At 40.9% G+C, this 57671-nt stretch carries 51 protein-coding genes and 1 pseudogene (2 of these 52 cut by a window edge); 45 read left to right on the forward strand and 7 right to left on the reverse strand.

All coding sequences use genetic code 11. The features are described 5' to 3' along the window. On the forward strand, window positions 1-562 hold the 3' end of the coding sequence (locus HMPREF3108_RS06920; RefSeq protein ID WP_070494054.1) for an SPFH domain-containing protein. 746 nt of this gene lie to the left of the window's left edge; only the last 562 of its 1308 coding nucleotides appear in the window; the start codon falls outside the window, past its left edge; its stop codon occupies window positions 560-562. A 32-nt stretch (window positions 563-594) separates the two neighbouring features. Here HMPREF3108_RS06920 and HMPREF3108_RS06925 read toward each other — a convergent pair whose 3' ends face one another. Further along, window positions 595-1065 carry a DUF3021 domain-containing protein gene (locus tag HMPREF3108_RS06925; RefSeq protein ID WP_070494057.1) on the reverse strand — a complete coding sequence of 157 codons (471 nt, stop codon included), beginning with the start codon at window positions 1063-1065 and terminating at the stop codon, window positions 595-597. Next, window positions 1062-1501 (reverse strand): annotated as a pseudogene (locus HMPREF3108_RS06930) (LytTR family DNA-binding domain-containing protein). The gene HMPREF3108_RS06925 and the pseudogene HMPREF3108_RS06930 overlap by 4 nt, the downstream one beginning before the upstream one ends. A gap of 184 nt (window positions 1502-1685) precedes the next feature. On the opposite strand from HMPREF3108_RS06930, the gene mutL reads away from it, so the two are divergent. Continuing rightward, window positions 1686-3629, forward strand: coding sequence for a DNA mismatch repair endonuclease MutL (gene mutL / locus HMPREF3108_RS06935; protein WP_070494060.1), 1944 nt, complete (start codon window positions 1686-1688; stop codon window positions 3627-3629). A gap of 35 nt (window positions 3630-3664) precedes the next feature. On the opposite strand, the gene HMPREF3108_RS06940 is transcribed toward mutL, so the two are convergent. Together HMPREF3108_RS06940 and HMPREF3108_RS06945 are read right to left on the reverse strand one after the other, a co-directional pair. Beyond that, window positions 3665-4186 (reverse strand): RDD family protein, encoded by a 522-nt coding sequence (locus HMPREF3108_RS06940; RefSeq protein WP_070494063.1) that lies wholly within the window; start codon window positions 4184-4186, stop codon window positions 3665-3667. Next, a complete protein-coding gene (locus HMPREF3108_RS06945) occupies window positions 4170-4676 on the reverse strand; it encodes a helix-turn-helix domain-containing protein (RefSeq protein ID WP_070494066.1) in 507 nt (168 codons plus the stop codon). Before HMPREF3108_RS06945 ends, HMPREF3108_RS06940 begins: the two co-directional genes overlap by 17 nt. 168 nt (window positions 4677-4844) lie before the next feature. Here HMPREF3108_RS06945 and ruvA point away from each other — a divergent pair, with 168 nt between their 5' ends. The 3 genes from ruvA to HMPREF3108_RS06960 are packed head-to-tail and all read left to right on the forward strand — an operon-like array spanning window position 4845 to window position 6666. After that, on the forward strand, window positions 4845-5438 hold the full coding sequence (gene ruvA, locus HMPREF3108_RS06950) for a Holliday junction branch migration protein RuvA (RefSeq protein WP_048779012.1): 594 nt from the start codon (window positions 4845-4847) through the stop codon (window positions 5436-5438). A 9-nt stretch (window positions 5439-5447) separates the two neighbouring features. Next, a complete protein-coding gene (locus tag HMPREF3108_RS06955) occupies window positions 5448-6002 on the forward strand; it encodes a DNA-3-methyladenine glycosylase I (protein WP_070494069.1) in 555 nt (184 codons plus the stop codon). A gap of 4 nt (window positions 6003-6006) precedes the next feature. After that, window positions 6007-6666 (forward strand): CPBP family intramembrane glutamic endopeptidase, encoded by a 660-nt coding sequence (locus tag HMPREF3108_RS06960; RefSeq protein ID WP_070494072.1) that lies wholly within the window; start codon window positions 6007-6009, stop codon window positions 6664-6666. 50 nt (window positions 6667-6716) lie between these two features. Here HMPREF3108_RS06960 and HMPREF3108_RS06965 read toward each other — a convergent pair whose 3' ends face one another. Then, a complete protein-coding gene (locus tag HMPREF3108_RS06965; RefSeq protein WP_070494077.1) occupies window positions 6717-7127 on the reverse strand; it encodes a helix-turn-helix domain-containing protein in 411 nt (136 codons plus the stop codon). A gap of 257 nt (window positions 7128-7384) precedes the next feature. Between HMPREF3108_RS06965 and HMPREF3108_RS06970 the strand changes: the two genes are divergently transcribed. The 33 genes from HMPREF3108_RS06970 to HMPREF3108_RS07120 all read left to right on the forward strand — a co-directional run bounded on the left by HMPREF3108_RS06970 (window position 7385) and on the right by HMPREF3108_RS07120 (window position 41688). Then, the gene (locus tag HMPREF3108_RS06970) at window positions 7385-8641 is read left to right on the forward strand and encodes a competence/damage-inducible protein A (protein ID WP_070494080.1); all 1257 of its coding nucleotides are present in this window, start codon (window positions 7385-7387) and stop codon (window positions 8639-8641) included. A gap of 58 nt (window positions 8642-8699) precedes the next feature. Then, a complete protein-coding gene (gene recA / locus HMPREF3108_RS06975) occupies window positions 8700-9851 on the forward strand; it encodes a recombinase RecA (RefSeq protein ID WP_012131014.1) in 1152 nt (383 codons plus the stop codon). 86 nt (window positions 9852-9937) lie between these two features. Beyond that, a complete protein-coding gene (spx, locus tag HMPREF3108_RS06980) occupies window positions 9938-10336 on the forward strand; it encodes a transcriptional regulator Spx (RefSeq protein WP_008809970.1) in 399 nt (132 codons plus the stop codon). 147 nt (window positions 10337-10483) lie between these two features. After that, window positions 10484-11056 (forward strand): SP0191 family lipoprotein, encoded by a 573-nt coding sequence (locus tag HMPREF3108_RS06985; RefSeq protein WP_045634773.1) that lies wholly within the window; start codon window positions 10484-10486, stop codon window positions 11054-11056. A 111-nt stretch (window positions 11057-11167) separates the two neighbouring features. Next, window positions 11168-11434 (forward strand): IreB family regulatory phosphoprotein, encoded by a 267-nt coding sequence (locus HMPREF3108_RS06990; RefSeq protein WP_008809968.1) that lies wholly within the window; start codon window positions 11168-11170, stop codon window positions 11432-11434. Then, window positions 11434-11853, forward strand: coding sequence for a Holliday junction resolvase RuvX (gene ruvX, locus HMPREF3108_RS06995; RefSeq protein ID WP_012131012.1), 420 nt, complete (start codon window positions 11434-11436; stop codon window positions 11851-11853). Before HMPREF3108_RS06990 ends, ruvX begins: the two co-directional genes overlap by 1 nt. A gap of 20 nt (window positions 11854-11873) precedes the next feature. Next, window positions 11874-12185, forward strand: a complete 312-nt coding sequence (locus HMPREF3108_RS07000) for a DUF1292 domain-containing protein (RefSeq protein WP_008809966.1) — start codon at window positions 11874-11876, stop codon at window positions 12183-12185. Between the two features lie 250 nt (window positions 12186-12435). Then, a complete protein-coding gene (locus HMPREF3108_RS07005) occupies window positions 12436-13674 on the forward strand; it encodes a bifunctional folylpolyglutamate synthase/dihydrofolate synthase (protein WP_045634774.1) in 1239 nt (412 codons plus the stop codon). Window positions 13675-13781: 107 nt separating this feature from the next. Beyond that, the gene (locus HMPREF3108_RS07010) at window positions 13782-14261 is read left to right on the forward strand and encodes an SP_0198 family lipoprotein (RefSeq protein ID WP_012131010.1); all 480 of its coding nucleotides are present in this window, start codon (window positions 13782-13784) and stop codon (window positions 14259-14261) included. A gap of 143 nt (window positions 14262-14404) precedes the next feature. Next, window positions 14405-15910: a cardiolipin synthase gene (gene cls, locus HMPREF3108_RS07015; protein WP_045634775.1), complete on the forward strand. Its 1506-nt coding sequence runs from the start codon at window positions 14405-14407 to the stop codon at window positions 15908-15910. A gap of 97 nt (window positions 15911-16007) precedes the next feature. Further along, the gene (locus HMPREF3108_RS10840) at window positions 16008-16151 is read left to right on the forward strand and encodes a hypothetical protein (protein ID WP_012131008.1); all 144 of its coding nucleotides are present in this window, start codon (window positions 16008-16010) and stop codon (window positions 16149-16151) included. 89 nt (window positions 16152-16240) lie between these two features. Then, a complete protein-coding gene (locus HMPREF3108_RS07020) occupies window positions 16241-17812 on the forward strand; it encodes a competence-induced protein Ccs4 (RefSeq protein WP_048809603.1) in 1572 nt (523 codons plus the stop codon). Window positions 17813-17921: 109 nt separating this feature from the next. Then, a complete protein-coding gene (gene nrdD / locus HMPREF3108_RS07025; protein WP_045634776.1) occupies window positions 17922-20126 on the forward strand; it encodes an anaerobic ribonucleoside-triphosphate reductase in 2205 nt (734 codons plus the stop codon). 81 nt (window positions 20127-20207) lie between these two features. After that, window positions 20208-20351 carry a hypothetical protein gene (locus HMPREF3108_RS10845; protein ID WP_045634777.1) on the forward strand — a complete coding sequence of 48 codons (144 nt, stop codon included), beginning with the start codon at window positions 20208-20210 and terminating at the stop codon, window positions 20349-20351. A gap of 14 nt (window positions 20352-20365) precedes the next feature. Beyond that, the gene (locus HMPREF3108_RS07030) at window positions 20366-20869 is read left to right on the forward strand and encodes a GNAT family N-acetyltransferase (protein ID WP_045634778.1); all 504 of its coding nucleotides are present in this window, start codon (window positions 20366-20368) and stop codon (window positions 20867-20869) included. Between the two features lie 9 nt (window positions 20870-20878). Then, entirely contained in the window at window positions 20879-21397 is a 519-nt protein-coding gene (locus tag HMPREF3108_RS07035) for a GNAT family N-acetyltransferase (RefSeq protein WP_045634779.1), read from the forward strand. Further along, entirely contained in the window at window positions 21394-21993 is a 600-nt protein-coding gene (gene nrdG, locus HMPREF3108_RS07040) for an anaerobic ribonucleoside-triphosphate reductase activating protein (RefSeq protein ID WP_070494082.1), read from the forward strand. The genes HMPREF3108_RS07035 and nrdG overlap by 4 nt, the downstream gene beginning before the upstream one ends. A gap of 271 nt (window positions 21994-22264) precedes the next feature. Then, entirely contained in the window at window positions 22265-23725 is a 1461-nt protein-coding gene (locus HMPREF3108_RS07045) for an LCP family glycopolymer transferase CpsA (RefSeq protein WP_061594680.1), read from the forward strand. A 3-nt stretch (window positions 23726-23728) separates the two neighbouring features. Beyond that, window positions 23729-24460, forward strand: coding sequence for a capsular polysaccharide biosynthesis protein Cps4B (gene cps4B, locus HMPREF3108_RS07050; protein WP_045634781.1), 732 nt, complete (start codon window positions 23729-23731; stop codon window positions 24458-24460). A gap of 30 nt (window positions 24461-24490) precedes the next feature. Continuing rightward, window positions 24491-25186 (forward strand): Wzz/FepE/Etk N-terminal domain-containing protein, encoded by a 696-nt coding sequence (locus HMPREF3108_RS07055; RefSeq protein WP_045634782.1) that lies wholly within the window; start codon window positions 24491-24493, stop codon window positions 25184-25186. Between the two features lie 9 nt (window positions 25187-25195). Further along, a complete protein-coding gene (locus HMPREF3108_RS07060) occupies window positions 25196-25891 on the forward strand; it encodes a tyrosine-protein kinase (protein WP_046164514.1) in 696 nt (231 codons plus the stop codon). Between the two features lie 24 nt (window positions 25892-25915). Next, on the forward strand, window positions 25916-27721 hold the full coding sequence (locus HMPREF3108_RS07065) for a polysaccharide biosynthesis protein (RefSeq protein ID WP_070494093.1): 1806 nt from the start codon (window positions 25916-25918) through the stop codon (window positions 27719-27721). A gap of 13 nt (window positions 27722-27734) precedes the next feature. Then, window positions 27735-28340, forward strand: a complete 606-nt coding sequence (locus HMPREF3108_RS07070; protein WP_046164513.1) for a sugar transferase — start codon at window positions 27735-27737, stop codon at window positions 28338-28340. 6 nt (window positions 28341-28346) lie between these two features. Further along, a complete protein-coding gene (locus HMPREF3108_RS07075; RefSeq protein ID WP_061593917.1) occupies window positions 28347-29213 on the forward strand; it encodes an NAD-dependent epimerase/dehydratase family protein in 867 nt (288 codons plus the stop codon). A 12-nt stretch (window positions 29214-29225) separates the two neighbouring features. Next, on the forward strand, window positions 29226-30056 hold the full coding sequence (locus HMPREF3108_RS07080; RefSeq protein ID WP_176744524.1) for a glycosyltransferase: 831 nt from the start codon (window positions 29226-29228) through the stop codon (window positions 30054-30056). Further along, window positions 30053-31009: a glycosyltransferase gene (locus HMPREF3108_RS07085; protein ID WP_061593918.1), complete on the forward strand. Its 957-nt coding sequence runs from the start codon at window positions 30053-30055 to the stop codon at window positions 31007-31009. Before HMPREF3108_RS07080 ends, HMPREF3108_RS07085 begins: the two co-directional genes overlap by 4 nt. A 4-nt stretch (window positions 31010-31013) precedes the next feature. Further along, complete coding sequence (locus HMPREF3108_RS07090) at window positions 31014-31937, forward strand: LicD family protein (protein WP_061593919.1); 924 nt, start codon at window positions 31014-31016, stop codon at window positions 31935-31937. Beyond that, window positions 31937-33256 (forward strand): O-antigen polymerase, encoded by a 1320-nt coding sequence (locus tag HMPREF3108_RS07095; RefSeq protein WP_070494084.1) that lies wholly within the window; start codon window positions 31937-31939, stop codon window positions 33254-33256. Before HMPREF3108_RS07090 ends, HMPREF3108_RS07095 begins: the two co-directional genes overlap by 1 nt. Window positions 33257-33258: 2 nt before the next feature. Beyond that, on the forward strand, window positions 33259-33981 hold the full coding sequence (ispD, locus tag HMPREF3108_RS07100; RefSeq protein ID WP_061593921.1) for a 2-C-methyl-D-erythritol 4-phosphate cytidylyltransferase: 723 nt from the start codon (window positions 33259-33261) through the stop codon (window positions 33979-33981). Next, window positions 33962-35047: an NAD-dependent epimerase/dehydratase family protein gene (locus HMPREF3108_RS07105; protein WP_061593922.1), complete on the forward strand. Its 1086-nt coding sequence runs from the start codon at window positions 33962-33964 to the stop codon at window positions 35045-35047. Before ispD ends, HMPREF3108_RS07105 begins: the two co-directional genes overlap by 20 nt. Before the next feature lie 10 nt (window positions 35048-35057). Continuing rightward, window positions 35058-36467, forward strand: coding sequence for a lipopolysaccharide biosynthesis protein (locus HMPREF3108_RS07110; protein ID WP_045634785.1), 1410 nt, complete (start codon window positions 35058-35060; stop codon window positions 36465-36467). Between the two features lie 515 nt (window positions 36468-36982). Beyond that, complete coding sequence (locus tag HMPREF3108_RS07115; protein WP_045634786.1) at window positions 36983-40465, forward strand: GBS Bsp-like repeat-containing protein; 3483 nt, start codon at window positions 36983-36985, stop codon at window positions 40463-40465. A gap of 251 nt (window positions 40466-40716) precedes the next feature. Continuing rightward, the gene (locus HMPREF3108_RS07120; protein ID WP_061593924.1) at window positions 40717-41688 is read left to right on the forward strand and encodes an acyltransferase family protein; all 972 of its coding nucleotides are present in this window, start codon (window positions 40717-40719) and stop codon (window positions 41686-41688) included. A 173-nt stretch (window positions 41689-41861) separates the two neighbouring features. Here HMPREF3108_RS07120 and HMPREF3108_RS07125 read toward each other — a convergent pair whose 3' ends face one another. Continuing rightward, window positions 41862-42734, reverse strand: a complete 873-nt coding sequence (locus HMPREF3108_RS07125; RefSeq protein ID WP_061593925.1) for an RluA family pseudouridine synthase — start codon at window positions 42732-42734, stop codon at window positions 41862-41864. Between the two features lie 150 nt (window positions 42735-42884). Here HMPREF3108_RS07125 and pbp2a point away from each other — a divergent pair, with 150 nt between their 5' ends. Further along, window positions 42885-45107 carry a penicillin-binding protein PBP2A gene (gene pbp2a / locus HMPREF3108_RS07130; RefSeq protein ID WP_045634789.1) on the forward strand — a complete coding sequence of 741 codons (2223 nt, stop codon included), beginning with the start codon at window positions 42885-42887 and terminating at the stop codon, window positions 45105-45107. A 124-nt stretch (window positions 45108-45231) separates the two neighbouring features. Here the strand turns inward: pbp2a and HMPREF3108_RS07135 are convergent, their stop codons facing one another. Then, window positions 45232-46146, reverse strand: a complete 915-nt coding sequence (locus HMPREF3108_RS07135; RefSeq protein ID WP_070494086.1) for a KPN_02809 family neutral zinc metallopeptidase — start codon at window positions 46144-46146, stop codon at window positions 45232-45234. Between the two features lie 150 nt (window positions 46147-46296). Between HMPREF3108_RS07135 and rpmG the strand changes: the two genes are divergently transcribed. The 6 genes from rpmG to HMPREF3108_RS07160 all read left to right on the forward strand — a co-directional run. Beyond that, window positions 46297-46449, forward strand: a complete 153-nt coding sequence (gene rpmG / locus HMPREF3108_RS10510) for a 50S ribosomal protein L33 (protein WP_008809931.1) — start codon at window positions 46297-46299, stop codon at window positions 46447-46449. Between the two features lie 9 nt (window positions 46450-46458). Beyond that, window positions 46459-46635, forward strand: a complete 177-nt coding sequence (gene secE / locus HMPREF3108_RS07140) for a preprotein translocase subunit SecE (RefSeq protein ID WP_008809930.1) — start codon at window positions 46459-46461, stop codon at window positions 46633-46635. Window positions 46636-46818: 183 nt separating this feature from the next. Continuing rightward, the gene (nusG, locus tag HMPREF3108_RS07145; protein WP_008809929.1) at window positions 46819-47355 is read left to right on the forward strand and encodes a transcription termination/antitermination protein NusG; all 537 of its coding nucleotides are present in this window, start codon (window positions 46819-46821) and stop codon (window positions 47353-47355) included. 386 nt (window positions 47356-47741) lie between these two features. Beyond that, on the forward strand, window positions 47742-48305 hold the full coding sequence (locus tag HMPREF3108_RS07150) for a TlpA family protein disulfide reductase (protein WP_048779228.1): 564 nt from the start codon (window positions 47742-47744) through the stop codon (window positions 48303-48305). 64 nt (window positions 48306-48369) lie between these two features. After that, complete coding sequence (locus HMPREF3108_RS07155) at window positions 48370-57039, forward strand: isopeptide-forming domain-containing fimbrial protein (RefSeq protein WP_070494088.1); 8670 nt, start codon at window positions 48370-48372, stop codon at window positions 57037-57039. Window positions 57040-57115: 76 nt separating this feature from the next. Continuing rightward, window positions 57116-57671, forward strand: part of the annotated coding region (locus HMPREF3108_RS07160) for a G5 domain-containing protein (RefSeq protein WP_176744525.1) (this coding region is incomplete at its 3' end). Its footprint extends 359 nt past the window's final position; 556 of its 915 annotated nt are in view.

A 57671-nucleotide genomic window follows, 5' to 3' on the forward strand; every position in this document is an offset into this window, starting at 1 on the left:
TACCAAGGATGTTACCACAGCTAAAATACAAGCTGAAACTACTGACTATGTTGAACGGATACGTATCCAACGTGAAGAAGGACAATATGCGCAACATAAGCAAACACAATCTGCAAACCTAGGTGCATTTCAAGTTGAAAAGCAGTCCGAAGTTGGTATTGCTGGCGCTGATGCATTGGGGCAAATGGGCGCTAATGGTTCGGGAACAGTTTCTCTGGGAGGCGATTCAGGCTTCAACCCCGCTGCTATGATGGCAGGAATGGCAGTAGGAGGTGCTGTAGGCCAAAATATTGCTGGAGCTATGAATAATATGATGTCAGGCAACTCCCAACAACAGTCAGTGGTTTCGCCTCCTCCGATTCCAACAACTGCTTACCATATTGCTGACAATGGACAAGCATCTGGACCTTATGATAGAAATACCCTAACACAAATGTCTCTATCAGGGCAATTCCTCCCTTCGACCTTAGTCTGGAAACCAGGAATGGCAGAATGGATGAGAGCAGATACAGTTGATGATTTGAAAGAGCTGTTTATGCCTCCAATTCCGCCAGTAGAATAAAAACAGTTCAAATTTGAACTGTTTTTTATTTCTCACGATTTGCTAGACAAACTACTGTTAATTTTTTGAATTTTGCGGTAGGTGTGGTAGTAGATGACGCCTGAAATGATTAGATAGATGAGGGTAAATTCCCCGACAGCAGTCAGTGTCAGGCTAATTATTTTTTCTCTTGGGAAAAATCCGGCTAGATTTGCCAAAAGTGCAAAGGTCAGAATCATCACGCCATAGTGGCTGACGACGGAGCGCAGGATGCTCCAGTCTCTTTGGAAGAAGCTTCCGCTCCATCTGAAAATAGCTCCCATGATAAACCAGATAAGCAGGCAGTAGAGCATAATGAGGGAAACATGGACATGCTGGCTCAAAAAGAAGTGGCCGATAGGAGAGCGAGGGTGCAGCGGTAGATAAGCTGGATTGTAAAAATAAGAAATGATCATGGAGGAAAAGAGACCGATGAAAATCCCTCCAATTCCTCCGAAAAAGAGTTCTTTAAGACGAGTTTTCATAATTGCAACCTTTCTTTGATAGATTTAAGATAGCGACGGGACGAGTATGTCTGATCACCGTTTTTCAGAAATATTTGAATCAGGCCATTTGGAGTCAGCTTGAGGTGGCTGATTTGTCGGCTGTGATAATTTCCGACTGAGAAATCTGCAGAAAATAGTCCGGCAGGACCTGTAGCAACTGATAAAGAGCTTGTTGAGCTCGATAGCCGTCTTTTGCTGTTCGGACCTGAATATAACGATTTTCTGTATAGATTCGGTGGATTTCTTTAGCATCCAGTAGATAGATTTCGTCTTCTTTCTTGACATGAATCTTGTCTTCTTTGCCTAGATGTTGAGCAAAGTGGACCAATTCCTGAATGCTTTCGGTCATGAGTCGAGCCTCAATGCTGACGGAGTCTTCGGTGACTTGAGAATCGATTCTTAGCTTAACTTTCATAACTTCCTCCTTTCGCCTTTATTAAACCGCAACTTGGCAGCGAAAACAAGCCCTTTTGTCTATGTGGAAGCTATTTGTGTCTATCTGGTTTGTCTTGTGAGCAGAGTGGTTGAGAAAAGGCTGCCTTCTGATAGAAAGAGCCCAATGTGTTATAATAGATAGCAGAACAAATACGGAGAAAAAGATGTCAAAAATTATCGAACTTCCAGAAATTCTAGCCAATCAGATTGCGGCTGGTGAGGTCATTGAGCGACCTAGCAGCGTGGTCAAGGAGCTGGTGGAAAATTCAATTGATGCGGGTGCTAGCCAAATTACCATCGAAATCGAGGAGGCTGGACTCAAGAGCATTCAGGTAACGGATAATGGTGAAGGTATAGATTACGAAGATGTCCCTCTGGCTCTTCGACGCCATGCTACCAGTAAAATCAAGAAGCAGGCGGATCTCTTTCGGATTCGGACACTGGGTTTTCGTGGCGAGGCCATTCCTTCCATTGCTTCTGTCTCGCGTTTTACCATTGAGACTGCAACAGAAAATGGCCAGCACGGGACTTTGCTAGTTACCCAAGGCGGTGAGATAGAAGAGCACGAGCCTACCAGCAGTCCAGTGGGAACGAAAATCAAGATAGAAGATCTTTTCTTCAATACTCCCGCCCGGCTCAAGTATATGAAGAGCCAGCAGGCTGAGCTGTCCCATATCGTTGATGTGATTAATCGGCTCAGTCTGGCCCATCCGGAAGTAGCTTTCACCCTTATCAGTGACGGCCGCGAAATGACACGGACTGCCGGCAGTGGCAATCTGCGTCAGGCTATTGCAGGCATCTATGGTCTGGCAACAGCCAAGAAAATGGTGGAAATCTCTGCTTCAGATCTGGACTTTGAAGTGAGCGGCTATGTCAGTCTGCCTGAACTGACTCGCGCGAATCGGAATTATATTACGATTCTCATTAACGGCCGCTATATCAAGAATTTCCTGCTCAATCGTGCTATTTTGGACGGCTACGGCAGCAAGCTTATGGTAGGCCGCTTTCCACTAGCAGTCATCAATATCCAGATTGATCCCTATCTGGCCGATGTCAATGTCCATCCGACCAAGCAAGAGGTGAGGATTTCTAAAGAGCGCGAACTCATGGCCTTGATTTCGCAAGCCATTGCGACCAGTCTCAAGGAGCAAGACCTTATCCCAGATGCTTTGGAAAATCTAGCCAAATCAACTGTTAAGCGTGCGACTAAACCCGAACAGACCAGTCTTCCTCTGAAAGAAAATCGCCTCTACTACGATAAGGAGCGGAATGACTTCTTCCTCAAACCAGAGGTGGCAGAGCAGCAGTTATCCTTTGAAGAGTCAGCAAAGCCTGTTCATCAAGCGACAGATGAAAAATCAGAACCGCAACCGACTTCGGTCAAATTCGCAGAGAGAAAGCCAGCCAGCTATGAACAACTAGACCATCCAGAGCTAGACCAGGCCAGTCTGGAGCGGGCTGTGGATAAGTTGGGACAGGAAGAGAAATCAAGCTTCCCAGAGTTAGAATATTTCGGCCAGATGCATGGCACCTATCTCTTTGCTCAGGGCAAGGGCGGTCTTTACATTATTGACCAGCATGCTGCTCAAGAGCGGGTCAAGTATGAGTATTATCGGGAGAAGATTGGGGATGTGGACAATAGCCAGCAGCAGCTCTTAGTGCCCTATATCTTTGAATTTCCAGCGGACGATATGTTGCGAATCAAGCAGCGGATGAAGCTGTTAGAAGATGCTGGCATCTTTTTAGAAGAGTACGGAGCCAACCAATTTATCCTCCGCGAGCATCCCATTTGGTTCAAGGAAGAGGAGATTGAAGCCGGCATCTATGAGATGTGCGATATGCTTCTCCTGACCAAGGAAGTTTCCATCAAGAAATATCGAGCAGAGCTAGCCATTATGATGAGCTGCAAACGCTCCATCAAGGCCAATCACGGTCTGGATGACTACTCTGCGCGTGACTTGCTCTTTCAGCTGTCCCAGTGTGACAATCCTTATAACTGCCCACACGGTCGGCCGGTCTTGGTCAACTTTACCAAGTCAGATATGGAAAAAATGTTCCGTCGCATTCAGGAAAATCATACTAGCCTACGTGAGTTGGGGAAATACTAAACTTTATAGAAGATCAAACAGCCCTAGTCATAGAACTAGAGCTGTTTTGAATTTTTGAGCTGAACTTGCGTTCCAGCAAGCAAATCAGCTGGATGGCGTTTGTCCTTGCGAAGTAGTCCCATCAGCAGGAAAATCAGGAAGAGAATCCCTGCTGAAGTTGACAAGAAAATTGACAGGGCATCTGCTTGATAAGCACTACGGATAGCTCCCATATGTCCCAGCTGCCAAGGGAAAAACTTGATAGCAGAGCGCAAAAGGCTGTGGGAAAGGCTCCTATGTTTGTAAACCAACTGTAAACCTGCCCAACGCTTGCCAAGACTTCCTTTTCGATAGTCTAGCCAAGCAAAGATGATAGTTAGAGGCAGGACGGAGCTAGAAAAAGCCAGAAGTTGGCTCTGAGCTTCAGTGAATGCAGGAATGCCTCCTAAAACCAGATAGTAAAAACCCATAGCTAGTAAAAAAAGAGCAATGAGGTAGCCTGAGATGAAGAGCCAGTCTCCAATCAGCTCTTTCAGACGAGTTTTGACAGGTATGGGATTGTCAGTTTTCAGCTTCATCTTGAGCACCTTCTTTCTTAGAATCCTCATCAAGGCCTATAACCTTGTCCAGATACTTTTTCTTAATTTTTAGCGCCTTGTTAATAGCCATTGCTGATGCGATTAAGAGGAAAAAGGTCAACCAGACCAGCGCAGTGAATTTTGCTGGAAAGCTAGAACCTGCGAAAAAGAGAAAGATAGCCAGGGCTGATACAAAAATATACAAAACCTGCCAGAAGCCATAAGATTTCACTTCTTTGTAGTAGCGATCTTTTTCGTCTTCTGAGAGGACGGGTTTTATTTCTGGCTTGTCGCTGTCTTCTAAAAGCAGATAATCTGTCGTCACTTGGAAAATCTTGCTCAGTTCTACAATTTTTTCGAGTTCTGGCAGCGCTTGGCCAGACTCCCACTTAGAAATGCTCTGGCGAGAGACATTGATTTGTTCAGCCAGTTTTTCTTGTGACCAGCCTTTTTCTTTTCTTAGTTCAAATAATTTATCAGCGAGTTTCATCGTGACGGCCTCCTTTTCTTTGCTAACTCTATCCTAACAGCTTTTAGTTATCTTGAGAATACAGCTTCCTGTACATTTTGTCAACCATCGGTTGCACTTCTGTTTGCAGTTTCCAGACAGAAAATATGATATACTAGATAGGCAAAATGATACAAAAAGAAGGAAGATATGTACGAATATTTTAAAGGAATTATTAGCAAAATTACAGCTAAATACATTGTATTGGAAGTCAACTCTATCGGCTATATTCTTCATGTGGCCAACCCCTATGCATACTCAGGGCGTCTTCATCAGGAAGCTAAGGTCTATGTGCACCAGGTGGTGAGAGAAGACGCGGAGCTTCTGTACGGCTTTGCGACCGAGGAGGAGAAGCAACTTTTTCTCAGCTTGATCTCAGTCTCAGGTATTGGCCCAGTGTCTGCTCTGGCTATTATTGCGGCTGATGATAATGCTGGCTTGGTACAAGCCATTGAGCAGAAAAACATCACCTACCTGACCAAGTTTCCTAAGATTGGTAAGAAAACAGCCCAGCAGATGGTGCTAGACTTGGAAGGTAAGGTGGTAATAGCTGGTGACGATCTTTCTGCCAAGGCTGCAGTGCAAGCTAGCAATGAAAACCAAGAACTGGAAGAAGCCATGGAAGCTATGCTGGCTCTGGGTTACAAGGCTGCTGAGCTCAAGAAAATCAAGAAATTCTTTGAAGGAACGACGGATACAGCAGAAAACTATATCAAGTCTGCTCTTAAGATGTTGGTGAAATAGGAGAAAGTTATGACTAAACGCTGCGGTTGGGTAAAGATGAACAACCCTTTATATGTGGCCTATCATGATGAGGAGTGGGGCAAACCCCTCCATGATGATCAGAAATTATTTGAATTGCTCTGCATGGAGACTTATCAGGCTGGACTTTCTTGGGAGACTATTCTGAATAAACGCCAGGCTTTTCGGGAAGCTTTTCATTTCTATGATGCCCAGAAAATTTCTCAGATGACAGATGCAGATCTGGATAATTTGTTGGGCAATCCTGACATCATCCGTAACAAGATGAAAATTTATGCGACCAGGGCTAATGCCCAAGCTTTTTTGGCTGTTCAAAAGCAGTTTGGCTCTTTTAATGACTATATCTGGTCTTTTGTAGATTTCAAAACGATTGACAATCAAATCATTCATTACAAGGAAGCCCCTACTAAGACAGAGCTGTCAGAAACTATGTCCAAGGCGCTGAAAAAGCAAGGCTTCAAATTTGTCGGTCCTGTCTGTGTCTATTCATTCCTAGAAGCAGCTGGCCTTATCAATGACCATGAAAATGATTGTGATTGGAAGTAGAACAATGAAAACAAGAAAATTTCTCCTTATTTTTATTTATCTATATACCATTTTATTCCTAGGTGGAGGGTTGCAGCTTATTGGACAAAAATGGCTGAATTATCCAGTATATTTCCTTTTGTTTGTTTTGGGGATTTTAGCTTATCGGGAGGAATTGCAGAAGCAGCTTTCTTTGATTCTGCCTAAGAAGAAGGATTTCCTTAAGACAATTTCCTTGTATATGGTACTTGTTTTTCTCTTGACAATTGCGAGCAACCTGCTTTCAGCACTGATTAAACAGAGTCTAGGCTTGCCCCTGCAGGGACAGAATGATGCTAGTATTCAAGTTGCGCTTTTAGAAAATCCTTATCTGTTCTTACTTGTCGGTTGTTTTATTGGACCAGTTGTGGAAGAGCTCTTCTTCCGTCGCTTTTTCCTAGGTACCTTCTTGGCAAAATTCTCTAACTGGATAGGTATTGTGTTAACGACCTTTCTATTTGCTATCCTTCATATGCATAGCTGGGCATTGTCAGAGTGGGTGACAGCAATTTCCTATCTTGGTGGAGGCTTGCTTTACACTTTGCTGTATCTAAAAAAGGACAAGAATATCTGGTATCCAATTGCCCTCCATTGTTGTAACAATATTATTGCTTTCATCATTACTTTATTGTCGATAAATAAATGAAAACCTAGAAATTCCAGACCTCTAGGTTTTTTGTTATTCTCTTTATCTCCTCATTCTTCCTTCTGCATCCAAATCTTTTCCTTGATAAAGATGTGAAGCTCGTAGAAAAGCATAAAAAGGGTGGAGATGTGGAAGCCAGCCATAAAGATATGGTGGAAGTAAGCAAAGACACCAATATAAACCAAGATGGAAAAAATGTAGAGGATGACTAAATAATGCCATTTCTTAGCCTTACTGTCTTCGATGACCTTTTTCTCTAAGCGCCCATCCTCCTTGATGAGTGTGTCAAGGCTGATATTAAACTCCCGACTGATAGCAATGAGATTTCCAATATCGGGGATACCTTTTTCGCTTTCCCAGCGGGCAATGGCGGAGCGGGAAACTTTGAGCCTTTCCGCCAAGGCCTCCTGAGTGAGTTGATTTTGTTGACGAATATCCTTGAGAACTTGAGAAATTTTCATAATGGTCTCCTTTCTTTAAATTAAAATATTTAGATGATTTCCTTTTTTTCATCTTCATTATAAAAATAATGAAACCATTTCCCTAACAATACAGTTATTCTCCATAACAGATAACTTTTCAAAAGTTTTCCACAACATGTTGACAAGTCTGTCAAGCAAGTTGACAAACTATTTAACTTCTTAAAATGAAAATCAACTTTTTTGCTTGTTTTTGTGATAAAATAAAGCCAATTCCGAATAGTAAGGTAGGAGGTTCTATGAAAGCAGAAATTATTGCTGTGGGCACAGAGATTCTGACGGGTCAGATTGTCAATACCAATGCCCAATTTTTATCTGAAAAACTAGCGAGTCTGGGGATTGATGTCTATTTTCAGACAGCTGTGGGGGACAATGAAAGTCGTCTCCTCTCAATCCTAGAGATTGCAAAAGGACGAAGTAATCTGATTATTCTGACAGGAGGCTTGGGGCCAACAGAGGATGATTTGACCAAGCAGACCTTGGCTAAGTTTTTAGGTCGAGAGTTGAGTTTCGACCCTGATGCTGTGGAAAAGTTGGATCGTTTTTTTGCCAGCCGACCAGATTATGCTCGAACGCCCAACAATGAGCGTCAGGCCCAGCTGGTTGAAGGGTCAACTCCTTTACCAAATGCGACTGGTTTAGCTGTTGGCGGTTTAGTAGAAGTTGATGGGGTGACTTATGTAGTTCTGCCTGGTCCGCCTAGCGAGCTCAAACCCATGGTCAATAACGAGTTGGTTCCCCTCTTATCCACAGGCCAGAAATTGTATTCACGGGTACTGCGCTTCTTTGGTATCGGCGAGAGTCAGCTAGTGACAATTTTGTCAGAGATGATTGATCAGCAAAGTGACCCCACCATTGCTCCTTATGCAAAGACAGGGGAGGTTACGCTACGACTGTCCACAAAGGCCTTGAGTCAGGCAGAAGCTGACACCAAGTTTGATGCTGTGGAAAAGGAAATTTTGTCACATAAGACTTTTGAAGACCAGTCTCTGTCAGAGATTTTCTATGGTTATGGGGATGACAATTCCTTGGCTCAGGTGGCTTTTGACTTGCTAAAGAGTCAAGGAAAGACGATTTCAGCAGCAGAGAGTCTGACAGCAGGTCTCTTCCAAGCAACCTTGGCAGATTTTGCTGGAGCTTCAGCTATTTTTTCAGGTGGCTTCGTCACCTATAGCATGGAGGAAAAGAGCCGGATGCTGGACATTCCGCTGGGAGAGCTGGAGGAACATGGGGTTGTTTCAGCTTTTACGGCTGGGAAAATGGCAGAGCAGGCTAGAAAGCTGACCGAAAGCGACTTAGCTGTTAGTCTGACAGGTGTGGCTGGACCAGATTCACTAGAAGGCCATCCAGCCGGAACTGTTTTTATTGGCTTGGCTAGTGCTACAGGAACGGAAACGATTAAGGTCAATATTGCTGGACGTAGCCGGCGAGATGTACGAAAAATCGCTGTTCTGCACGCCTTTAACCTAGTGCGAAAGACTTTATTAAATAGTTAATTTTTGGTATAATCAAAAGATAGCCAAAAGATATTTTTAGAAAAAATAGGAGAAATTAATGGCAAAGAAACAAAAGAATCTAGATGATATTACAAAAAAATTCGGAGACGAACGCCAAAAGGCTTTGGACAACGCCCTGAAGAACATTGAAAAGGACTTCGGTAAGGGAGCGATTATGCGCCTGGGCGAGCGAGCAGAACAAAAGGTTCAAGTCATGAGCTCAGGATCTTTGGCCTTGGATATCGCCCTTGGTGCCGGTGGTTATCCTAAGGGACGTATCATTGAAATCTACGGTCCAGAGTCTTCTGGTAAGACGACTGTTGCCCTTCATGCTGTTGCTCAAGCGCAAAAAGAGGGTGGTATTGCAGCCTTTATTGATGCAGAGCATGCTTTGGATCCATCTTACGCGGCTGCTCTAGGTGTAAATATTGATGAGCTGTTGCTATCTCAACCAGATTCTGGTGAGCAAGGTTTGGAAATTGCAGGGAAATTGATTGACTCTGGTGCAGTTGATTTAGTTGTCATTGACTCGGTTGCAGCTCTTGTACCACGTGCGGAAATCGATGGAGATATCGGTGATAGCCACGTTGGTTTGCAAGCTCGGATGATGAGTCAGGCCATGCGTAAACTGTCTGCTTCTATCAACAAAACAAAAACAATTGCCATCTTTATCAACCAACTTCGCGAAAAAGTTGGGGTTATGTTCGGAAATCCTGAAACAACACCAGGTGGCCGTGCCTTGAAATTCTATGCTTCTGTCCGTTTGGATGTTCGTGGAAATACTCAAATTAAAGGAACTGGTGACGCTAAGGATACAAACGTTGGTAAGGAAACCAAGATTAAGGTCGTGAAAAACAAGGTAGCTCCGCCATTTAAAGAAGCCTTCGTGGAAATCATGTACGGAGAAGGAATTTCTAAAACTGGTGAACTTATCAAGATTGCAACAGACTTGAATATCATCAAAAAAGCAGGTGCTTGGTATTCTTATAATGATGAGAAGATTGGTCAAGGTTCTGAAAATGCCAAGAAATATTTGGCTGATCACCCAGAAGTCTTTGACGAAATCGACCGTCAAGTCCGTGTCCGTTTTGGCTTGATTGAAGATGATCAAGAAGGGGAAGCAACTGCGGCTGAAACAACAGGGAAAATCACTGAAAACATTGAAGAAGTAACACTTGAACTAGACGATGCTATAGAGATCGAGGAATAATTTTTCCAAAATAGGTCGCAAGACCGATGGTTTTTATGGTATAATAGACTACGATAGTAGTATCGGGTAGTGAAAGGAGTCCTTACATGATTACAATTTACACAGTTTCAAGTTGTACAAGCTGTAAGAAAGCAAAGACCTGGCTTAATGCCCATCAATTAACTTATAAAGAACAAAACCTCGGTAAAGAGGGAATCACAAAAGAAGAAATTTTAGATATTTTGACCAAAACTGAAAATGGCGTTGCAAGCATTGTCTCTTCTAAAAATCGCTATGCAAAAGGTCTTGGTGTTGATATTGAAGATTTAAGTGTGAGTGAAGTGATTGATATTATCATGGAAACCCCACGTATCTTGAAAAGCCCTATCTTGGTTGACGATAAACGCCTCCAAGTTGGCTATAAAGAAGATGACATTCGTGCCTTTCTTCCACGTTCTGTTCGTAACGTTGAAAATGCAGAGGCGCGTTTGAGAGCAGCTCTATAAAATAGCCCATTATAAAGAAAAAAGGAGTCTGAACAAGCCGATTTGCTAGTGGTAGTGAATGGGCGAGTTTTCAGACCCTTTTTACTTTACGAATCTAGCGTTGACAGGAGTTATGAGTGTGGTAAAATAGGCGTAGGAGGCTAAAAAATGAAAAAGATAGTGCTATTGTTAGGCCTTGTTTTACTTGCACTGACGGCCTGTGGTCAGAAAAAATCACATACTGCTTCGTCCGCTTCAACTTCTGAAGATAAGTTGGATACAACCTTGCCGATTATTTCAAATGCGGAAAAGAACACAGTAGTAACAAAGACCTTGGTCTTTCCAAAAACTGAGAATGGCTCACAGCAAAAGCAGGTAGTGACTTATAAAGACGAGCAATTTTTAAGTTTAAGTATAGAGCAGGTTAGTCCAAATGCAGATGATTTAAAGCAAGCGATAAAGGAATATGGTGTAGAAGAAGCTCAAGCAGTACTCAATAGATCCTTGGAAGCAGATGAACATTATCAACAAGTAAAGGATTTACCAGGTTTCTCTATGTCCTTACAGATTTTAAATGAGAATGAGCTCAAGCGTGTGACTAATCTGGATTTTCAAACCTTGGATGTAGATAAGGCTGCAGAAACAGAATATTTAAAAGCTTTAAAGCTAAAAGAACTGCTGAAGATGAATCCAGCTCAGTATGTTGAAAATCAACTTTTGAATGGCGCAAAAGAAGAATAGTAGAAGACCGTCATTTTTGCTTATTTTATGGGCTGATATTGATTTGTAACATTTGTGAAAAGATCTGAAATATGGTATAATAATAATATTCTAACGAAAGAGGGTGTAATTGTGGGATTTACAGATGAAACAGTACGTTTTAATCTCGACGATTCAAATAAAAAAGAGATTAGCGAAACGTTGACGGATGTTTATACATCGCTGAATGAAAAAGGCTACAATCCAATCAATCAAATCGTTGGGTATGTTCTCAGTGGGGATCCTGCGTACGTACCTCGTTATAACAATGCTCGCAATCAGATTCGCAAATATGAACGAGATGAAATTGTTGAAGAATTGGTTCGTTATTATTTGAAAGGGCAGGGCATCGATCTTTAATGAGAATTATGGGATTGGATGTGGGCTCTAAAACAGTGGGAGTAGCTATTAGTGACCCGCTTGGCTTTACAGCTCAGGGTTTGGAAATTATCCAGATCAATGAAGATCAGGAAGAGTTTGGTTTTGAGCGCCTTGGTGAGCTTGTTGCTGAATACAAGGTTGATAAGTTTGTCATCGGTCTTCCTAAAAATATGAATAATACTAGCGGTCCCCGTGTAGAAGCCAGTCAGGCCTACGGAGCTAAGGTGACAGAGTTGTTTGGCTTGCCGGTTGAGTATCAAGATGAGCGCTTAACAACAGTGGCAGCTGAGCGAATGCTAATTGAGCAAGCAGATGTTAGCCGGAACAAACGCAAAAAAGTGATTGATAAATTAGCGGCCCAGCTGATTTTACAGAATTATTTAGATAGAAATTATTAGAAAGATTGAGGGAGATGAATATGGCACATGATCATAACCATGACCACGAACATGAAGAGCGCGAATTGATTACTTTGGTGGATGAGCAAGGCAATGAAACCTTGTTTGAAATTCTCTTGACCATTGACGGTATGGAAGAATTTGGAAAAAATTATGTACTTCTTGTACCAGCTAATGCTGAAGAAGATGAAAATGGTGAAGTTGAAATTCAAGCATACTCATTCACAGAAAATGAAGATGGAACTGAAGGTGACCTTCAGCCTATTCCAGAAGATGCTGAAGAAGAATGGAATATGATTGAAGAAGTTTTCAACAGCTTCATGGAAGAGTAAGAGTATTTCAGCCTTTGTCAAATAAAAAAGCAAGGCAAATCTAGAGACTGCCTCAGTTCGCTCAATGAGCGAGGCTGGTTTAGATGTTCTGGATAGATTAATTTTGTTCTGGTTAAAAGGGACGAATACTTAAATTTGTTAAACAGATAGTTTATTGTTAACTCGGAGTCTCAAACGTAAGCTATATGATTAATTGAAAAAAGAGAGCTGGTTGATCATTCACTCGGCTCTCTTTTTACTAGGAGTAAAGATGGAGAAGATAGAAAACTGGCTGGACAGCCGAATCGGACTAAATTTTCGGACTGGACTTGGTAGAATGGAGCAGGCAATCCGTTTGCTTGGTCATCCAGAAAAAGCCTACCCAACGATTCATGTAACTGGAACGAATGGTAAAGGATCAACAGTAGCCTTTTTGCAAAACTTATTTGACCAACATCAAAAGAAAGTTGGGACTTTTACTTCACCTCATATGGAGACTGTTCATGATCGGATTTGCTTAAATGGGCAGCCGATTTCGGAGAGTGATTTCTCTAGGTTGGGTGATCAAGTGCGCAAGATGGAGCAAAACGCACTGTTGCCCCAGGATCAACTCTCTTATTTTGAAATCCTCAGTTTAATCGCCTTTTTGTATTTTGCAGAGCAAGAGGTGGATGTAGCCTTGATTGAGGTGGGGATAGGTGGTTTGCTAGATACAACGAATGTCATCACAGGAAGTGTCTCAGTCATTACATCGATTGGCCTTGATCATCAGGAAACCTTGGGAACGACACTTGAGGAGATTGCAGAGCAAAAAGCAGGGATTTTTAAAGTAGGCAGTCCTGCTGTTATCGGTCCTTTGCCAGAAGTTGCGCGACAAGTTTGTCGAGAGCGGGCAAAGGAGTTGAATATCGACTTATATGAGTATGGCCAAGATTTTTCTCTCGAGAACAAGGAACTTCGGGCTCGTGACTTCTCTTGGCTAGATGTAGAATTAGGCTTGTCAGGGACCTACCAAGAAGAAAATGCGACTGTAGCTGTGGAAGCTTTTCTTTTATTTATGGAGCGCCAGTCATGGAATCTAGATCTGAGTTTAGTAAAAAAAGCTTTAGCTCAAACTAGCTGGGCAGGCCGTTTGGAAAAAGTCTGCGATGGCATTTATTTAGATGGAGCCCATAATCTTCCTGCAGTTGAGCGCTTGGTCGAGTTTATTAAGCAAGAAAAGGGCAAAGAAGTTTTGATCTTGTTTGGGGCTTTAAAGCGAAAAGATTATTCGGAAATGCTTCATTATTTGCAAGAGGAACTACCTCAGGCAAGTTTATTTCTGACTAGTTTTTCATATGGTGAAACAATAGGCGAGCAAGAAGCAGGGCAACTTCCCTTTATCAGGGATTATAGAAATTTTCTAAAAGACTATTTGCAGGATGATAATCCTCATCGTTTATTGTTTGTAACTGGGTCTCTCTATTTCATTGCGGAGGTACGTCAGTTTTTAAAAGGAGAGATAAATTGACGGTTGGAAAAGGTCTTTGTTATAATGAGGATGGAACTAGCAAAAAGTAGGCAAAACATACTTCTGTGCCAGCTCTAAAACCCCCTATGATTAAAGGAGGAAGGATTATGACTTTTTCAAAAAAAGCGACGATTTTATCCCTAACAGCTATAGTAGCTTTTGCTTTGGCAGCTTGTAGCAATGGCAATAATCAAACTCAGCCCTCTCAAGCCAGTCAAGCTAATTCTTCAGTGTCTTCAAGTTCGACATCAACTTCAACTTCTGCTTCAAGTTCAAGTAGTGCAACGACTTCGACCTCTTCTTCGTCAGCAACAACAGCTGCAAGTACAGAATTGGACGGGACCTATACAGCTACGCATGAAGGCGATCAATTGACCCTGACAATTTCGTCTGGTAAAGGAACTTTAACTACCTTGGAGCGAGATGGTGAGAAAGAAATCGAACAAGTCGAAATTGATAGCACAAATCAGCGAATGATTATTGGAGACGATGTTCATCGCTACTATATCAATGGCAATCAGCTGACTGTTGAAGATATTGATCAAGAGCAGGATCAAGATGACACAATTGTCTTCACTAAACAATAAGGCTTCACAAGACTGGGGACTCCAGTCTTTTTTAATTTCTATCAGAAGGTCAATCTGTTTTTGCTTGATTTATTGAGAAGGCCCCGCTATACTTAAATATAAGAAAATTGAGGAGTGGGTGTGTGAGAAAGTTTCGCTTATTGATGTCAAAATATGGTTTCAGCATCATTGTCATGCTATTGGAACTCTTCTTTATATTTTGGCTTTTCTTTTATTTAGGTGAAATTAATAAGGATTTATGGATTCTTGTAGTCACCTTATTAACAGTTGGTACGATTTTTTCGATTGTCAATCGTTCTATGACACCTGAAAGCAAAGTAACCTGGCTTTTGGTTACTTTTATCCCAGTTGTAGGGCCTCTGATTTATCTCATGTTTGGAGAACGCAGGCTGTCTCGGAAAGAAATGAAGCAGTTGCGCAGCATGGACTCCATGAAGTTTCGTGAGGACAATAGTTATGAGCTGAGATTGGACCTGAAAAAGAAAAATAAATCAGCTTTTGGGATAGTTAAGTCCTTGCTTAGTATGGACCATAATGCGGATGTTTACGATGGGACTGCGTCTCAGTATTTTGCTCTGGGAGAAGATATGTATGCTGCTATTTTAGAAGACCTGAAATCAGCAGAAAAATTCATCTTTCTGGAATACTATATTATCGAAGAAGGCAAGATGTGGAATAGTATTCTGGAGATTTTGAAGGAAAAGGCTGCTCAAGGAGTAGAAATCAAGCTTCTCTATGATGACATTGGCTGTATGGCGACTTTACCAGGAGATTATACAGAAACTTTACGTTCCTTTGGGATTAATGCACATAAGTTCAATAAGGTGATCCCGCGTATGACGGTGGCCTACAACAACCGAGATCATCGTAAAATTCTAGTGATTGATGGTCAGATTGGCTACACAGGTGGTATCAATATGGCTGACGAATACATTAATCATATTGTCCGCTTCGGCCATTGGAAAGATGGCGGGATTCGCTTAGATGGTCGGGCCGTTAAGGCGTTGACCAGGCTTTTTCTAATGAATTGGTACATCAACCGAGGTGAAATTACGGATTTTGATAAGTATCATTTAGAAAACAAAGCGGTAGAAGGCGAGGGGCTCTATATTCCATATGGGAGCGGACCTAAGCCTATGTACCGAACACAGGTCGGGAAAAATGTTTACCAGAATATTATCAGCCAGGCAACGGACTATGTCTATATCACCAGTCCTTATTTGATTATCGACTATGACTTAACTGAAAATATAAAGAATGCTGCCATGCGGGGAGTGGATGTTCGGATTGTCACGCCTTATATTACAGATAAGAAGCTTATTCAACCGATTACCCGAGGATCTTATCGTGAGCTTTTAGAGGCCGGGGTGCGCATTTACGAATACACACCAGGCTTTGTTCATAGTAAGAATGTGATCGCGGACGATGAACTAGCAGTAGTAGGCACCATAAACTTTGACTACCGTAGCTTGGTCCATCATTATGAGAATGCTGTGCTTTTATATAAAGTACCTGCTTTAGCAGACATAAAAGCCGATTTTGAGAATATTTTTGAGGTGTCAACAGAGGTTCATGACGGTGTCTTTAAATCTACTTGGTACCAAAATCTTCTGAAAGAGATCGTTCAGCTTTTTGCGCCAATGCTTTGATCATGATAAACCTAATGAGAAGGATTTGTTTTACCCTATTGAGGGTACAAATTTCCTTCTCATTTTTTTACGAATAAAAAAGTAAAAGGAATTTTTCATGAAATTAGAGTTTGTTCAAAGAAAAGCAGAAAGGCCGTTTTCAAAAATCTACCTAAGGTTTCGGGAATTAGAAACCTTGGCAAAGTCTAAAGCGACCAAAGACAAGCAGGTCTTAAAGCTAGAAGTAGATTCTGCCAAGTAGGCCAATCTTTTGAGAGGTGTGTAAAAGGAAAACTGACAGACAGAAGACTTTTTGATATACTAGTAAAGACTATATTGAGGAGAGTTATTATGTTTGATGAATTCGACAATCAAGAGGCAGAAGTGCAACTTGAAGCGAAAATAGAAGAAAAAAAAGAACAAGAAATCCAGCCAGAAGATGAGAAAGCAGGAGTACAACTTCGAGAAGAAAGCTTGAAGCCTGCGAGCATTCCTTTTGGGCATTTGCTATTCTGGAGTTTCATAGCTAGCTTCTTCAGCGTGGCCAATCCCTTATTTACCTCATTGGCGACAAATCTACAGACGCAAAATCTATATGCCGGCTGGGCAATGACCCAGGGTCAAGTAGCTTACGGTCAATTTTATGGTACGAGTGGCATGTTGTACTATGTGATAGCATGGTTGGGCAATCTCTTTATGGGAAGTCTTCTTTTTGCTGTCCTGCAATTTTTAGCACTCTTTATAGCTGGAATTTTCCTTTTTCAATTTATCTATCAAATGACTGGAAAAAAGGTTCTGGCGCAGCAACTGCTTCCGCTTTTTTATCTCTTGGTCATAACTCTTGGTTTTGGTGGCCTGTATGCAAGTATTTTTGTCCTTCCTTTTATTATGTGGAGCCTAAATTTCTTAACTCGCTATGTCAATGATCGAGTGGGGGATAATGGTTTCATCTTGCTGGGAGCTATTGGAGCCTTGGCTTTCATGGTGGATCCATTCACTAGTATTGTCTTCTATGGTTTAGTTTTTCTTGTTTGGACCATTTTTCATATTGCCCGTAAACGCTTGTCCCGAGGATTTTATCAATTTTTAGCTAGTTTACTTGGTTTTTCACTGGTCTTTTATCCGCTGGGATATTACACTGTTTGGAAGGGAACTTTTGGTGTAGCCATTAGCCAAGTGACGTACAGCTTTGAAAGTTTGGGCTTACAAGTATCCGATCTTCCTACTTTACTCATAATGGGCGGCCTGTTTGTTGGTCTTGGTTTCTTAACAGCCTTGATTATGGGATTGGTGTCTTCAGTAGATAAAAATGCAAAGCCTTTCCGATATTTGGGGGTTTTAGGAATTTTAACTCTGTTCTTAGTAAATATCTTTCTGCCAAGCCATGGAAATTTCCAGTTATTGCCTATGATTCCTTTTGCCATGATTCTCTTGGCGATTTGGTTTAACAAGAATTTTTCAGAAGGACGTCATACGAGAAAAAGACGGACTCCTTCTATTTGGAAAAATTATTTTGTTGGAAATTTATTTTTACCTGTGTTAGCGATGGTCTTTCTAGTCGCATCACCAGTTGTTCAACGCTATCTATTAGCTGGTGAGGAAGAAGCAGAAAGGGCTGTGGTTAGCAAGTATATCCGTGAGGAGTCGGCTAAGGACGATAAAATCTATGCTTGGGACAGCACAGCTAGCCTCTACCAATCAACCGGCCGTTTGTCTGCGGCAACCATCCTAAGTCCTAAATTATACTTAGATACCGAAGAGAATAAGATTTTATTAGGAAATCAGCTAGATTCGAATCTACCACGCTATATTGTGGTTAACAAAAAAGTCCCTCTACTAGGGAAAGTAAAAAAAATAATATCTTCAAATTATAAGAAAATTGGCCTAGATACTAGCCAGTTCAAGCTTTACGAGCTTAAATAATATTATCAATATCTTGTGTTTTAATTAAAAAAATTAAAAATATTACACAAGATATTGATTTTTTATTTTATAGTGTTATAATGAGTCATGTACGATTGGAGGATAGGAAATGATTACTTTAAGAGAAGAAACAGAGACCTGTATTCCTAATATTTATGTAGTTAAACGCGATGGCCGGCGCGTGAATTTTGACGTTGACAAGATTTATAAAGCTTTGGTCAAAGCGGCCTGTGAAGTGACGCCCATGTCTCCCTTGCTTGAAGCCAAGCTTGAAGGAATTACGGAGAAGATTGTTGCTGAAATCACTCATCGTTTTTCTCAGGATGTGAAGATTTATGAAATCCAAAACATCGTTGAGCATGAGCTTTTGAATGCTAATGAATATGCCATTGCCAAGGCCTATATCTCGTATCGAACCCAGCGTGACTTTGATCGTTCTCAGGCAACCGATATTAATTTTACAATTGACAAATTGCTCAATAAAGACCAAACAGTGGTCAATGAAAATGCCAACAAAGACAGTGATGTCTTTAACACCCAACGGGATTTAACTGCTGGGATTGTTGGCAAGTCCATCGGTCTTAAGATGCTACCTCCTCACGTGGCCAATGCCCATCAAAAGGGCGATATTCACTACCATGATTTGGATTATAGTCCTTATACACCAATGACCAACTGCTGCTTGATTGATTTTAAGGGCATGCTAAAAAATGGTTTCAAGATTGGAAATGCAGAAGTCGAGAGTCCTAAGTCTATTCAGACTGCGACAGCTCAAATCTCGCAGATTATTGCCAATGTAGCTTCTAGTCAGTATGGAGGCTGTTCAGCTGACCGAATCGATGAAGTCTTGGCTCCTTACGCAGAACTCAATTACGAGAAGCATTTAAGAGATGCCAAAGATTGGGTGCTAGCTGATAAAAGAGCTGATTACGCTTGGAAAAAAACTAAAAAAGATATTTATGATGCTATGCAGTCCTTAGAGTATGAGATTAACACTCTCTTTACCTCTAATGGACAAACTCCCTTCACTTCTTTAGGATTTGGTTTGGGAACCAATCGCTTTGAACGGGAGATTCAAAAATCAATTCTCAACATCCGTATCAAGGGCTTGGGAAGTGAACATCGGACAGCTATCTTTCCTAAGTTGATTTTCACTCTTAAGCGTGGTCTTAATTTAGAGCCAGGAAGTCCTAACTACGATATCAAACAGCTGGCGCTGGAATGTGCGACGAAACGGATGTATCCAGATGTCCTGTCTTATGATAAAATCATTGATTTGACTGGCTCTTTCAAGGTGCCGATGGGTTGCCGTTCCTTCCTCCAAGGTTGGAAGGATGAGAATGGGCAAGAAGTCAATTCCGGCCGTATGAATCTGGGAGTTGTGACTGTCAACCTACCTCGAATTGCACTGGAAGCTGAAGGAGATAAGGATAAATTCTGGTCCTTATTTGCTGAGCGAATGGCAATTGCTAAGGATGCTTTGGTCTATCGGGTAGAGCGAACCAAGGAAGCAACACCTGCTAATGCTCCAATCTTGTATCAATACGGTGCTTTTGGTAAACGCTTGGGCAAATATGATCAAGTCGACCAGCTCTTTACTCACCGCAGAGCAACAGTTTCACTTGGTTATATCGGTCTTTACGAAGTTGCAACTGCCTTTTATGGAGGAGAGTGGGAAGACAACCCAGAAGCTAAAGAATTTACGGTGGATATTGTCAAAGAAATGAAGCGTTTGGTTGGTGAATGGTCAGACGAATATGACTATCATTTCTCTGTTTATTCGACGCCATCTGAAAGTCTGACCGACCGATTCTGCCGGTTGGATACTGAGAAGTTTGGCCTTGTTCCAGATATTACAGATAAGGAATACTATACTAACTCCTTCCACTACGATGTACGTAAAAATCCAACACCTTTTGAAAAATTGGACTTTGAGAAGATTTATCCAGAAGAGGGGGCCTCAGGTGGCTTTATCCACTACTGTGAATACCCTGTTCTGCAGCAAAATCCAAAAGCTTTGGAAGCTGTCTGGGACTATGCTTATGACCGGGTTGGTTACTTAGGGACAAATACGCCAATTGACCACTGTTACAAGTGTGACTTTGAGGGAGACTTTACACCGACCGAGCGTGGTTTCACCTGTCCAAACTGTGGTAACAGCGATCCCAAGACAGTTGACGTGGTCAAACGGACCTGTGGTTATCTAGGTAATCCGCAAGCTCGTCCGATGGTTAATGGCCGTCACAAAGAGATTTCTGCTCGGGTCAAGCATATGAATGGCTCAACAATTAAGTTTTCAGGAAATGAGATCTGATTAAAACTAAATAAGAAGCGGGAGTGATACAGAACATCCGTGTGATGTATCGCTCTTTTTCATTAATCATTAGGAGAAAAAATGGGAAAATATCAACTAGACGATAAAGGTAAGGCTCAAGTAAGACGTTTTCATGAAAAGCATTCTACAGGAGCTAGCAATAAAAAGGTGCGAGTGACTAGTCTGCGGGAGCAATTTCTGGCAAAGGCTAGCAAGAAGAAGTAAAGTATGGTAGAGAAATGAAAGTAGAATTAAGGAAACCAAGACTAGAGGATAAGGCCACTATTTTGGAAATGTTAGCAGATTTTGAAGCGACTGGTGGCCGGCGTGACGGATTCTTTGGCGGAGCTGATTTTGTCTACGAGGATTGGCTGGAAACCATTCAGCTGGCAGAAGCCGGGCTGGGTTTGCCAGAAGGTTTTGTACCTTACATTCAGCTTGTGGCTTTTGCTGCGGATGGTCAGGCTGTGGGCTTTCTTAATTTGCGTTTGCAGCTCAATGACTATCTGCTCCAAGAAGGTGGGCATATTGGTTACAGTATTCGTCCGTCTGCGCGTGGCAAAGGACTGGCAAAAGAGCAGCTGCGACAAGGCTTGCAAGTAGCCAAAAGTAAAAATATTAGACAAGTCCTAGTGACTTGCGATAGGGATAATGCTGCCAGCCGAGGAGTCATTATTGCTAACGGTGGAGTATTAGAGGATATTCGAGGTGGGAAAGAGCGTTATTGGATTGATATAGATTGAGGAAAGCCTATGAAGTTACGACGACCAACTTTGGAAGATAAAGATGCTATTTTAGAGATGATTGCTGAATTTGATGCTGCGAAGTCTTATATGCATGGTGGTGTGGGCTCCACATGGAAGCGGGCTAAGAATTATGAGGATTGGTTACAAATGGTGAGACAGCAGGAGGATGCTGGGAATCTGCCAGAAGGATGGGTACCAGCAATTCAGTTTATCTCGGTTGACGAGGAAAACCGCCCACTGGGCTTCCTAGCATTGCGTCTCTTGTTAAATGAAAAACTCTTTATTGAGGGTGGGCATATTGGCTATTCGATTCGCCCGAGGGAACGAGGCAGGGGCTATGGGCAGGAGCAACTGCATCTGGGCCTTATAGAGGCTAAGAGAGCTGGTTTGGACTTTGCTCTGATTACCTGCGATGAAGAAAACGAAGCTAGCCGGCGAACGATTCTTGCTAATGGTGGCGTCTATGACAATACCATTCAAGGAAGCGAGCGCTACTGGATAGAGCTAGATGGAGAAGTGGCATGAATAATCCCAAACCCCAAGAATGGAAAAGCGAGGAGCTGAGTAAGGGTCGCATCATTGACTATAAAGCTTTTAACTTTGTGGATGGCGAAGGTGTCCGTAACTCCCTCTATGTCAGTGGCTGTATGTTCCACTGTGAGGGCTGCTACAATGCAGCACCATGGTCCTTCAACGCTGGTATTCCTTATACCCAAGAGTTGGAGGAGCAGATTATGAAAGACTTGGCGGAACCTTATGTACAAGGGTTGACCCTTCTAGGCGGCGAGCCTTTTCTCAACACAGGCATTCTCCTGCCCTTGGTCAAGCGGATTCGGAGAGAGCTTCCAGACAAGGATATCTGGTCCTGGACGGGCTATACTTGGGAGGAGATGATGCTGGAAACGGAGGATAAGCTGGAGCTGCTGAGTTTGATTGACATCCTGGTGGACGGCCGTTTTGACATTACCAAGAAGAATCTTATGTTGCAGTTTCGTGGCTCGTCCAATCAGCGCATTATTGATGTGCAGAAGTCCCTTCAGTCTGGACAAGTAGTTATCTGGGATAAGCTGAATGATGGGAAAGAAAGTTTTGAACAAGTTGATCGGGAAGGCCTCCTCTAATCACGATTAACCAGAGCAAAGATGCCCATGATAGAATATAAAAAATGGTCCCTGTTATATGGGACCATTTTTTGTAAACAAATTCTTGAGACCTCTGTAAAATACTCTATATTTATGCACTTTGCTTTTTTTCTTAAGTTAATAAAAGATAAAGAAGAATTGCTTTGGATCTTTACTATGATTTCTTAAAAATTTCTTAAAATAAGGCAGAATCTAAATATTTTTGTGATATAATAAGATGGAGTAATTATGTATAGGAAGTGTTTTTAGCATGTCTCGTAGAAAAAGCAATGGAACTACTGCTAAATCAAGACGTTTTAAAATCTTAAATGTTAGTTTATTCACCATTTATGTTTTATTAATCTCTGTCTTGATAGTTTATATATTCAGGTATAATATTTTAGCTTTTCGTTATTTAAATATTATTTCAACCTTTGTGATGATACTAGTAGCAGTTCTAGCTGCTCTTTTCATTTGGTTTAATAAGGCTCGGATTTTTACAACAGTATTATTGGTTCTGTCCTTGCTGATTGGATCAGGAACCATGTATGCTGTCAAGGAAATGGTGGACCTGTCTACTGGTTTGAATTCTACTTCTAACTATTCTGAGTATGAAATGAGCGTTGTAGTAGCAGCGGACAGCGACATTAAAGATATAAAAAAAGTAACCAATGTTTTAGCTCCAACCAATAATGATGGCGAAAACATTGTAGCCTTAACAGATGAACTGGCTAAGACCAAGAAAGTCCAGTTGACAGTGGATTCAGCGAGCTCTTATCTGGCGGCTTATAAGTCCTTGCTTGCTGGAGAGACAAAAGCTATTGTTATCAATAGTGTTTTTGAGGATACCCTACGAAGTGAAGATCCTGACTATGCTTCCAAAGTTAAAAAATTGTATTCTTACAAACTAACGAAAAAGGTTGAGACTGCAACTAAGAAGCATGATGTTAATGCAGATGTCTTTAATATCTATGTCAGTGGAATTGATACTTATGGTGGTATCTCATCAGTTTCTCGTTCGGATGTGAATATCATTATGACGGTTAACCGTAAGACCAAGCGCGTGCTTTTGACAACTACACCGCGTGACGCCTATGTACCTATTGCGGATGGTGGTGCGGATCAGCCTGATAAACTGACCCATGCGGGTATTTATGGTATAGATGCTTCGGTTCATACTCTAGAGAAACTTTATGGTATCGATATTCAGTATTATGTACGTTTGAATTTCACTTCCTTCCTCAAATTGATTGACCTTTTGGGTGGTGTTGATGTGTATAACGATCAAGAATTCACAAGCCGTCATGGAAATTACCACTTTAAGGTTGGAGATGTTCATCTCAATTCTGAGCAAGCATTGGGCTTTGTCAGGGAACGGTATTCATTAACGGGTGGTGATAACGACCGCGGTAAGAATCAGGAAAAAGTCATCGCTGCTGTTATTAAAAAGCTGACCTCAACAGATGCTCTGAAGAATTACAATAGTATTATTTCAGGTTTACAAGATTCTGTTCAGACAAATATGAGCTTAGAAACCATGATGAATCTTGTGAATACCCAGTTGGAAACAGGTGGGAACTATACAGTTACGTCACAAGCTTTGACTGGAAATGGAACAACTGGTCTGCCTTCATATGCTATGCCAGAAGCTGCCCTTTATATGCTGGAAGTTGATCCGGCAAGCCTGGATCAAATGAAGTCTGAAATTCAGACCGTTATGGAAGGGAAGTAAGCCATGATTGATATTCATTCACATATTGTTTTTGATGTTGATGATGGACCAAAAACAATAGAAGATAGCAGGGCCTTGCTGGAGGAAAGCTACCGCCAAGGGGTACGAACGATCATTTCAACTTCTCATCGTCGGAAAGGGATGTTTGAGACTCCAGAAGCAAAAATTGAAGAAAACTTCAAACAAGTCCAGGAACTGGCTAAAGAAATTGCGGATGATTTGACTATTCTTTACGGGGCTGAAATATATTATACAAGTGATATTTTGGATAAGCTGGAGCAAGGAAAGATTCCACGCTTGGCAGATAGCCAGTATGCTTTAATTGAATTCAGTATGATCACGCCTTACAAGGAAATTCATACAGCTCTGAGCAACGTTTTACGCTTGGGCGTTACACCTGTCGTCGCTCATATTGAACGCTATCATTGCTTAGAAAATGATGAAAAGAAGGTGCGCGACTTGATTAATATGGGTTGTTACACCCAGATTAATAGTTCGAGTGTTTTAAAACCAAAGCTGTTTGGAGACACTTATAAATTCATGAAAAAAAGGGCCCAGTTCTTTCTGGAGAAAGATCTGGTTCATTTCGTGGCCAGTGACATGCACAATTTGAATCCACGACCGCCTTATATGCAAGAGGCCTACCAAATCATCTCCAAGAAGTATGGGAAATCTCATGCAGAGCAGTTGTTTAGAAAAAATCAAGAATTATTGCTAAGAAGTGAATACATATAGGCTTCGCTCTTAGTATAGAGGAAAAGGAACATGAATAAAGAAAATCAACTAGTCGAAATTGACGTACTGTCTTTGATCAAGACGGTATGGAAAAGAAAGTTTATCATTCTGTTGATAGCGTTAGTGGCAGCTGTCTTAGCTTTGGGTTATAGCCTTTTTATTGCTAAGCCCTCTTATCAAAGTACGACACGGATTTACGTTGTCAACCGTCAGCAGACAGATAATAACACTCTGACCAACCAAGACCTGCAAGCAGGATCTTACTTGGTTAAGGACTATAAGGAAATCATTTTATCACAGGATGTATTGTCTACGGTTATTTCAGAATTGAAATTACCTGGGACAACAGCTGAATTAAGCAAGTCTGTAAGTGTTTCGGTGCCGACAGATACACGGATTGTATCCATCACTGTTAAAAATAGCGATCCTAACCAAGCTAGCCGAATTGCCAACACCTTGCGCGAAGTGGCAGCTGAAAAAATCATTGCCGTTACTAAGGTTTCAGATGTAACAACCTTAGAAGAGGCAGAAGTTCCAAAATCACCATCTTCTCCAAATATTCGCCGGAATGTCATGCTCAGTTTTTTTGCTGGAGTGATTGTAATGGTCATTATCGTAGTGTTTGTCGAAGTTTTAGATGATCGGGTTAAGAAACCAGAAGATATAGAAGAAGTGATGGGCTTATCCTTGTTAGGAGTCGTCCCAGATATGAGAAAACTGAAATAAGGAGTCGTTATGCCAGTATTAGAATTATCAAATAATAAAAAACAATCTATTCAGAAAACTGAAGAATATTACAACGCTCTTAGGACAAATATTCAGTTAAGTGGAGAAGACATTAAGATTGTGGCTGTCACTTCTGTTCAACCAAATGAAGGGAAGTCCACAACTTCTACCAATCTTGCTATTGCTTTTGCAAGAGCAGGATATACTACACTCTTGATTGATGCTGATATCCGAAACTCAATCATGTCAGGGGTATTTAAATCAAAGGAAAGAATTACTGGATTGACAGATTATTTGGTTGGGAAAAATGATTTGTCACAAGGATTGTGTGAGACTGATGTACCTAATCTCTTTGTCATTGAGTCAGGACAATCGTCACCAAACCCAACGGCGCTTTTACAAAGCAAAAACTTTGATGAGATGATGAATATCCTACGTCGTCATTATGATTATATTATTGTAGACACGCCACCTATTGGTTTAGTAATTGATGCAGCTATTATTTCACAAAAATGTGATGCAAGTTTATTGGTTGCTGAGGCAGGGTCAGTGAAACGTAAGGCACTTCAAAAATCTAAGGAGCAGTTAGAGCAGACAGGGACTCCTTTCTTGGGAGTTGTATTAAACAAATATGACGTGTCAGGAGATCGTTATGGAGTTTACGGTGCTTATGGGAATTATGGTGCTTACGGGAAAAAACATTAAAAATTAACTGGGGATATTATGGAAATAACTAGGGCACAAAAACGCTTAATATTGATGATAGTGGATACTATTATCATTTATATAAGTGGTTATATTGCTTACTTTTTCTTATCTGAATATATTCAAACAAGAGAATTAAACATAATACAAAATCAGACTTATGTGACAGTGCTATATTTGCTGGTTGGTCGAGGAATTACGGGAGCTTTTTCTATTCTAAATCGCTATACAGACTATAAAAATCTTAGCAAAATCGCCTTGACTTTAGCCGGGGCTTATATAGCGGTCTCAGTGATAGAAACTGTCTTTACTTTGGGTATTAGCTACCGTTTTATGCTACTGAGTTGTATGTTCTCGATTTTATTCTCTACATCTGTTCGACTAGCATGGAGGATATGGTATGGTTATAAAACGGGAGTAAGGTATGAAGAAGTTGCTAACGAAATGTTATTACGGACCTTAGTAGTGGGAGCAGGAGCTGGTGGAAGTTTGTTTATAACTACAGCTTTAAAGGATTCGCCTGATATTAAGATTGTTGCGGTGGTTGATCGGGATGTTAGTAAACATGGTTCTTTTTTACATGGAGTAAAGGTTGTAGGATCAGATAGTCAGATTCCAGAGATTGTTGCAAACTATGAGATTAATCAAATTGTAATTGCTATTCCATCCTTAGAACCAGAAGAGTATGAACGTATTTTGACTCTGTGCAAAGCGACGAATGCTACCGTTAAAGCCATGCCAAAATACGAAGAAGTGGTGACAGGAAAGGTTAGGGTTAGTAAGCTCAGAGAGATTGATATATCTGATTTGTTGGGACGAAAAGAGGTTGTGCTTGATCAGACAAGTTTGAAGTCAAATATCGAGGGCAAGACTGTACTTGTAACAGGGGCAGGAGGATCCATTGGGTCTGAGCTTTGTCGCCAAATTGCTCGGTTTAACCCGGATAGACTTTTGCTTTTAGGGCATGGGGAGAATTCTATCTATTTGATTCACAAAGAGCTATACAATCAATATGGATCTAAATTTGAAATTATTCCAGTTATTGCTGATATTCAGGACCGTGAACGTATTTTCCAAATTATGGAAAACTATCGTCCAGATAGAGTCTATCATGCGGCAGCTCATAAGCATGTCCCCTTGATGGAATATAATCCAAAAGAAGCAGTTAAAAATAATATATATGGCACTCGTAATGTAGCTGAGGCTGCTAAAGCTACGGGCGTTACCAAATTTGTAATGATTTCAACAGATAAGGCTGTGAATCCACCAAATGTGATGGGGGCGACTAAGCGTATAGCTGAGATGGTTGTAACTAGCCTTAATGAAGAAGGAAAAACAATGTTTGCCGCAGTTCGCTTTGGGAATGTTCTAGGTAGTCGTGGCAGTGTTGTTCCTTTGTTTAAAGAACAGATTGCAAAAGGGGGCCCTGTGACTGTTACTGATTTTCGTATGACTCGTTACTTTATGACTATTCCAGAAGCTAGTCGATTGGTCATTCAAGCTGGGGCCTTAATGCATGGAGGCGAAGTTTTTGTACTGGACATGGGAGAACCGGTTAAAATTTTGGATTTAGCCAAAAAGATGATTTCGTTAAGTGGTCATTCAGAGGCAGATATTAATATTGTTGAAACTGGAATTAGACCTGGTGAAAAATTATATGAGGAACTGCTTTCTACTCAAGAAAGAGTTGATGAACAGGTATATGAAAAGATTTTTGTAGGAAATGTACATGCTCCAGCCAAGAAGGAAGTTGATGATTTCATTGACACTTTATTAGAGCTGAATGAGACTGAGTTGAAGCAAAGATTAATTGACTTTGCTCAACAATAGAAATGGAGAAAAAATGTACAAATTTATAAAGAGAAGTTTAGATGTTTTCTTATCGTTAGTGGGGATGGTTATTTTGTCTCCATTCATTCTCATACTAATTATTGTTATAAAGTTAGATTCAAAAGGTCCTGTATTGTTTAAGCAAAAACGTATTGGTATCCATAAAAAAACATTTCAAATTTTAAAGTTCCGGACTATGCGAGTTGACACACCCAAAGATACCCCAACTCATTTGCTACAAAATCCTGATCAGTGGATTACCAAGGCAGGCCATTTCCTCAGAAAGACATCTTTGGATGAATTGCCACAAATATGGAACATTTTTGTTGGGGACATGAGTATCATAGGTCCAAGGCCGGCTCTTTGGAATCAGTATGATTTGATTGAAGAGCGAGACCGTTATGGAGCAAATGATGTTTTGCCAGGTCTGACAGGTTGGGCTCAGATTCACGGACGGGATGAGTTGCCTATTGAAAAAAAAGCTGAGCTAGATGGTTACTATGTAAAACATATGTCTTTTAGACTTGATTTACATTGTTTTTTTGGAACAATTAAAAGTGTTGTTAAGAGTGAAGGCGTTGTCGAGGGTGGAACCGGAACATTGGAACAAAAGGATTAGTTAAAGATGACAAGAATTTTGATTACTGGGAAAGATAGCTATATAGGGAAGTGTTTTCTATCTCATGTTTCTGAATCACCCGACTTTTTAGTTGAGGAGTTGGATGTTCAAAAAGACACGTGGAAAAGTCATGATTTCTCTCAATATGATGTCATTTTTCATGTAGCTGCAATTGTCCATCTGGCAAATCCTTCATCGGAAATGGCATCTGTTTACCAGCGTGTCAATACTCAGTTGCCTTTTGAGTTGGCTCAGAAAGCAAAGAAGGAAGGTGTGAGTCAATTCATCTTCATGAGTAGCATGAGTGTTTATGGTGAAATCAAAGGGCCAGGAGTGATAACAAGAGATACAATTCCTGCTCCTCAGTCTATGTATGGAAAAAGTAAACTACTAGCGGAGCAACTACTCACAGAGTTAAGCTCTCCAGAATTTCACGTGGTTATTTTGAGGCCACCTATGGTTTATGGTCCAGGAGCAAAGGGAAACTACCAGCGACTATCCAGTTTAATCAGAAAATTACCTCTCTTTCCAAGAGTTGACAATGCTAGAAGTATGATTTATATTGATAACTTAAGTGAGTTTATTCGATTGTTGATAAAGAATAGGGAGAATGGTATTTTCTTCCCTCAAAATCGTTCCTATGTAAATACTTCTGAACTAGTAAGCGAAATAAAGAAATCTCAGGGATCTCACATCCTTCTACTGCCAGGTTTTAATTGGTTAGTAAAAGCTTTAGGACGCTATATTCCAACATTCAACAAACTATTCTCTACTTTGGTCTATTCGGAAGAAATGTCTGTCTATTCAGAGGACTATCAATTGGTTTCTTTTTCTAAATCTATTCAACAGACCGAACAACGCGAGAAAATTTGATAAGGGAAGGAGATGTTGATTATTAAGTTTTCAGTTTTAATGTCAGTTTACAAAAAAGAAAATCCAATTTATTTATCAGATAGTCTAGAGAGTATTTTGGTTAACCAAAATTTGAAGCCTGACGAGCTAGTTCTGGTGAAGGATGGCCCTCTGACAGATGAGTTAGAAAAGGTGATTACGCGTTATCAGGGCTATTTTACAAATTTTAAAACTGTACCTCTCGATACAAATGTAGGATTAGGTTTAGCGCTTAGAGAAGGCCTAGAACATTGTAGTTATGAGTTGGTTGCACGAATGGATTCGGATGATATTGCTAAGCCCGATCGTTTTGAGAAGCAGTTGAACTATTTCCAAGAGCATCCCGAAATAGATATCTTAGGAAGTGCGGTTACAGAAATCAATTCAGGGATTGATGAAGTCATTTCAGAAAAGAAAATGCCTTTATCACATGAAGCTATTTTGACCTATATGAAGAGACGAAATCCCTTTTGTCATATGACGGTTGTTTTCAAAAAATCTGCAGTCCAAAAATCAGGTAGTTATCAATCACTAGACTTGGTAGAAGATTATTATCTCTGGGTTCGCATGGCTGCACAAGGTTGCCGTTTTGGCAATATGGAGCAATCATTAGTGTATGCTCGTATTGGAAATGGAATGCATTTACGAAGAAGTCAGCCAACACAGATTGCTAGTTGGAAGGTAATTAATGACTTTATGTTGAAAGAAAAAATGATTGACAGAAGAGATTGGATAAAAAATCTATTGTTGGTCATTGCCTTTGTCTATATGCCTCTGGGGTTGAAAAAAAGAGTTTATAAAAGAATATTAAGGAAACAAAGATGATTAGCGTTTTAATGGCCACTTATAATGGAAGAAGGTTTATCGAGCAACAGTTAGATTCCATTAGACTTCAAAATTTAGTACCAGACGCGGTCATAATATGTGATGATTGTTCATCAGATGGAACCTATGAGTTTGTCCAAGACTATATCAGTCAACATAATCTGACGACTTGGAAAGCAATTCAAAATAGGGAGAATCTTGGCCATTATAGAACATTTTTACATCTTGTCAATCAAGTTCAAGAAGGGCTTGTCTTTTTTTCAGACCAAGATGATATATGGCTTCCAGATAAAATTTCCACTTTGTCGTCATTTTTTCTAAACTCAGATGTGGCTATGGTTTACAATCAGTCAGAAATTATTGATGAGGGAAATCGGGTATCTGAGAGACCATCATTATCTGGTGGGAGTCAGGTTAAAGATTTGGCCTTTCTTTTAAAAAAATGGCCTTCAGGATATCAGACGGCTTTTAGACAGGAAGTGTTGCAGGATATTTTAACAAAATCTTATCAAGAATTGCCGGGATTTGACTACCATGATGTTTTATTTGGAATGTTGGCGTCACTCTATGGCCAAGTTATTGATGTCAATCAAATTTTAGACAAACATCGGATTCATTCCAACAATGTGACACAATCGATAGCTAGTAAAAGTTTTAACAAAACACGTCAATATCGAATTACCTATTTGGAAAAGGTACTGAATCGTTACCAATCTGTTAAAGAAGTTATTTTAAAAATGCATAGAAAAGATCTAGAGCCGACGGTAAATGAAGCTATCCAGTTAACCAAATGTCGGATAGGATTTTTGAAGCAAAGAAAATTGTCCTTGCTTGTCAGTTTATGGAAAAACAGGAAGATCTATGCAGGAAGAAAGGATCTAGTCAGCGATGTGGTCTATGCTTTTTCATTAAATAGGTTAGCGAGATTACTATTGAAAATCATAAAAAGGTAAGAAAATGCGAAGTACAAGCAAAATAGAATGGGAGTTAGCATTAAGTGAACGCTTCAGCCCTATGTATCAAAAGATTTCAGATGAAAAATTGAAGGCCTTGCAGGTAGCCTATTTGGAAATGTATAAACAATTTGACAAGATCTGCAAAGAGCATGGTCTGATTTCCTATATGGTTGCGGGTACTCTTATAGGATCTTTGCGACACGGTGGCTATATTCCTTGGGATGATGATATCGACTTAGTCATGTTTCGAGAAGATTACAATCGTTTAAAAGAAGTTTTTACAGATAATCAGTATTTTGAACTAATTTCTCCAGCCGAAACAAAGGATAGTGTTTTTAAAGTGATGAAGTTGCAGAGCAAATCCTGGACTTATTACGACGTTCTAGGTGAGGGGTTTAGTCAGAAGAAATATCTTTATCTGGATATGCTACCGATTGATTTCGTTCCTGAAAATGATATAGTTCGTAAGTTGAAGGGTTTGCTATTCAGAGCACTGGATCTGTCTCATAATAGTTCTCGATGCTATACAAAGTTTACACCTCACCTAACTTACATGTCTAAAGAATCAAAGGAGCTCAAAAAAAACCTTTGGATCAGACGGATTGTGGGTTTTCCTGCTTACATCATTGGCCCTTCTAATATGTACAAGTTAATGGAATGGCTTATCCAATCAAAGAAGAAGACTTCAAAAATTACGATTGCCTATGGAGTTAAGGGCTATTTGGGTGAAACAGTGGATTACAAGACTTTTTTCCCAGCTCGAAAGTATCCCTTTGAAGGCCTGGAATTTTATGGTCCAAATGACGCTGATGCATATTTAACCAATCGTTATGGTGACTATATGACACCTCCTGAGAAAAAAGAGCAGACAGAGCGTCATGTCAGACTAAAAGATAATTGGGTAGATTTGATAGAGAGAAGATAATGATTTATTTACTAATTTTAGGAAGTCTCCTCTTATTGTTTTTTGCAACAAGGACAGTAAAGAGAGATTATGCTAATCCCGGATTTATATATTTAGCAGTGTGGTTGATAGCTAGCGTTTCAACTGCTCTTTATTCTTCAAAATGGGGAGAAGAGATTTCACTGGTGACAGTCATTATCATTCTCCTTGGGAATGCCATTTTTTTAATGGGAGTTTTGTCATCTTCAACCTTATTTCCGGCTAGACAGACTCCAATAAAGCTAGCACGTGTTCGGGTAAATAACATTTGTATTATTTTAGTGCTTTTATTCCTGGCTTTTTCGGTTAAGACCGTTTATTCCGAGTTGGTATATCTGGCTACTCAGAGTGGGCAACCTATAAGTGGTATTTTTAAAACGATTGAGCTAGCTCGACACATGACAACCAACTATGATTTCGCCATCAGCCGTTTAAGCTTAAATTTATTGCGCATCAATTTCGCGGTGGGTATCGTTTTCTTCTATTTCTTTTGTGAATCAGTTTTCTCTGGTGAGAAAGGTATTTTTTACAAAGGGAAGTTGCTACTGATTAGTCTAATTTCTTTAGGAATTTCTCTTTTATCTACTGGGAGAACTGAAATGTTGGGACTTGTTTCGGGCTATGCTGTTCTCTATATTTTGTTTTATTCAAAATATTATGCGTGGGCAAACAGTCATTACAGCAGGAAGTTGTTCAGAACGCTTTTGACCATAGGGTTTCTATTTATTGTGCTCTTTATAGTGGTTGGGACATTTGTATTGAATCGAGTAGATAGTCAATCAGAACTAGGCTTTTTGGATAACCTTATTAAATATATGGGATCGCCCATTCAAGCTTTTGATTATTTCCTAAAGAATCCTTCTCTTTATGCTAACAATCAAGTATTTGGAGAAAATACCTTGATTGCTATTTACGGAAGCCTGAAATCTTTAGGCTTATCCAACTATGACTTAACACCATTTTTGCCAGTTATAAATTTTAACGGTGATAAAACAAATGTTTATACCATCTACTATTACTTTGTAAAAGATTTTGGATATCTTTCTATTTTGATTATGCAACTTTCATATGGTTTCTTCTTTGGAAGTTTCTATTACTCTATAAAGAGACGTGGCTTTAGCCCTCTAAAGGTAATAATATACTCCTTGTTTGCTTATCCTTTGGTCATTTCATTTTTTCAGGAGACTCTCTTATCACTCTTGACGACCCACATTAATCGGATAATTTATGCTATTGCCATCTATTTTGGGGTTCAATTCTTAAGTAGAGTTAGATTTAAATTAAGAGAAAGGAAGATATAGCTATGACAGTATCAGCGTTGATATTTGCGGGTGGAACTGGCAAACGAATGAACACTAAAACCTTGCCTAAACAGTTTTTAGAGTTACACGGAAAGCCAATAATTATCCATACAATTGAGCATTTTGAGTCTCATCCCGAAATAAAGGATATTGTAGTTGTTTGTGTAGATGACTGGCTGGACTACTGCAAAGATCTATTAGCTAAATTTAATATCAAAAAAGTAAGTCAGGTTGTTCCCGGAGGGGAAACCGGACAAATGTCTATTTTCAATGGATTAGAAGCTCTGCGAGAAAAATACCAAGGAAATGATGATTACGTTTTGATTCATGATGGAGTTCGTCCCTTGATTGACGAGGAGACAATTTCTAAGAATATAGAATCAGTTAAAAAGTATGGGACAGCTATTACTGTTAAACCAGTCATTGAAACTGTAGTTCAAGTGGATGAAGAAGACATCATTAACAATGTGATTGAGCGATCTACTTGTCAAACTGCTGTAGCTCCTCAGTCTTTTGTTCTTTCTGAGATTCATTCCTTGCATATGAGGGCACAAGCTGAGAAGCTTTTCGATATGACGGATTCTGCGACATTGGCCCGTTATTTTGGACTCCCTCTGCATACAGTCATGGGGGGCAGTGAAAATATCAAAATTACGACTCCATCTGATTTCTATATTTTTAGAGCGATTTACGAAGCGCGTGAAAATGCACAAATTTTTGGTTGATATGGGAAAAAATACGATTTTACAAAAAGACATGAAAGACCTAGCTGCTGTCAGTCCTATTCTGAGAGAATTGAGAAACGTTACTGTCTTGGTAACCGGAGCAACTGGTCTTATAGGTAGACATTGTATTTCCGCTTTGATGGCTTTAAATGATTTGTACAATGCCAATGTCAGAGTAGTAGCCTTGGCGCGAAATCAGAAAAAAGCGGAAGATCTATTTCCGGATTTGTTACATAGTGAGAATCTGAAGTTAGTGTATGCTGACTTGCTGTCAGATTGGAAAATAGAGGAAGATTTGGATTATATTATCCATGGAGCCAGTGCGACGGACTCCTCTTTTTTCGTTGAGCATCCTGTGGAGACAATTGATCTAGCCGTAAATGGAACGGAAAAGCTACTGGAGCTGGCTAAAAACAAGCAGATTCGCAGTATGGTCTATCTCTCTTCTCTGGAAGTCTATGGAATGACAAATCCGGAAGCTTCCAGCATTAGCGAGAAAGATTACGGTTATTTGGATCCAACCAGTGTCCGTAGCAGTTATTCGGAAAGCAAGCGCATGGCAGAGTCCTTGTGTGTAGGCTATTGTCATCAGTATCAGGTGCCGGTTAGAATGGCTCGTTTGTCACAAACCTTTGGCCCAGGTGTGAGCTATGAAGACAACAGAGTTTTTGCGCAGTTTGCGCGTGCTGTCCTTGAAAAGAGCGATATTATCCTCCGAACTAAAGGGGAAACTGTTCGGAACTACTGCTATACCAAAGATGCTATTGAAGCCATTTTTTACATTCTGCTGAAAGGCCAAGCAGGTCAAGCTTATAATGTCGCCAATAAAGAGACGGCCATTTCCATTCGTGAGATGGCGGAGATGGTTATTGAACTCAGCGGTAGCAATGAAACGAAGTTGGTCTTTGATTTGGCTGAGGATGTGGAAAAGCTAGGCTATAATCAGACAGTCAAGATTCGTCTCAATACGGACAAGCTTGAGAGTTTGGGTTGGCAAGCTCATACTGATTTAGAAACCATGTTTTTACGTTTGATTGATAGCATGGCTACAGATAGGAAAGAATAGGAGGGCAAACTTGTCTGGTGGATTTAAAAAAATAGTAGCTAATTTTTCCTATGTTGTCTTGTCCAATTTGCTGACAGTAATAGTTTCTTCTCTGGTTGTCTTAATTTTGCCTAAGATTATGGGTGTAGAGGAGTATGGTTACTGGCAACTCTATATTTTCTATTTATCTTATGCCGGTTTTGTTCATCTGGGCTGGGTGGATGGAATCTACCTTCGCTACGGTGGTTTGGAGTATGATGATCTGGATAAAGAGAAGTTTTTCTCTCAATTTCTCATGCTTTTAATCTATCTGACAGGGATTGGAATTTTATTTTTATTAGGGATTTCTGCCTTTATTAGAGATGATAGCAGTCGGTTTGTTTTTACACTTTTGGTTTATACCATGTTGGTCACCAATCTGCGCTTTCTCTTTGTTTACGTTCTGCAGATGACTAATCGACTAAAGGAGAGTTCCTATGTTGTCAGTGGAGACCGACTCCTCTATTTACTGCTTTTGCTGGTCTTTATTTTTGTAGGTTTCCGAGACTTCAAGATTATGGTCTATGCAGATTTGATTGGTAGAGTTGTTTCTCTTTTTTATGCCATGTACCTATGCCGAGATATGGCCTTGCGACCTCTCAATCAATTTAAGCTTGATATACGGGAAACGGTTCGCAATATTGCTGTCGGGATTAATCTGATGCTATCAAATGTAGCCAGTATGCTCATTATCGGGACGGTTCGAATGGGGATTCAAAAGGTATGGAACATTGCTACATTTGGGAAAGTGTCCCTGACCCTGAGCATTTCCAATCTGCTGATGACCTTTATCAATGCTATCGGTTTGGTCATTTTTCCAATTTTGAAACGGACGGATGAAAGCAAGTTGCCTAAGATTTACAATCAGTTGCGGAATGTCCTTATGGTTGTTATGTTTGGGGTGCTTTTGCTGTATTATCCCCTGAAAATTGCTTTGGACAGCTGGCTGCCGGCTTACAGAGAGTCCTTGATATTTATGGCTCTAGTCTTTCCTATGTCTGTCTACGAGGGCAAGATGGCACTGCTCATTAATACCTACTTAAAAGCCCTACGAATGGAGAGGCAGATTTTTAAAGTAAATGTTATTGCTATGCTCTTAAGTTTTGCTACTACCTTGATTTTTGCAGTTTTTCTGCGCAACCTGAATGCTACAGTGCTGTCTATCGTTCTATTGCTGGCGACTAGGAGTATATTGGCAGAGCTAATCTTAGCCAAGAGGATGCAGATTGAGGTCGTCAAAGATATCTGGGTTGAGTTGCTAATGACACTTGTGTTTATTGCTTCGAATTGGTTTTTATCAGTTTATCTTGCTGCAGCCGCTTACGGCTTTGTTTATCTGACTTACAGCTTTTTCAAGTTCCAAAGTTTGAAGGGCTTGCTCCAGCAATTGCGAGCTCGTTGATGCTTGAGAAATTATAAATAATTTAACAATTTAAATGCTAAGCCCTGTCTGGGCTTTTTGTATGCACTCAAAAGTTTGGATCGTTGTCATCTGTAGTGGGTGAACGACTTGAATCGAAATCCTGCGCAATAAAGCTCAGTTTCTCATTCTTAAAGTTATATTCCTCCTAGATCAGAGGCGCAGGAAGCCAGGTCTGATCAGTCTTGGTCTTCGATTCATGTGACGTTTAAAGCTTGTACAGCAAATTTTTAGCGCTGGCAGTTATAGGGACTTTCTTGATTAGTTTTTTGAGTGATTTGTTGGTTGACGATAGTTGCTAATTGGTGATTTTTTTTGACCAAGGAAGTCTCAGCGACAGCCATTTTGCTACAGATTTTACAATAAAGCCACCATTTCTAAAGTGATTTTATACACTACAGAAACGATAGAAGCATTATTAGTAATTTCCCTTTTCAGCTCAAGTTTCTTGTGCTACAATGGAGGTATACTGAAATTCGTGTTAAAGAGGGAGTTACATGAAAAAGAAGGATTTTATTTATTATGCTAGTGCAGCATTGCTACTAGCTGTTTCAGTTCAACCTGCCTATGCAGATGAACAAGAGTCCGCTGTACAGCCTATCCAGGTAAAAGCTGAACAGGCTCAAGATACAGTGGCAAAGACAGCTTCAGACGCTTCAGAAAAGGTCGAGTCAAAGGGAGAGGCCAGAACAGATCGTCAGGAAGAGCAAGAAAACTCACAAGCTGAACAAAATACTGAAAGTAGTCAGTCAGTACCAGCTTCTCTTCCAAAACAGTCGCAAACTAAGGTTGAGAACCAGTCGGCTAGTATTGAAGAAACTGCCCAAAGAGAAGAAGTTAGCAAGGTTGATGAGGCTGCATCGAAAAAAGGAGCTGCTGGGAACACAACCTTCTATAGCACTGGACATGCTGGGCCAGCTAGTCGTTCAAGTGATGAGGCTGTTCAAGCCAAAACATTTGTCGATGTCAGCAGTCATAACGGAAGCATAAGCGTCAATGACTATCTCACTCTTGCCAACAAGGGAGTTGGTGGAGTTGTCGTGAAACTAACAGAAGGCACCACCTATAGGAACCCTTACGCAGGAGAACAAGCTCGCAATGCCCAGTTGGCTGGTTTGCAAGTGTCTGCCTATGCTTTTTCACATTATACTAGTGAAGAGCAGGCAAGAGCAGAAGCTCGTCACTTTATCTCAGAAGCTAGAAATCTTAATCTTCCAAAGAATACGGTCATGGTTAATGATATGGAAGATGCTAAAATGAAGGATAACATCAATCGGAATACCCTTGCATGGGCTGATGAAATGCGTAAGAATGGCTATACAAATCTTATGTATTATACTAGTGCCAGCTGGATTGATGAAAATAATCTAAGAGGTAAAGGGCCTGTCAAAACAGCCCAGTTTGGTTTGGAAAATTTCTGGGTAGCTCAATACCCAACAGCTAAACTTTCAACTAACGATGCGAAGACTCTCCGCTATAATGGGCGGGCAGGGGCTTGGCAGTTTACCTCCCAGGCTGAATTGTTGCCAGGTAAGCATGTTTTTGACCATAGTGTAGACTACACTGGCCGTTTCACTTCTCAAGCTAAACCAGCGCCAGAAGTACCCAAAGGACCTCTGAGCGGGAAGATTACCATTGAAAATAACGATTCTCTTGCAGGTCGTTTTGACGTTGTTATCTCAAATGTTTTGGCCCCTCAAGGTGTAGCCAGTGTTTCTGTACCAGTTTGGTCGGATGATAAAGGCCAGGATGATTTGGTTTGGTATCATGCGACTCGTCAGCAAGATGGTCGCTATCGCGTAACAGTGAAAGCTAGTGACCATAAGAATGCTACAGGTAAGTATCATGTTCATCTCTACTATACTCAACTAAATGGTGAGCAGATAGGAGTAACTGCAACAACTACTGAAGTTTCTATTGGAAAGACAGCAAATAAAGAGAAACCTAGTGGAAGAGTCACGATTGAAAATAATAACCCTACCACTGGCACTTTTGATGCGGTTATTCGCGATGTCGTTTCTCCAAATGGACTTAAGGAAGTACTAGTTCCAACCTGGTCAGAGGTCAACGGTCAGGATGATCTTGTTTGGCACAAGGCAGTAAAACAAGCAGATGGTAGCTACCGAGCGACGATTAAAGCTAGCGATCATAAAAATTCCCAAGGGAAGTATCTGTCTCATGTCTATTATGTCACAGCGACAGGAACAAAAGAATTTGTAACGGGTACGGCTACTACCGTTCATCACAAGCATTCAGCTGGGACTCTTACAATTGAAAATAACAACTCTACCACTGGAACTTTTGATGCGGTTATTCGTAATGTAGTCGCTCCAAATGGTCTCAAGGAGGTATTAGTTCCAACCTGGTCAGAAGTCAACGGTCAGGATGATCTGGTTTGGCACAAGGCAGTAAAACAAGCAGATGGTAGCTACCGAGCGACGATTAAAGCTAGCGATCATAAAAATTCCCAAGGGAAGTATCTGTCTCATGTCTATTATGTCACAGCGACAGGAACAAAAGAATTTGTAACGGGTACGGCTACTACTGTTCATCACAAACATTCAGCTGGGACTCTTACCATTGAAAATAATAACTCTGTCACTGGTACTTTTGATGCGGTCATTCGTGATGTAGTCGCTCCCAATGGTCTCAATGAAGTATTGGTTCCAACCTGGTCAGAAGTCAACGGTCAGGATGATCTGGTTTGGCACAAGGCAGTAAAACAAGCAGATGGTAGCTACCGAGCGACGATTAAAGCTAGCGATCATAAAAATTCCCAAGGGAAGTATCTGTCTCATGTCTATTATGTCACAGCGACAGGAACAAAAGAATTTGTAACGGGTACGGCTACTACTGTTCATCAAAGCAAGGTGACTGGTACCTTAACCATTACCAATAAGAACCCAGAGGTAGGGAGCTTTGATGTCGTTATATCAGACGTCTTCAGTCCTAAAGGAGTTCAATCGGTTCAAGTTCCCGTTTGGTCTGACCAAGGCGGACAAGATGACTTGATCTGGTACAGTGCGACTCGTCAATCAGATGGTAGCTATAAGGCTAGCATCAAGGCAGAAAATCACAAGAATTCTACTGGTACTTATCACGTTCACCTTTACTACATCCAGAATGATGGAAGTCGTATAGGAGTCCATTCGACTACAACGCAGGTAGAGTACCGTAATCTAACGCATAAGACGAAAGCTTATATTAAAGACGTAAATTCTCAGACGGGCACATTTACCGTTGCGGTGGATCAATCTTCCCAAGGGAAACGAATTAAAAATATTCGCGCAGCTGTATGGTCTCAAGCACATCAAGAAAATTTGTCTTGGTATACGCAGACTCCTGCTGGTGGTCATACTGAGATTGGGATTACAGCGGTCAACCACGGTAACAAACAAGGTGATTACACGACTCACGTATATGTTGATTATACGGATGGCAGTGTGGAAGGATTTAACCTAGGGCAAACCAGATTGATGCCCCACCAAGTGACAGATCAAAAAAATAGAGTTATTCGTGCAGCTTCAAATCTGGTAGGTACGTCAACGGGTAGTGCAGCTCATCAGCGCATGGTTGAGGACTATAACAGTGTGAAACCTTTACCAGTCGGCTATGCTGTAAAGAATACAGATGATTGGTGCGATGTATTTGTTACAGTTGTTTTCCAACGAGAAGGTCTTAGTCATTTAGTAGGACGAGAGTGTGGAGTAGAACGTCATATTCAAATCTTTAAAAAATTAGGAATTTGGAATGAAGATGGAACTACGACTCCTCAATCAGGTGATATTATTACTTTCAACTGGGATAAAGATACCCAGCAAAATGATGGCTGGGCGGATCATATAGGTATTGTTGAGAGAGTAGAGAATGGATGGATTCATACAATCGAAGGAAATTCAAGCAACGGAGTTGTAAGAAGAAATACCTATCGGGTTGGTCATGGTAATATTCGAGGATTTGCAAGACCACATTATCAATAAACAAAGGGTTGAAGAAAGTTGCTCTAGGGTACACTTTCCTCGGCCTTTTTATAGGTCTGAAAATCTCTAGAAGTGCTATTTTGGGACTTGATAGGGCAGGTTTTTCATTGATTTCATTACTTGTAGGTGCTATAGAAAATGATGGTTTATAGGATAGGAAGAAAGGTGGCTGTCATCAAATGATATGATTCTTAATGCTTGTGTCATCTGGTCTTGACAGATTGTAACATTGAACGTGCTATAATGTCTGCATGAAGACAGAAAATACAACTTTGCATGCTGTTAAGGCCCTAGCCTGTTTCAGTATCGTTTCTCTGCACTTTTTGTTACCAGGGGAATTTGGTGTTTTTTATCAGATTGTGGCCCGTTTTGCAGTGCCCTTTTTCATGATGTTGTCAGGCTATTTTTCCTTTAATATTTCTAGGGAAAAGGTCAAGTATCGCCTCAAGCAAATGTTGCTTTTGACAATCGCTAGTCTGATATTTTACTCGATTGTGCATTTTATTGACTTAGTACTGTCGGGAGAGCTGGCGGAAAAGATGGCAACTATAGACCAGTCAGATTTTGCCAATTTCTTCTTTTTTAACAGTCCTAGAGATTTGATTGGTCCTACTGCTACCCCGACTTGGTATTTGTTGGCTATTTCCTATATTTACGGGCTTTATCTCTTTTTTTATAAGTATTTCCACCGCCTGACCACCTTTGGAGTGTCTCTGATTCTGCTAGCTCTGGCCTTTTGTATCGAGTTCAATACCAACAGTACCCTATACTATCGAAATTTCCTGTTTATGGGCCTTCCCTTTTTCATTATGGGGATGCAGTTCGCCAAGCATCGGGAACGTATTTTAGCCTACGACTTATCGTCTGTCAGGAAATGGGCTATTAGCTTGGGAATAATAGGTTTGATTCTGCTTGAATACTGTTTTATGGGGACAGAGCACGACCTTTACCCCAGCACTCTTTTATCATCTAGTGCGATTTTCCTCTATGCGATCAGAAATGGGACCAATATTGATGTTCCGATTTTGAACAATATCGCCAAGCGATATGCCACTATGATTTATATTATTCATCCGTTCATCATCTTCATCTTTAGGCAATTAATGCCCCGGAATGGCATATATAGTTTTGGCTTCTTTATCATTCTCTTGCTGTCATATCTACTGAGCATGGCCTTTCAGAAAGTCGTCAGACCCAGAATTATCAGCCTGCTTCCAGCTTAGTAAGGCAAGATAGGAGATAGAATCGCTTTCTGACACCAAAGAAAGAGCAACAAATTTTTCTGTTGCTTTTTTCTTGCATCTATTAAGGCGAAAGGAGTGAAGGACTCTGTGTGCTTGGTTATGATGGCTGGAGGTTTAGTCCGAGTGGATTTGAGTTTACTAGTAGTATCTTCTTATGCTTTCAGCTTTTCTAGCCCTTCTTCAAAACTTTTAGATGGGGCTTCAAGGCTGATTTTTTCTAAAGTAAAGGGATGGACAAAGCTCAGTCGGTGGGCATGAAGCATGAGACGCCCATGGGGTTGTGGATGATACAGAGGATCACCGACCAAGGGAAAACCATGGTGGGATAGGTGGACGCGGATCTGATGGGTGCGGCCAGTTTTGAGTTGGCATTTGACAAGAGTTTCTTTTCCAAAACTTTTTAGTCGCGTCACGTGAGTTTCGGCGTATTGGCCATGTTTGTTGTCAACCAGCCGTTTTCTCCAATCATGGCGGTCCCGACCGATTTTGTCCTTAAAAACCCTGTTTTTGACGGGGAATTTTCCATCTACTAAAGCCCAGTATTCTCGCTGGATATCCTTGTTTTCCAGCAGACGATTGAGTATAGGCAAGACAAAGGGGTTTTTAGCAAAGAGAACAGCGCCACTGGTCTCCTTATCAAGCCTGTGAACCACATAGCAGGTCTCACCTACATAGGCAGATACATGATTGAGCAGAGCCAATTCGGTCGGCTCATTGGCGTGAGTTTTCATGCCTTCAGGTTTGTTGACGATGATGAGATGCTGGTCTTGGTAGAGTTCCTGGACAAGTTCCGGCTGGCCCATAAGGATGGCTTTTGCTGGGTAATCTTCTTCATCAAAGGTCAGCGACAAGAGATCGCCTGCCTGAATCTTGCTTTGCCAGTTGACAGTTTGATTATTGACCAAGACATGCTTTTTTGTCCGAAGGAAATGGCGAATTTTTCTGGGAATGAGGAAATAGTCTTCCAGTAGTTCTTTTATGCTCATAGTTGGCATTTTTTCAGGGATTCGAAAGTTAAATTGCATGCCTTTATTTTAACAAAAAGAGCAGAACTTTGAAAGTTAAGATCAAAAACAAGGTAGAAGCTCTGCTATTTCTTAAAAAAATCTAAAAGGAAGGCCCTATGGAACAGCACTTTCTTGTATACTCTCTGGGAAGGTGATAAAATAAGGGTTATGAAAAAGCTAAATGATATTTTTGAAACCTTAATTCAACATTTTAAGAAAGAAGATTCACCGGCTGAGTCTGCGGAGGAGACAGATACAAGTGCTGAACCACGTCTGTCTCGATCAGGTCGCTCAGCTAAGCGAACATCTTCAAAAGGGCAAGGTCCCTTCCGACGTTTTTGGCGTAGATACCATTTGACCAAGATTATCTTGATTTTAGGTCTAGGATTTGGGCTGGTGACGGGAGGCTATCTCTTTTATGTAGCCAAGACCACCAATGTCAACGACTTGCAAAATGCCTTGAAGGCGACTACGATGATCTATGATAAAGATGGTCAAGAAGCGGGTAGTTTGACAGGTCAAAAAGGGACCTATGTCGAATTGGACCAGATCAGTAAGGACTTGCAGAACGCTGTCATTGCGACCGAAGACCGCTCCTTCTACAAAAATAGCGGAATCAATTATGGCCGTTTCTTCTTAGCAATTTTGACAGCAGGCCGATCGGGCGGTGGCTCGACCATCACTCAGCAGTTGGCCAAAAATGCATACCTTTCTCAGGACCAGACCATTGAGCGGAAGGCCAAGGAGTTTTTCCTAGCTCTAGAATTAACCAAAAAATACAGTAAAGATCAGATTCTGACCATGTATCTGAACAATTCTTACTTTGGTAATGGTGTCTGGGGAGTAGAGGATGCCAGCAAGAAATACTTTGGAGTATCAGCTAGCCAACTGTCTCTCGATCAAGCAGCTACACTGGCCGGTATGCTCAAGGGGCCAGAGATATACAATCCCTTGTACTCAGTTGAAAATGCGACCAATCGCCGGGATACAGTTCTGAATAATATGGTTGCAGCCGGCTATATTGACAAAGCAACAGCTGATCAAGCAGCAGCGAACGGTCTTGGTAGCCAGTTGGTGGATGCCTATGCTGGAAAATCCGAAGATTATCGCTATCCATCCTATTTTGATGCTGTTATTAACGAAGCCATTCATGACTATGGTCTAAAAGAGGAAGATATCATTAAAAATGGCTATCGCATCTATACTGAGTTGGATCAAAACTACCAGGCCAGTATGCAGGTTATTTACAGTAACGAGAGTCTCTTCCCTGTTTCAGAAGCAGATGGAACACGGGCAGAATCGGGAAGTGTGGCCTTGGATCCCAAGACTGGAGGGGTGAGAGCCCTGGTCGGTCGAGTCAACAGCCAGGCGGCCGGTTTCCGTTCCTTTAACTATGCAACCCAGTCAGCTCGTAGTCCAGGTTCGACCATTAAACCACTGGTTGTATATAGCCCAGCAATCGCAGCTGGTTGGTCGACCGATAAAGAGTTAGACAATACTACGACGACCTATGGATCTTATACGGTCAATAACTATGGTGGCATTCAAACTAGCCCGACAGTGCCTATGTATCAGGCTTTGGCGGATTCTCTGAATATCCCAGCGGTAGCAACAGTTAAAGAGTTGGGTATAGAGAAAGCTTTTGAATATGGTCAAAAGTTTGGTTTGAATATGAAAAAGGTTGAGCAAAATCTCAGTGTAGCATTGGGAGCAGGTGTGAATACCAATCCTCTCCAAATGGCTCAGGCCTACTCCGCTTTTGCGAATGATGGTGTCATGCATGATGCCCACTTGATCACTAAGATTGAAAACGCTAGTGGTCAAATCGTTAAGACCCACAAGTCTAGCTCCACTCGAGTCCTCAATCAATCGACTGCGAAAAAGATGACCAGTATGATGTTAGGAACCTTCTCAAACGGAACAGGAATCTACGCAGCACCATATAATTATACGATGGCAGGTAAGACAGGGACGACTGAGACAGACTTCAACCCTGACTTATCAGGAGACCAGTGGGTCATCGGCTATACACCTGATGTTGTTATCAGTCAGTGGCTAGGATTTCCAAAGACAGATGAAAACCACTACCTGACAGGAACCAGTGCCAACGAAGCTTCTGTGATTTTCCGAAATGTAGCCAATAGTGTCCTGCCATACACGGAAGGAACCAAATTCTCTGAAAAGAATACCTATGCTCAAAACGGTATTGCCCCGGTAGACACCTATGGCACTGGAAATACCGAGAATCAAGGTGGCAATGATTTCTTACAAGGTGTACAGGACAAGGCAAAAGAGATTGTCGATCAGGCTAAAAATGCTATCGAAGAGGCAGATATTCCAGGTAAAGCTAAAAATGCTTGGGATACAGTTAAGAGCTGGTTTGGTTGGTAAGTTTCTTATCTCAATAGATGGATTAGTTATAAAAGTCTATCTCTTGAGGCTCCAGCTTGCGCTCATCAATCAAGAAGTATATGTCACAGTAAGTCAATCAGATAAAAAGACCTTTAGGATTTTCCTAAAGGTCTTTTTCAGGTACACTAAAGGTGTCACCGTGTTCAAAATCGCCGTATTGGTAACCACGTTTGAACCAACGCATACGTTGCTCCGCACTTCCGTGTGTAAAGCTATCAGGTACAGAATAGCCGTAGGCCTGTTCTTGCAAGGTGTCGTCTCCGACTGCATGGGCTGCATTAAGTGCTTCCTCAATATCGCCAACATCTAGTAAGTTTTCTTGTTCAATATAACGAGCCCAGACCCCAGCGTAGTAGTCCGCCTGAAGTTCCAAACGAACATTTAGAGCATTCTTCTCCTTTTCTGACTTTCCTCTCACCATTTGCTGGTAGGATTGAAGTGTTCCTAGTTGGTTTTGGATATGGTGTCCAACTTCGTGCGCGATAACGTAAGCCATGGCAAAGTCACCACTTGCCCGATACTTAGTAGTCAGCTCTTGGTAGAAGCGAATATCCAGGTAAATTTTTTGGTCGTTAGGGCAGTAAAAAGGTCCCGCAGAGGCCTGGCCGACCCCACAACCAGTTCTAGTTTGACCGGTATAGAAGACCAGTTTAGGCTTATAATAGGTTCTCCCTTCTTTTTCAAAGGTTTGAGTCCAAAAAACTTCTGTAGTCCCTAAGACCTTGCTGACAAATTGGGCGTCTTTGTCATTGACCTGAGTATGGTTTTGCTGAGAAACTTGGGTGGACTCATAGTGGTGGGAAGTCCCTGTGTCAAAAATGCCAGACAAACCAGCACCACCCCCTAAGAAAAGTAAGAGTAGTATTAGGACAAGCTTGCTTTTAAAACTGCCAGGCGCTAACAGGATTCGCAATATTCCGTTTCCCAGTCGAGCATTGCCTGACCCGTAGCTAGCCGATCCCCCTTCATTGCGACGGTCTTCAATATTATTACTTTCTTTTAAATGATCAGTTTTCACGTTTTCTTCTCCTTTATGACATCTATTTTACCAAATCACCAGCGAAAATAATAGCTGTTCGTTAGATGAAGTAAAAAAGCTTCAAAGGATTGACGTCCAGACCTTGTCAAAAGAAAAAAATCCTGCTATAATTGGAAAGATGGAGGCGTTATGGCATTAAAAAAAGCAAGTCTGGCGTGTACGGTTTGTGGATCGAGAAATTACTCAATAAAGCTGAGTAGTACGCCAAAACCAAAACGTCTAGAAGTAAACAAGTTTTGTAAACATTGTAATAAATACACTATTCATAAAGAAACAAGATAGGAGAGAGTTGTGAAATTTCTTAAGGACACTTTTACAGTTTTAAAAGATACAACATGGCCAACAGGGAAGCAAAGCTGGATTGACTTTATTTCTATTATGGAATATACAGCCTTCTTTGTTGTGGTTATCTATTTATTTGACTTATTGGTATCTCACGGACTGCTTCGTTTGTTGAATCTCTTTTAAGTCGATTAGAGACTGGGAAATTTCCCAGTCTTTTTTGATAAAATTGTCAGTAAACTTCTTGGCATTCCCTATTTTTATGATATAATAAAGCTAGAGAAAACGGAAAAAGCCATTAGGCTTTTTTATAGTGTTTTAGTTTATGATTTTCTAAACTAAAAATTGCTAACAAAGAAAGGAAATAAAATGGATAGTTTTGATAAAGGCTGGTTTGTACTGCAGACCTACTCTGGATATGAAAACAAGGTGAAAGAAAATCTCTTGCAACGGGCTCAGACATATAATATGTTAGAAAATATCTTGCGCGTGGAAATCCCTACTCAGACAGTGCAAGTAGAGAAAAATGGCAAGACCAAGGAAATCGAAGAGAATCGCTTCCCAGGTTATGTTTTGGTAGAAATGGTCATGACCGATGAGGCTTGGTTTGTTGTCCGTAATACTCCTAACGTAACAGGTTTTGTCGGATCTCACGGAAACCGCTCTAAACCGACTCCACTCTTGGAAGAAGAAATCCGCAACATTTTGATCTCTATGGGACAAACCGTTCAAGAATTTGACATTCATGTCAAGGTTGGCGATACCGTTCGGATTATTGACGGAGCCTTTACAGATTACACAGGTAAAATTACTGAGATTGACAATAATAAAGTTAAGATGGTTATTTCTATGTTTGGAAATGACACCATTGCAGAAGTAAACCTGAATCAAATCGCTGAATTATAATAGAAACCAAAAGCAGATCACTATCTGCTTTTTTATTTTTGTGTTCAAGTGTTTTTTTGTGACAAAGGCTAAAAAATAGCCTTCGACTGACTTGAATATAGGTTCCAAAAATGTAAAGAAAATCGGCTTAAAAATTCTGATAATTTTAAGTTTTTTGGGCAATCGTTTTCCTTTTAATAAATAGTGTATCTTTCAAAGTATTTTGCATAAATTTCAGATCAAATGGTTGATATACTAAAACAAAACTGGTATAATAACTATATAATTGGCGCATTGTATATGACGGCTTTTTTCATGGTTTTTTTGAGTAAAAAAAGAAGGATATTTGTACAGTGTTTACTCTTATGTCAAAATTTGATAGAGATGGAATCTAACTAGGAGGGAATATGTTAAAGGAAAAGTGGTGGCTACCCTTTTTGACTGTTGGAGTCATTCTGGTAGCGGTCTTTGCTTTGTTTTACATTGCTGGACCTAACAGGCATAACAAAGGATCGACACAAAAGGATGGTAGTTCAGCTGTAGAACATGAGCTGACAGGACAGCAGTTGCCAGAGTTTGAAATGGTAGACCAAGCAGGGTATCAAAAGAAGAGTGCAGAGTTTTATAATAAACCCATGCTGGTAGTAGAGTGGGCTAGCTGGTGTCCAGATTGTCAAAAACAGTTACCAGAGATTCAAAAAGTATATGAAAAGTATAAAGGTAACATTCATTTTGTTATGTTGGATATGCTTGATTCCAAAAGAGAAACGAAAGAAAGAGCGGATCAGTATATCAGTGAAAAAGATTATACTTTCCCATATTACTATGACACAGATGAGCGAGCGGCGGATATCCTCCATGTTCAATCAATCCCCACGATTTATCTAGTCGATAAGAATCAAAAGGTCAAGAAAGTAATTACAGACTTTCACGATGAAGCAGCGCTTGAAAAACAGCTAGAAGAGATTTAAATAAAAGAAAGAGAAGGGAGAGCTTATATAAAAGTTTCTACTATTATATAGGCTTTAAAATAGCATGAAAGATTTTTTGAAAAAGGTTTTAATACTATTTACCGTCCTGTTGATGTCAATGCCATCCAGCGTCTTGAATCTAGGACCCTCAGTTGTTCGAGCTGATGATCCTCTGAATATTGAGACGAGACGGATTGATGAGCATACAACGATCACACAAAATGGGTGTTATCGTAAGATTGAAAAAACGGACGCAACGGACTGGACAGTTCCGCGGAAACCAATTGACTTGGTTATCCTGCAGGATGCCAGTGGATCATTCCGAACAACTATTCCAAGTGTAAAACGTGCTCTTAAACGTTTGACAACATATGTTAGTCCAGAACAATACGATGAGAACGATCCTCATCTAGTTAAGACTGACGACCCTCGGACAACTGACCGCGTTTTCGTAGCTTCTTACCAAGGTTTGGATCAGGTGCGTTACTTTGAAAACAATGATTTTAGTGGTAACCCTGCGAATGTATATACTGATGCGAATTCAACTGGTAAAAACTATACCTATGGAAATAGTGGCTTAACAAGCGATCAAAATAAAGTTCATAACTTTATTGATAATATCGCTGTCGATGGCGGTACCCCAACTGTTCCTGCGATTGATGATACAATCGCTCAGTACAACCGGGTCAAAGGGAATATGGAAAACGGTCGGAAGACGGTCTTCCTCCTAGTAACGGATGGGGTAGCCAATGGTTATCGTCTGCCAGGGACTAACACAGTCGTTATGGATAAGAGCTGGACGAGAACAGATGCTATTCAAAAAGCTTGGGGAGTGGATAGCTATCCAGAAGCAGCTCAAGATATTACTGGTCGTGCCAATGAATTGAAAGCGGCTGGCAATCAGCTGAAAGCGGCGGTTGGTTCAGAAGGTTCTGTGGTTGTAGGTTTCTGGGAACGTGTTGATAACTTCACTGAGAAATACTATCAATATGGTCCAGCTTATCTGAATGGTTTTGGCAATACGATTAATATTGGGGACAACCGTTCAGTACAAGCCATCTTCCACGACGCACTTCAATCCATGGCTTCACCAGACAAGGTTGTAAACGGCAAGAATGTTTCCTTCTATGTTAATGAGCAAAATAACATTGATGTATTCTCGCAAAAGATTTTGGAATCAGTAGCGGCTGCTTTAGTTAAAGATGATATCACTGGTGAGTTTGATATCACCGAAGGCTACAAGGTAGATGCTATCCGAATCAATGGTAAGAAGATTGTTCCGAAAGTAACAGACCCTAGCAAGGAAATCCGTGGTACAATCACACAGACTGGTAACAAGGTTAAAATCTCTGTTCCAGATAGTGTCTTCAATCCAGGTAAAAACAGCTTTGACTACGACTTGAGTAAGGAAGGTCGCGCACCTGAGACAGATGAAGATAGCGAAGTAGACCCTCCTGAGAATTATGTTCCAGAGAAGGAAGAAATCACAGTTCCAGAATTGACTGGTAAATTTAAAGCAGGTGACTTCGAAACACGTCAAATCGGTGGTCGGAACCAAACAGTAGAAGTTCAAAAACTGGAATACTGTTATCCAAGTGCAACGAAGACAGTGAAAGATGCGGATGCTAGCAACGATATTGGTGTCATTCCGGATCCGTTAGAGTTGACTAAGAAACCATCTTATTCTGCACAACTAAGCAAGAAAGACGAAGAGTTCACTTACACTGTCGACTACAACTTCAATAACGTTCCTTACGAATTTGAAAAGAACGTTATGTTGACAGACCCAATTGACTACCGCTTGGAAGTGGTGAGTCATTCTGCTCAAGGTCCAGATGGACAAAGCTGGCCGACTCGTGTGGTAACACAACAAGATGCTGGAGGAAACTCACAAAGCGTCGTTGTAGCAGACGTTCCATCGCAAGGTAAGGATTATAATTACCTGATCATGAAGAAGGCGAAACTGAAAATGACAGTCCGCCTGAAAGAAGAGTACCGTAAGAACCAAGCCAGCAAGGCTTACTTGGCAATCTTACAAAATAACAATGGTTACGGTTTAGTTAACCAAGGTAACATCATGTGGAATGGAGAAGATGATTCACCAAACCAAGATGCCCATGCCAAGACAAAAGACAAGGCAAGTACGATTCGTCGTTCAAACCCAATTTATGTTAAACCACCACTTGATACAGAAGTAGACAAGAAGGTTAACGAAAAAGAACACGAAGGTCTACAAGCAGATGGCGAAGAGTTTGAATATAAGGTAACTGCCCCATGGCCAGGTATTGCTGACAAGTTCACCTTGACAGATACAGTTGTAGATGAACTTGAAATTGTACCAAATTCAGCTAAAGTAACAGTAGCAGGCAAGTCTTACAATGCTTTGACCAAAGCGATTTCAATCAATGGTCAAACAATAGAGATTACACTAGATAAGACTCAATTAACTTCGTTGAACCGTTTGATCTCTCGTCGTGGTGGAAGCGAAGTACAGGAAATCGAACTGATCTTCAAGGCTAAGATTCGTCCGGGAGCTGACCTTTCTAAATATAAGAAGAATGGTGCGGTAAACATTCCGAATACAGCTGATGTTATTCTAAATGATAAGAAGAAAACTTCGAAAGAAGTAACGGTTACTCCACCTAAACCAAAAGAACCAACTGTTTCTAAGAAGATTAACAACACCTTGGATAGTCTGGTAACCTTCGATGGTCAACCATACACTTACAACATCACAACAGCTGTGCCAAGTGATGTAGCAGGCTACAAGAAATTTGTCATTAGTGATAAGCTGGATGCCGATCTCGAATTTGATGGACAAGCAAGCATCAGCGGTCCATTGGCAGACGTCTTTGAAATCCAAACAAATGGTCAAACTGTTACTGCAACAGTTAAAGAAGGTAAGTTCGCAGAACTCGCGAAATATTCATTCGTCGAACTGACTATTCCAGCAAAAGTTAAAGCTGGTGTGACAGGTAAGACTATTGAAAACAAGGCTAAGATTTCATTTACTAATGAAAACAATGTGGCTAAGGAAGTTGAGTCAAATCCAGTAACGGTGACTCCTCCACCAGTAACTAAGAAGATCAATGAAAACTTGGATCACTTGGATATTGCAACTGGTCAGCCATACAAGTACAATGTTAAGACTACACTTCCAAGTGATATCACATCCTACAAAGAATTTGTGATTACCGATACTTTGGAAGATGAGTTAAGCGTTATTAATGAAGGTGCAGACAAACCAGTTATCAGCGGTCCTGCTGCAGACTTCTTTGACGTGACTGTCAGTGGACAAAAAGTAACGGCAACAATGAAAAACTTTGCCGGAGCAAGTGCCCTAGCTGGTCAAGAAATTGAACTGGTTATCCCAGCGAAAATTAATGACGGTGTCACTCGTTCTAACATTCCAAACAAAGCGACATTTAGCTTTAAGGATAAAAACGACCATAAAGGTGAAAAAGAAACAATTCCTGTAACGGTGACTCCACCAACAGAACCAAATGTTTCTAAGAAGATTAACGGTGATCAAGATAATGCGACGATTGCTGCTGAAACAGATTTCACCTACAATATTAAGACTACTTTGCCAAATGATATTGATACATACAAATCATTTGTCATCACCGATACTCTAGATGAAAATCTTGGAGTGGTGAACCCAGAACCAAGCATTTCTGAAGAAGCCAAGAAATTCTTCGATATTACTGTTTCAGGAAATACTGTTACAGCAACGATGAAGGACTTTGCCAAAGCAAGTGCTCTTGCGAATAAAGAAATCGAGTTGGTCATCCACGCTAAAGTGAAGAAAGAATCTGTTCTTCCAGAAATTCCAAACACGGCTAAGATTACTTATACTAATAAGAATAACGAGTCTAAGGAAAAAGAAACAGAGCCAGTTAAAGTGACTCCTCCACCAATTACGAAGAAAGTAAATGGTAAGGATCAAGAAGACTTGGCAAGCTTAACAAGCACCTTCAAATATACAGTGGATTCAAAAGTTCCAACTGTAGCAGATAAGTTTGTACTTTCTGATACCTTGGAAGAAGTCTTGACATTTGATGGAGATGCGACTGTAACGATTGATGGTCAAGCTGTGACAGATGTGACGGTTGCGAAGAAAGGCCAAAAACTGACAGTTACCTTCGATAAGGATCAAGTCAAGAAATATGCAGGCAAGGCTGTTCAAGTAGCCTTCGATGCTAAGATTAAATCTGGCTACACAGTTGACCAATTAGTTGCTAAGTATCCAAATGGAGATAAAGCAGCGATTCCAAACAAAGCTAGCTTTGTGGTCAATGACAATCCAGAAACAGAGAAATTCTCTAACCCAGTTACTGTTACACCGCCACCACCAAACACTCCAGAAATTGAGAAGAAGGTTAACGGTGCAGACAGTTACAATCTGCAAACCCGTCTTGAAGAATTCACTTATAGTCTGGATACAGCGATGCCAACAAATGCGACTGAATTCACCGTAACAGATGAACTGAAGTCCGTTCTTGAATTCGCTGGCAACAAGGGCGATGTTGAAGTGAAAATTGACGGCAAGGCTGCCAATGATCAAGCTACTATTTCTACTGATAAGAATACCTTGACAGTGGCCTTTGCAGAAAAAGCAGTGAAAGCTAATGCTGGTAAGTCTATCGAAGTAACCTTCAAAGCTAAAATCCGTGAAGGAGCAAACCTTCTGGATTACCTAGTTCCTGGTCAAGGCATCCGTATTCCGAACAAGGCTTCTTATGACATCGATCATAATCCTAAGTTCCATAAGGATTCCAATGAAGTACCAGTAACTCCTCCATCTCCAGAACAACCACCAATTGAAAAAGATGTCAATGATAAGGCAGAAGCAACCTTGGAAGCACGTGATGAAGAATTCACTTATCATGTGAAGACCAAGATTCCTTATGAGGCAACAGCCTTCAACATCACTGATACTCTGAAAGATGTTTTGGACTTCTCAGGTGAGAAAGGTCAGGCAGAAGCGACTGTAGATGGTAAGAAACTGTCAGATGATCATATCGCGATCAATGGCCAAACAATCACAGTTACACTGAACCAAGAAGAACTGAAAGCCAATGCAGATAAGGAAATTAAGTTAACCTTCAAGGCTAAGATTCGTCCAAATGCGAACCTAGCTGCCTACGTCGTTGGTGATAAAGTTGTTATCAATAACCAAGCTTCTTATAATGTAGATTTACCGGATAATCCTGGAGTTCATAAAGATTCAAATATTGTTCCAGTGACTCCTCCAAGTCCTGAAAAACCAGAGATTGAAAAGACTGTTAATGATGCAAAAGAAGCGACTCTTGCTAACCGTGACGAAATCTTTACTTATAAAGTGAAGACAAAAGTACCGTTTGATGCAACAGCCTTCTCTATCGATGACACTATTAAGGATGTTCTAGAGTTTGCGGATGCTGGAAGTGCTACTCTTAATGGAGAAGCTTTAGAAGCAGACCGTATCTCTATCGCTGATCAAAAGATCACCTTGACTTTGACAGAAGATCAAGTCAAGAACAATGGCGGTAAAGAAGTTGTTCTGACCTTCAAGGCTAAAATCCGCCAAGGTGCCAACCTATCAGGCTACATTGAAAAAGGTAAGACAGTCATCAATAACCAAGCGTCTTATAACGCTGCCTTCCCTAACGATCCTAACTTCCATAAAGATTCAAATATTGTCCCAGTGACTCCTCCAAGTCCGGAAAATCCACCGATTGAGAAGAAGGTCAATGAGGCTGAGTCAGCGAACTTAGGAGCTCGTGATGAAGAATTCACCTACACAATCGACACAACTGTGCCACTTGATGTTACAGGCTTCGCAGTCTACGATACGATTGAGAAAGTCTTAGAATTCTCAGGTGAAAATGGCCAAGCAAGCGCAACGGTAGATGGTCAACCACTAGATGCCAGCCACATTACCATTAAAGGTCAGAAGATCACAGTCAAACTGACAGAAGACGAAGCGAAAGCCCTAGGAGGCAAAGCGGTTCATGTCAGCTTCAAGGCTAAGATCAAAGCGGGAGCGAACCTGTCAGACTACATCGAAAAAGATGGTACGACACGGATTTACAACACCGCTAAATACAACTTTAACAATGACCCAGGAACAGAACAAAGTTCTAAACCAGTTCCAGTCATTCCACCAACCCCAACTGAACCAGAACTGAAGAAGGAAGTAAACGGTAAAGAAGCTGAAACATTAGCTAACCGTGACGATGTCTTCACTTACACTGTGAAGACTACTGTACCGCAAGATGCGACAGCCTTCTCTATCAGCGATAAGCTGGAAGATGTTCTTGAGTTTGCGGGTGAATCATCTGCGACTCTAGCAGGTGAAGACTTGAAGGCAGACCAGATTACAACAGACGGTCAAACCATCAAGTTGACCCTGACAGAAGATCAGGTGAAAGCAAACGGTGGTAAAGAAGTTGTCCTCAACTTCAAGGCTAAGATCAGAGAGGGTGCAAACTTGTCAGCTTACATGAAAGCAGACAAGGCAGAAGTACCGAATAAGGCTTCTTACACAGTTGGCTTCCCTAACAAACCAGCTGTAACGAAGGACTCTAACGTAGTACCTGTCACTCCTCCATCTCCAGAACAGCCACCGATTGAAAAAGATGTGAATTCAAAACCTTCTGAAACAATTGCAGATCGAACAGAAGAATTCACATACAACATTCATACAACTATGCCTCAAGATGCGACAGGCTTCACAGTTACCGATGAATTGAAAGACGTTCTTGAATTTGCCGGTGATGTCCAAGTCACTCTTGGTGGTAAGAAAGCAGACGCAGCTGTAGCGAAAAATGGCCAAACTCTGGAAGTAACCTTCCCAGAAGAGACTGTCAAAGCAAATGGTGGTAAGAAAGTCCAAGTAACCTTCAAAGCGAAGATTAAAGCGGACGCCGACTTAACTCCATATGAAACAGCTAATAGCTACTCTGTACCAAATACAGCTTCTTACTTGATTAACAATAATCCAGCAAGCAAGAAAGAAACTAAGCCAGTTACGGTCGAAGTTCCAAAACAACCTGGACCAGAGGTTACGAAGAAGATTAACCGTACATTGGATCACTTAGATGTTGACCGTGATGTTCCTTACATGTACAATGTCAACACACAAATTCCAAAAGATATCCGCCTCTACAAAGAGTTCACCGTTACGGATACTTTGGAACCAGTTCTTGAAATCACAGGAACTCCTGTAGCTTACGTGGATGGTTATGCAACAGACGCTGTGGAAACAAAAGTGGAAGGCAATACAGTTACTGTAACAGTGAAAGACTTCGCTCGTATCAGTGGCTATAAAGAAATCCAACTTTACATTCCAGCTAAGCTGAAAGCAGATAGTGACTTATCAGCTTACGAAAACCAAACTGTTCCAAACAAGGCAACAATTGCCTTCAAGGATAGCAATGGCAAGAACGGCACAAAAGAATCTAACCCAGTAACCGTTCGTCCACGGGACCCAGAAAAACCTGAGGAACCAAAACCAAACGAACCAGCTAAGACAGTAGGTCCGGCTGATGGATCTAACCCATCGACTGCTTACCGTCTGAAAGAACTCAAGGAAGGCTTCCGCTTTGATGTGACAGCGAAGGTGCCAACTGATCCAGTTGATGAATCAGGCAACCCTATCAAAGATGCTCAAGGCCGTGATGTGAAGACTGAATTGAATAGCTTTACGGTAACAGATGAACTTGAAAAAGTTCTGAAAGTGGACCGTGTAGCTGTTAAGGTTGAGGAAAATAAAGTCGCAGAAGCCATTGCGAAGATTACTGCTAAGATTGAAAAAGCAGAAAGCGACCTGAAAGAGCTCGAAGGCAAAGAGACAAATGGTACTTTCGCTAAGAAACTGGCAGAAGCTGAGAAGAAGGTAGAAGAGCTAACAGCACAATTGGCAGCAGCCAAGGAAAAAGCTGCAGCGACACCTGCAACACCAGCTCCATCTTCAGATTCTGACGCAGGCGATGCCACAGCGACACCTGCTCCAGCAGACAACAACGCTGAAGTCGCAGCCCTTGAAGAAAGCCTCAAAGCAGCACAAGCTGAATTGGAACAACTGAAAGCAGATGGTGCGAAAGCTGGTAACCTCGCAACACCTGAAGAACAAAAAGTTGAACAAGATAAGCTGAATAAGAACCTTGAACAACTGAAAGAGAGCAAAGAGAAACTCGAAAAAGCTCTCGAAGCATTCACAACAGTGAATGACAAGGGTGAGATCACGGATGAAGCTCTTGCGAAAATCGCCAAAGTAACTGTAGAAGGTCAGAAAGTTACCGTAGAAGTTACTGATAAGGCTGTTTTGGAAGCCTTGAAGGGTAGCACCTTCCGCGTCATCATCTATTCATCTATTAAAGACGGAGCAGACTTGTCTAGCTACTTGAATAAAGAGAATAATGAGACGAAGATTCCGAATAAGGCTACTGTAACCTTCAACGATAAACCGAAAGTAACGAATACAGTAAACGTTTATCCGCCAGAGCCAAATACACCGCCGACAACACCACATACACCACCGACAACACCGAATACGCCGCCACCAACTACACCTGATACGCCACCAGCGCCTAAGGGTGACTTGCCACCGGCACCAACACCAGAGCCAGAAAAACCTAAGAATATCTTGCCAAAAACAGGTACTTCTGGTACTATGGTAAATGAGGTGATTATCGGAATGATCCTTGTGCTGATGGGACTTCTTTTGAGAAGAAAACCAAAGCATTAATGTAAGATAGTCCAGGAGAGCTATGCTCTTCTGGTTACTATCGTATTATTAGGAAAAAGATTAAAGGAAAATCATTATGGATAGAAAAAAGTTAATTAAGTTAGGAATCTCAGTGCTAGCTGTTAATGCTTTGGGAGCAGTAGCCGTTTATAAATATCCTGAGCTGACACATGTACCTACTGTCTATGCGGAGGAAGTGCCTGGAGAGGATGAGGAAATTCCAGATGCAGCAGAAGCGCAAGCAGCAGCGAACTTTAAAAATCAAATGGATGAGTTTGAAGAAGCAATCAAAGAATTCAATCCAGACGATTCAGATACTAGAGAAGGTTTGGAAATTGCATTGGGAGACTTAGAAGCGTCTCATACTACTGCAGTTAATGCGATCAAGAGTGAAGAAGGAAAGAAAGGTTTTGCCAAGTACGAAGCTCGTTATCAAGCTTTAAAAGCAAAAGCTCAAGCCCTTCTAAATGGTGAATCACCAAAACCTCAACCAGATCCACAACCGCAACCTCAACCAGATCCGCAACCACAGCCAAAGATTACAACACAGGACCTTACAGTCAAAGAACCAATCCTTTACGGATCTTCAACTGAGCAAAATTCAGCTTTACCAAAAGGCACAAGAAAAACAA

It is taken from the genome of Streptococcus sp. HMSC10A01 (genome assembly GCF_001807785.1).
GTDB lineage: Bacteria > Bacillota > Bacilli > Lactobacillales > Streptococcaceae > Streptococcus > Streptococcus gordonii.

Bases quoted from the DNA above. Each gene is read 5' to 3' on its own strand.
- HMPREF3108_RS06925 (WP_070494057.1), bottom strand. From the start codon at position 1,065: ATGAAAACTCGTCTTAAAGAACTCTTTTTCGGAGGAATTGGAGGGATT.
- mutL (WP_070494060.1), top strand. From the start codon at position 1,686: ATGTCAAAAATTATCGAACTTCCAGAAATTCTAGCCAATCAGATTGCG.
- HMPREF3108_RS06940 (WP_070494063.1), bottom strand. From the start codon at position 4,186: ATGAAGCTGAAAACTGACAATCCCATACCTGTCAAAACTCGTCTGAAA.
- HMPREF3108_RS06945 (WP_070494066.1), bottom strand. From the start codon at position 4,676: ATGAAACTCGCTGATAAATTATTTGAACTAAGAAAAGAAAAAGGCTGG.
- ruvA (WP_048779012.1), top strand. From the start codon at position 4,845: ATGTACGAATATTTTAAAGGAATTATTAGCAAAATTACAGCTAAATAC.
- HMPREF3108_RS06955 (WP_070494069.1), top strand. From the start codon at position 5,448: ATGACTAAACGCTGCGGTTGGGTAAAGATGAACAACCCTTTATATGTG.
- HMPREF3108_RS06960 (WP_070494072.1), top strand. From the start codon at position 6,007: ATGAAAACAAGAAAATTTCTCCTTATTTTTATTTATCTATATACCATT.
- HMPREF3108_RS06965 (WP_070494077.1), bottom strand. From the start codon at position 7,127: ATGAAAATTTCTCAAGTTCTCAAGGATATTCGTCAACAAAATCAACTC.
- HMPREF3108_RS06970 (WP_070494080.1), top strand. From the start codon at position 7,385: ATGAAAGCAGAAATTATTGCTGTGGGCACAGAGATTCTGACGGGTCAG.
- recA (WP_012131014.1), top strand. From the start codon at position 8,700: ATGGCAAAGAAACAAAAGAATCTAGATGATATTACAAAAAAATTCGGA.
- spx (WP_008809970.1), top strand. From the start codon at position 9,938: ATGATTACAATTTACACAGTTTCAAGTTGTACAAGCTGTAAGAAAGCA.
- HMPREF3108_RS06985 (WP_045634773.1), top strand. From the start codon at position 10,484: ATGAAAAAGATAGTGCTATTGTTAGGCCTTGTTTTACTTGCACTGACG.
- ruvX (WP_012131012.1), top strand. From the start codon at position 11,434: ATGAGAATTATGGGATTGGATGTGGGCTCTAAAACAGTGGGAGTAGCT.
- HMPREF3108_RS07000 (WP_008809966.1), top strand. From the start codon at position 11,874: ATGGCACATGATCATAACCATGACCACGAACATGAAGAGCGCGAATTG.
- HMPREF3108_RS07005 (WP_045634774.1), top strand. From the start codon at position 12,436: ATGGAGAAGATAGAAAACTGGCTGGACAGCCGAATCGGACTAAATTTT.
- HMPREF3108_RS07010 (WP_012131010.1), top strand. From the start codon at position 13,782: ATGACTTTTTCAAAAAAAGCGACGATTTTATCCCTAACAGCTATAGTA.
- cls (WP_045634775.1), top strand. From the start codon at position 14,405: ATGTCAAAATATGGTTTCAGCATCATTGTCATGCTATTGGAACTCTTC.
- HMPREF3108_RS10840 (WP_012131008.1), top strand. From the start codon at position 16,008: ATGAAATTAGAGTTTGTTCAAAGAAAAGCAGAAAGGCCGTTTTCAAAA.
- HMPREF3108_RS07020 (WP_048809603.1), top strand. From the start codon at position 16,241: ATGTTTGATGAATTCGACAATCAAGAGGCAGAAGTGCAACTTGAAGCG.
- nrdD (WP_045634776.1), top strand. From the start codon at position 17,922: ATGATTACTTTAAGAGAAGAAACAGAGACCTGTATTCCTAATATTTAT.
- HMPREF3108_RS10845 (WP_045634777.1), top strand. From the start codon at position 20,208: ATGGGAAAATATCAACTAGACGATAAAGGTAAGGCTCAAGTAAGACGT.
- HMPREF3108_RS07030 (WP_045634778.1), top strand. From the start codon at position 20,366: ATGAAAGTAGAATTAAGGAAACCAAGACTAGAGGATAAGGCCACTATT.
- HMPREF3108_RS07035 (WP_045634779.1), top strand. From the start codon at position 20,879: ATGAAGTTACGACGACCAACTTTGGAAGATAAAGATGCTATTTTAGAG.
- nrdG (WP_070494082.1), top strand. From the start codon at position 21,394: ATGAATAATCCCAAACCCCAAGAATGGAAAAGCGAGGAGCTGAGTAAG.
- HMPREF3108_RS07045 (WP_061594680.1), top strand. From the start codon at position 22,265: ATGTCTCGTAGAAAAAGCAATGGAACTACTGCTAAATCAAGACGTTTT.
- cps4B (WP_045634781.1), top strand. From the start codon at position 23,729: ATGATTGATATTCATTCACATATTGTTTTTGATGTTGATGATGGACCA.
- HMPREF3108_RS07055 (WP_045634782.1), top strand. From the start codon at position 24,491: ATGAATAAAGAAAATCAACTAGTCGAAATTGACGTACTGTCTTTGATC.
- HMPREF3108_RS07060 (WP_046164514.1), top strand. From the start codon at position 25,196: ATGCCAGTATTAGAATTATCAAATAATAAAAAACAATCTATTCAGAAA.
- HMPREF3108_RS07070 (WP_046164513.1), top strand. From the start codon at position 27,735: ATGTACAAATTTATAAAGAGAAGTTTAGATGTTTTCTTATCGTTAGTG.
- HMPREF3108_RS07075 (WP_061593917.1), top strand. From the start codon at position 28,347: ATGACAAGAATTTTGATTACTGGGAAAGATAGCTATATAGGGAAGTGT.
- HMPREF3108_RS07080 (WP_176744524.1), top strand. From the start codon at position 29,226: ATGTTGATTATTAAGTTTTCAGTTTTAATGTCAGTTTACAAAAAAGAA.
- HMPREF3108_RS07085 (WP_061593918.1), top strand. From the start codon at position 30,053: ATGATTAGCGTTTTAATGGCCACTTATAATGGAAGAAGGTTTATCGAG.
- HMPREF3108_RS07090 (WP_061593919.1), top strand. From the start codon at position 31,014: ATGCGAAGTACAAGCAAAATAGAATGGGAGTTAGCATTAAGTGAACGC.
- HMPREF3108_RS07095 (WP_070494084.1), top strand. From the start codon at position 31,937: ATGATTTATTTACTAATTTTAGGAAGTCTCCTCTTATTGTTTTTTGCA.
- ispD (WP_061593921.1), top strand. From the start codon at position 33,259: ATGACAGTATCAGCGTTGATATTTGCGGGTGGAACTGGCAAACGAATG.
- HMPREF3108_RS07105 (WP_061593922.1), top strand. From the start codon at position 33,962: ATGCACAAATTTTTGGTTGATATGGGAAAAAATACGATTTTACAAAAA.
- HMPREF3108_RS07115 (WP_045634786.1), top strand. From the start codon at position 36,983: ATGAAAAAGAAGGATTTTATTTATTATGCTAGTGCAGCATTGCTACTA.
- HMPREF3108_RS07120 (WP_061593924.1), top strand. From the start codon at position 40,717: ATGAAGACAGAAAATACAACTTTGCATGCTGTTAAGGCCCTAGCCTGT.
- HMPREF3108_RS07125 (WP_061593925.1), bottom strand. From the start codon at position 42,734: ATGCAATTTAACTTTCGAATCCCTGAAAAAATGCCAACTATGAGCATA.
- pbp2a (WP_045634789.1), top strand. From the start codon at position 42,885: ATGAAAAAGCTAAATGATATTTTTGAAACCTTAATTCAACATTTTAAG.
- rpmG (WP_008809931.1), top strand. From the start codon at position 46,297: ATGGCATTAAAAAAAGCAAGTCTGGCGTGTACGGTTTGTGGATCGAGA.
- nusG (WP_008809929.1), top strand. From the start codon at position 46,819: ATGGATAGTTTTGATAAAGGCTGGTTTGTACTGCAGACCTACTCTGGA.
- HMPREF3108_RS07150 (WP_048779228.1), top strand. From the start codon at position 47,742: ATGTTAAAGGAAAAGTGGTGGCTACCCTTTTTGACTGTTGGAGTCATT.
- HMPREF3108_RS07155 (WP_070494088.1), top strand. From the start codon at position 48,370: ATGAAAGATTTTTTGAAAAAGGTTTTAATACTATTTACCGTCCTGTTG.